Genomic DNA, 57,671 nt, shown 5'->3' with positions numbered 1-57,671 from the left:
CTCTGGAGTTTGGGCTACTGAAATAAGTAACCTGGTCTCTTCTTCTGCGAAAACACACCCCGCGCTCTGAAGCCTGTTAATTATACATTTTTCTGTTTTATTGTCCAAAAAGGAATTACATTCTTTTCCTATTTACCTCACCACTTTTCTTATTTATAACCCTGTATTCGCTAAAAATTGGATGTATCCTTTTTAACAAAGTGGTCCTATTCAAAAAAATACGCCCTTATTCAATTAAATGACCCAATTGTTGAACAAAGAAACATTCTACACATTAAAAACAAAATCATAATATAAAGATACAATATTTCAAATAATGCACTAAAAAATAAAAAGGAAGCTAGATTTTACTAACTCCCTTTTCTTATATCTATTTGAGATAGGATTATATTTCCACACTTTCTTTCCCTTTTGCAACATAGCTCATATCTCCAACTGACTCGACTGTATATGTTCCATCTTGATATAAAATCTTCGTCACACTAGCATTTTCCACTCCAAGTTTTGTTTTACTACTGTCTAGCATTTCTATTAAGGTAGTAATCAACAGCCCATGAACAACAACTAAAACGTTACCGCCGCCATCTTTAGCTACTTCTTCACTAATATTATCTATCTCTGCTTTTATACGAGTAGAAAATAATTCCCAATCTTCCGCCTGTTTCGTAGGATCTGCTGCTCTAATAAGATCAATAACTTCTTGAATAGAAAACTTCATAAGTTCTTCTGGTGATGCAACGCCTGCAGCTTTTCCAACCGCATCCCACATATTATCAAGTTTTTCACCTTCAAAAATACCAAAATTTAATTCTCGTAATTTTTTTCTTTGCTCAAGTTTCAATTTTGATTGCTCACTATATTTTAATACTAAATTAGCAGTTTCAATCGCGCGGCCGCTATCACTACTATACGCACTTGTAAAATGAATATCTTTTAATCCCGTTCCTAAATTAGAGGCAACTTCCACACCTTTTTCTACTAACGGAGAGTCTGCCCAACCTTGCGCGCGATGGTTCGTATTTAATATTGTTTTACCATGTCTTGTAACATATAACGTAACTACGTTGCTATCTGTTTCTCGATTCTTCATTCTTTTTTCTCTCCCTTTACATTTCTATCTCAATTTTAACACCTCAATTATTCATTGAGCAAAATATATGTAAGTAGCTTCGCTTAATAAAAAACGCTACCTTTCTGTATATCCATACCAAAAGATAGCGTCTTTTATGATTATATTTCTTAACCGATACTCCTACTCAGCAAATGCACTCGAATATTGTACAACTCCTTCTACACTTTCAAGAGCATTCTCTGTTAATTCCATTACCATAAACACTTCTTCAGGCACTTCAAATGGTGCTTTTATATTCCACTCACTGGCTTTCTTAAAACCAAATTTCGGATAGTACTCTGGATGTCCTAATACTACAACTGATCCGTATCCAAGTTCTTTCGCTTTTTCTAACGCAGCTACTATAAGCTTTCCACCAATTCCTTTTTTCTGATATCCCGTAGCAACTGATACTGGTGCAAGCGCTAATGAATCTACAGAAGCTCCATCTTGTTCTATCGTAATTTTAGATAACATAATATGACCGACTATTTCTTCATCTACTGCAACGATTGATAACTCTGGAATAAATGCGTCACACTCTCTAATACGTTTTACAAGTTCATGTTCCTTTTTATCACTAAATTCTTCATTTAAAAATGCTTGTTGTACAACTTCTTCCGTTTTTCTATAATCGGTTTGTCGTTCTTGTCTAATCGTTACCACTCTGGATTACCCTCTATTCTTTCTCATTTCTTTTTGAATTTTACGAAGTGCTTTTTTCGATCCCCGCTCAATATCATGTTGCATTTTTCTTTCTTTATAATCGACAAATAGCGTATTTAAATCGTATCCCTCTGGATATAATTCTTTTGCTGATACCTCTAAAGTAATACGTTTTACATTCACTTCAATGAATTCACCGTTATAATATACAACGACATTATAGAAGTTATCTTTTTCCTTATAGATGATACCAAAATCATCATGATCCAATAAATTTACACGGTCGCCAATTTTATACTCGTAATGATTTTCTCTTTTTTCTTGCAGGAATTTCGGCTTTCTAATTTTACTTTCATTCACTTTTTCTAAAGTATATTCTTTATTTTCCATGTACTCTTTCGCTCTTTTCAGTACACGTTCTCTTACGTTCATTTTATTTGCAATCCAAAGTGCATTACTTTCACCTGATTTACCGATCACTAATTTATAAAGCGGTTCTAGCGTCTCACTATTAAATTGCATGGCTGCGTTCATGAAATCATCGTGCATTTCTGAGAAGCGTTTAATTTCACCGTAATGCGTACTCGCAACTGTAATACATCCTGCAAGATAAAACTCCTCTAAAATAGAAATTGCAAGTGCTGCTCCTTCATTCGGTTCAGTCCCGCTTCCTATTTCATCAAATAATAGCAACGTATTATTATTTGACATCCTCATAATCTCAGATAAATTTTTCATATGTGATGAAAATGTACTTAGTGCATTTTCGATACTTTGATTATCACCAATATCTACAAATACATTTTCGAAAATAGCAATTTCTGTTTCTTTATCTCCGGCAATATGCAAACCTGACATTGTCGCTAATGTTAACAATCCAATCGTCTTTAACACAATTGTCTTCCCGCCCGCATTCGGCCCTGTAATAATTAAACTACGATAGTTTTGACCGATTTCAAAGTTTAATGGTACTACTTTTCCACTTAAAAGCGGATGCTTACAATTTACTAAATGAACGTAGCCATGATCATTTAACTTCGGCTCTATTCCATCAATCGATTTACTAAACTTCGCTTTCGCAAACACCATATCATACTGACTAATTAATTCCATATTAATTTTTATATGATATATATTTTCTACTACCATTCCTGATAAAGTCGCTAAAATTTGATATTCTTCCATCGCTTCTTCTGCTTTCAAACTTGCCAGTTCCGCATTTAACTTTGTAACCGTATGCGGTTCTATAAATACAGTAGAACCTTTAGCCGACGCTTCAACAATACTTCCGGCAACTTGATTTTTATAAGAAGATTTAATCGGAATCGTATAACGATCATCTTTTTTACTAATAAAGAACTCCTGAATATACTTCTTATTTGCACTGCTATTTAAAAACTTCGTTAAACGTTCTTTTATTTTCCCATCTACCGAATCCATGTTATTTCGAATTCGTTTTAACTCTTTACTAGCGGCAGAATCAATACTATTTCCTTTAATTGAAAAGTTAATTTCTTCTTCAATACTTTTATATTCAGTCATTGAATTTGCATAAGAAGCTAATACTGGTGCAAAAAATTCTTTATCTAACATAAATTTTTTAATCTTTCTACATCCGCGTAAAAAGTCTGAAACGCTGACTAATTCTTCTGGATCTAAAATCATCCCTTTTTCTAATTTTTGAATTGTACTTGCGATATTTGAAATACCGAAGAAAGGAACATGCCCTTCTGCATCTAATATAGCTCGCGCTTCGGTTGTTTCATTCAATCGATTCCTTACTACTTTTATACTTGCACTCGGCTCTAATTTATTTATTAATTCTTTTCCTAATCCACTTACACAATAAGATTTCACTATATCCTTTAATTCGTTATATTGTAACTTTTCAAAAGTCATTGTATTCATTTTGTTTCTCCTCACTATGATTGATTTCTATCATAAATGAAGATACCTACTCATTAGATTCCAATGAGTTCTACATTATTCAATTACCCTTTTTAAACATTAAAAATATACACAAAAAAGCTGCGGGGATACCGCAGCTTTTACATTTACAAGGCATGAGTAATAACATATGAGGAAATAAACCATAAAAAACGGATGGCAATCCCCTTATTACACGCTTTATAAAGTATTGTAGGTATCTTCATAGGTATCGAAATAAATCCATGACAAAATTAGGGGTATGGTATACATAAAAATCCCCTGTTCTTATCCGATTTATTTCATTCAATTTTTCCTATTTAGTACCTACCGCACTCACAAAAAGCACCTCTCATTATTTTATATTATGGTCATTGAAATCTAATTTACTGAAATCATCATACTATATGTATAGCAAGAAGTAAAGGTGTCATACTTTAGTCGTACGCACATATGCAGATGTTTCCTCTTGCGATATTAGATACAATATATATAAATCGTTTAACGGAGGGGTTTCTATGACAGACTTTCAAAAACAATTTTTCGCACGATTACATATAGAAGAAAAAGACAAAGTTTCATTTGAAGATTTACCTAACATTATGTACGCGATGGCACAAACTGTCCCATTTGAAAACTTAAATGTTCTCGAAAAGAATTTTAAGGAAATATCAAAAGAAAATCTAAAAGAAAAAATTTTAGTAAACAATCGTGGTGGTCTTTGTTATGAACTCAATCCTACTATGTATCACTTCCTTAAAGACGCTGGATTCGATGTTCATCTCGTTTCAGGAACAGTGTATAACGCTGCAAATTCTATATGGGCTGTTGATTCTGGCCATATCGCAACCGTTTTAACACATCATAATGAGCTTTATTTAATTGAAGTTGGATTCGGATCATACTTACCACTTGCACCTGTTCCTTTCTCAGGTGAAGTCATTCACTCCGTTACAGGAGATTATCGTATTCGTAAAGAAATGACCGAAAAAGGAAACTACATGTTAGAGATGCGTAAAAACAATGAGTTTTTGGATCAATCTTCTACTGATGATTGGACGTTAGGCTATGCATTTTATATAGAAGAAGTGGATGAAGAAAAAGCAAATGCAGCACAAAAAATTATCGTTGAACATGAGTGCTCACCATTTAACAAAGTACCTCTTATTGTAAAACTAACTGAAGATGGGCATGCCTCTTTAACGAAGGATAGTCTCACAATAGCGAAAAACGGTAAAAAAACGAAAGAAAAAGTTACAGATGGGCAATATAAAAACCTTTTACATTCAAAATTCGGAATTACATTATAATTTTTCAAGCCTTGCCTTTTAGCAAGGCTTTTTAATTTTCAGCAGGGATTTTTTGCAATTTGTTGTATTTCATAGTTATATAGAAATATAACTACATATTTAGAAAGGAAATGATTATGACAGAACTTAAAGATCGACTACAAGTAGATGAGAAAGAAAAATGGGATTTAACGGATATTTATGATACCATTGAAGATTGGGAAAGTGATTTTCATAAAATTGAAGTATTAACGAAAGAACTACACGAGTTTAATGGAAATATTCACGATGGCAATAGTTTATTAGCCTATTTAACAAAGAGTGAAGAAATTTCTAGCATCATATCTTTACTATTCGCTTATGCACGATTACAATCTGATCTTGATACACGCGATACTGACGCTCAATCTCTTGTCGATAAAGTAACACAATTACAAGTGAAAGTAAGTGCAGCTAAATCTTTCTTTTCTCCATTCTTACTTAGCGTAGATGAAAACACATTACACACTTACATAGAAGAAGCTGAAGGCTTACAATATTATAAAGAAGATTTATTTGAATTATACCGTTATAAAAAACACGTATTGAATAAGGACCAAGAAGAGATTTTATCACAAATGGGCGAAGCACTCTCCTCTCCGCAACATACATATGGCATGCTAAATAATGCAGATATACTATTTGGTGAAGTGACTACTAATGATGGAGAAAAAGTTACTTTAACACGAGGAATGTATGCAAAGTTAATAGAAGATGAGAACCGCGAAAAACGTAAAGAAGCCTATAAAGCTTATTACAAACCATACGTTCAATTAAAGAATTCTATCGCTTCTACTTTATCTGCAGCTATTAAAAATAATGTTACTGTTTCTAAGCTAAGAAAATATCCATCAGCGTTAGAGAAATCATTATTTGGCGACATGGTTCCGAAAGAAGTATATGAAAATTTAATTGAAACGACGAAAAAAAACATTCAATCTTTACATACATATAATGAACTTCGAAAAGAGAAATTAAATGTCGATGAACTAAGACAATATGACTTAAGTGTCGACTTAGTAAAAGGTGTAAAACAAGATATTCCATACGATAGAGCGTTTGACATCATGATTGAATCACTAGCTCCTTTAGGTGAAGAATATATTGAAACATTAAAAAGCTTTAAAGATAAACGTTATATTGACGTAAGAGAAACGCCAGGAAAACGTTCCGGTGCTTATAACTTTGGTGTATACGGCGTTCATCCATTCATTCTTTTAAATCATCACGATGATTTAAATAGCCTTTTCACCCTTACTCACGAATGTGGGCATGGCATGCATACGCACTACTCACACGGATATCAACCAAGAATTTCTGCACACTATACTATTTTCGTCGCAGAAGTCGCTTCTACAGTAAATGAAGTGCTATTAATTCATCATTTATTAAAAGAAGCAAAAGATGCTAATGTACGTAACCATTTAGTAAATCACTTCATCGAGAAATTTAAAGGCACTTTCTTTACACAAATCATGTTCGCTGAGTTTGAAAAAATCACGCATGAAATGGCACAGCAAGGTAAATCATTAAATGCCCAAACCTTTAGCGAGGTTTACGAAAACTTGTTTAGAGAATATAACGGCGACTCCCTCGTATTTGACGAAGAAGTAAAATACGGATGGGCTAGAATACCGCATTTCTATCGTCCATTTTACGTGTACAAATATGCAACTGGATTCGCTTCTGCAATCCAAATTGCTGATAAATTATTAAGCGGCGATCCAAATGCACAGAAAAACTATCTCGAATTCCTTAAAGGTGGAAGTTCAGATTATCCATTAAATCTACTGAAAAAAGCTGGCGTTGATTTAACTACGCCAGAACCGATTGAAAGTGCATTAAATCGTTTTAGTGAACTTGTTGAAGAGTTTTCAACTTTATAAAAAAGAAGAGCCTCTCGCTAGAGGCTCTTTCTCTTTCATGCTCCGTTTCCTTCTATTAAATCATTCGCCATTTTCCTAAACTCTTGATTAAATGTATCATTCATACCATTTTGAACGTTAGAGAACAATATGACGAATGTTTTTTTATCCCAGTTAAAATTATTAAAAGTATTCCAGCCTGCTAATACCCCGTGGTTATGATAATAATCTGGATACGTATAGAAACTAAATCCATATTTTCTTGCAGGTGATGCAGTAAACATATCTAATACACTTTGTTTAGATAACAGCTTTCCATCCATTATTGCCTCATCTAATCTTTTCATATCTTCAACAGTTGTATACATTTCACCACACCCATACAACCAGTTCATTTTTAAGCGGGGGGCAGCTATTAATTCATTATCTTTTCTCGTATAACCTTCTGCTAAAAAAATATCTTCTGGGAGAGTCGCCCCCATTCCAGATTCATACATGCCAGCAGAAGTAAAAATATTTTCTTTCACGTATTCAGCGAGCGGTTTATTCGTAATTTTTTCTACAATATATGCAAGCACCATATAATTATAGTCTGTATATTTCCAGCCTGTCCCTGCAGGAAATTGCAATTTTTGCGCTCCAATCCACGTTACTAACTTTAAACGTGACCCTGCATCCACCCTACCTTGTCCTTGATCTGGCAAGCCAGATGTGTGTGTTAATAGATTTCGTAACGTAATGTTTTTATCTGCTGGAAACGATGGGATATACTTATTTACATTGTCTTCAATATTTAATTTCCCTTTTTCTTTTAGCTGCATAATAGATATTGCAACGACCGTTTTCGTAATAGAACCAATACGATATTTCGTTCTTGGCGTTGTTACTACTTTATCTTTCACATTCGCATATCCATAACCTTTTCGTAAAATCACATGATCTTTACTAGCTACAAGAACGCTCCCATTAAATCCTTTATCTTTTAAATATTGATCTAGTTTTCCAGCTACAGCTTCATAGCGTTTTTTCTCAGTTGCATCAACTTCTTGCATATCGTCCTTTTGCTTACTATTTAAATTAGAAAATGCCTTTATATCATATTTCTTACCTTTATTTGCATGTATTAGTGCAACGACACTCCCACAAAAAATAGCAAAAACAAAGAAAACGATTAACCATTTCTTTAGCATAATAGGAACCCTCTTTTATATAGTTTCACTTAACGCGCATCCATTCTATTCTATATCTATTAATTTTTAAATTTTTTATAATACTACCTATTATTCACCTAAATGAACTAGATTCCTTTTTCTCATATTCAGTTTTCGGCTACTCTCTATTGTATTTCTTTCTCGCAAAATTTCCACCATACAATCGGATGCACCCTACTATAATTTCAACATCTTATGTAACATTTGTTACACAAGATAAGAAACGGAGTTGTTAAGATGAAAAACACAGATAAAAACAATCGTTTAGATGATATGACGTTTCATTATCCTACAATAAAATATAGTTATAATTTAATATTAAGTAAAATAGATTACAACTTTAAAAGGAAATGATACTAAAAATTTTCAAACAAAATAAATCATGTAAATAACGATAAAGAAAAACAAATCATTATAGCTAAAATTACAGGCAATGAACTTCATTGAAAATGAATCTCATTTATACTTTGATTATACAACAAATAAAAAAAGAAATGTCGCTCACTCGGCATTTCTTTATATTTTCTTCATAAAAAATTTACATTGCTAACTTTCTTTTATTTTCTTGTTTTTTCTATATAAACTGACTGCCGAGATACTTAACAATACTACTATACATAACCACGCATACGCATACCCTTTCTCATCCACAATATAACCAAATAAAACAGGTGCAACAATAATAGCAATTTGATTTAATGTAAGTGCTACACTCACTGTTATTCCTACAGATTCTTCACTTGCCAATTCAGCAACTTCGGCTATAAAAAGACTAAACCATCCAATTGAAAAGAATCCTAACAATGCACTTACACTATACAAGACTCCACTCATTATTGTATGTATATTCATTACTAACAATAAAATCAAGCCGATAGAAGCGCAGACAGCTATAAATAAAGGTATACGCCGATTCCCCTTATACAACACATCACTAATAGCTGCTAATGCAATACGACCAATCATTCCAGAAAAGAACATAACCGAAAATACTGTTCCGGCTACAATAGATGTAATCGATTGTTCCCCTGCTAAAAATTTCATGAAGTGCCCAACTAACACCATTTGTAATGAAATCATGCAAATACCCGTTATATAAATTGGATACAACTCTTTTTTGCATATCACTACTTTTAGCTCCATCCAAAAGGAAATGTTATTATGTCCTGTCCTCGCTTCCTCCTGAACATATGGCTCTTTATAAAACACAAAAAATAATACTCCTCCCATTATACAAATGCATGCGATACTATTGATCGCGTAAGTCATATTATATTGTACTGTAAGAAACGGGATTAACACTCCCGCTAACGCGCCACCAATCGGTATACCCGCTTGCCTTATTCCCATCGCTAATCCGCGATTTTCTTTTCGGAACCATTTTAAAATCACTTTACTTCCTCCTGGCTGGGAAACACTATAAAACATTCCTATTAATAAAAGTACAAATAATAACCCATTAAATCCATTTACTATATTAGTCAGTAAAAGCGAACTCCCTAGCAAAAATGAACTGATAGAAATTAATATTTTTTCATTATATTGATCAAGTAGCCGACCGACAAAAAGCATACAAAATAACGGTCCAACATTTACAACGCTTACTAATAATCCACTCTCCGTATTCGTAAGTGCATATTCTTCTTTCCAAAATAAAGCGAAAACCCCGACACCATACGTTATAAGTGTCGCTGTGGTTTGAGCAATCGTCGCAACAATTAACATAACCCATTTATAAGTACTATTCACCCTTTCTTCAATCAACATAATAATCCCTCCCCCTTCCATTGTATGAAAGTTCTGATATCATATAAAATAAAGATTCATCATATAATCCATCAAAAAAATTGATACCTTTTCGGAGGGATGATACGTGGACATAAAAGATTTAACTGTATTTTACGAAGTCGCGAAGGAAAATAATATTTCTCACGCAGCGAAAAATTTGAACTATGTGCAATCAGGCGTAACGATGCGTATGAAACAACTAGAAAATGAATTAGGTGTTCCTTTATTTTACAGAAACGGAAAAGGTGTAACTTTAACTTCTAACGGTGAGATTTTATTAACGTACGCCAAACAAATTATCCACTTAATGGATCAATCTATAAAAGCGGTTCAAAGTAATGGAACTGATCCTAAAGGTACTTTAAAAATTGGATGTACAGAATCTACAACTGCGGTAAGGCTTCCCTCTATATTAACGGCCTACTATGAGAGGTACCCAGAAGTCGAATTGATTTTGGAAACAAATACAACTGAACAACTAATTAAGCTTGTATTAGAGCGAAAACTAGACGGAGCGTTTATAGCTGGCTCTACTCAGCATAATAAACTCCATACAACTGTATTTCATGAAGAAGAATTGGTTCTCATTAGTAAAAAACCTTTATCCTCTCTTACAGACATAGAAGATATGAATTTACTCGCTTTTAGTCACGGGTGCTATTATAGAAGTTTATTAGAAGACTGGCTTCAAGAAGAAGACATCTCGCCTAAACGAGTATTAGAATTCGGAACAATCGAAGCGATACTTGCATGTGTAAAATCAAATATAGGTGTAGCGATTATGATGAAATCAATTTTAAAGGGACATGAACATGACGTATCATTCAACCCTTTACCAAATAGCTTCAAAAAGGTTCCTACTACTTTCATTACTAGAAACGATATATTTCGCTCAGCTGCATTACAAAAATTTATGGAGATGACTCACAATGCATGAAAAGAAAATACGTGGTATAAAACGAAAAACAAACACTATGATTAAACGCATTGAGGAACATACAAAAATATTCCCATCTACTTTCTATAACGATGAATATTGGTATATGCCTTTACCAGTTTCTCAAGCTTTTATCGAGTCTCATAAAACACCTAGAAAAGTAAAACGATTATGTATACAAACCTTAATAGATCGAGTGAATCATTTAATAAAAATAAAACCGAATGATACACATACATATCGAGTTGTTACTATAATTTCTATAGAAAATTTATGGAGATCGCAAATTATCGTATTTAAAAACGATGACTACTTTCAAAATTTTTTCAATAGAAATAATGAATTTCAAACATGGATCCCTCTTTCAAATGAAATTAATTTTTGGGAAACATGGGGAATTTCAATTCGCCCTACTGCCCAACTGTTTCACTTTCAAGAAGTCATTTATGATGAAGATACAATCGATAAAAAAGAGATTTGGTTTATTGGAGAGTTATCTTAAAAGGGGTACTTTCAAATGAAAAGCTTCCCTTTTTCCACTTATTAAAATCGCTATATAATGAATTTGTCATTTTATTATATAGGAGGTTTTCAAATGGTAATACCTAAATATCCTGATGTCCCTACTCTTACGAAAAAACAAATCGATCAAATTACAGAAATCACTTTTCTAAAAGAAATAACACCACAAAAATGTGATGCAATATTCGTTTTCGGCGGTTCACACCCTGGCAATTGGCAAGCTCCTCTAGAAGCTTATCGACAAGGTTTAGGAAATAAAATTATCGTTACAGGTGGTACTAGTTTACATGGCATGAAACATCCGAGCTGGAATTACGGGGATTTGTCAGATGCAGAAGTAATTGTAAATAAATTACTTGAACATGGCGTACCAAAAGATGCTATCCTATTCGAGAAAAACTCCCTCCATTCTATCGCTAATGTAATGGAAGCGAAAAAGATTTTTGATTTTACAAAGATTAATCAGCTACTATTTGTTTGCAAAAGTTTAGGCGCTGGTCGGCAATATCGAGTATTAAAAAAACATTTACCTAAAACTATTACTTGTATCCCATATACATTTGATACAAGTTTCGATGGTGAGTTTATCATTAATAGATATAATTGGATGGAAAATGAAAAAAGTCGCTCTATGATTTTTGGAGAATACTTGAGAAATGTTTGCTACGGTAGAAAGGGCGGCATTGAGCCACCTGAAAATGAGGTTGAAGGTTTAGAAGAATATGTATCCTATTACTATAATCTAGCATAATAAAAAAAGGTATACCAAAATGTCGGTATACCTTTTCTCCTATTTATTTTTCTTTTAACACACTATGTAATCGATCAGGATAATTTGTAAACATTCCTGTAGCACCCCATTTTATTAACAATCTCATATCTGGTTTCTCATTAATTGTATAAGGATGAATTAGCAGTCCATTATTTCTAGCTATTTTCATATATGACTCATCAATAATTAATTCTCCGTTATCATTACGTAAGTTTGGTCCAATACCAACTGCATACTTTTTAATTTCTTGAAAATCTTCATTCGTTACATGTTTCGGTTCATGTGTAATAGCAGACCATTCAACAATCTCATTGTTTTCATTTGGATAATACCAAAGCAGTTGAACTAACGGAATATTTTCATTCATACTATGAATCTTTGTTAAACTATCTTTACTAAATGATTGAATCATCACACGGCTAGAAGACATGTTTTGACCTATTAAATTATATTTTTCTAATAAAGCTAATAATTTCTCTTCCATTCCTGGATACACATCTGGTGATTTTGTTTCAATGTAATACTTCATGCTTCTTCCGTACTTTTGGAAAATTTCTTCAAGAGTCGGAACTTTTTGACCAACGTACTCTTGCTTAGCCTTTTCTGGATACGCTTTATTGAACCACGATCCTGCATCTAAACTCTTTATTTCACTTAATGTTTTATCTCGTACTTCACCTGTACCATTTGTCGTGCGATCAACTGCCGTATCATGCATTGCAATCAACTGGCCGTCCTTAGTTAATTGAATATCTAACTCCAAATAATCCGCTTTCATTTTTTTCACTAAATCATAAGAAGCAAAAGTATGCTCAGGTGCATGTCCACTTGCTCCGCGATGTGCAATATTTAAAAACTTATTCTTATTCCACTCATGCTTTCCTTCTGCTTTCGCATGAACAGCTCCCCCAGCAAAGATACTTCCCGTCATAAAGAAGATAACTAAAACGCTAATAATTTTTCTCATCCTTCTAACCCTTCCTACGTTACAAATTTCAACAAGTTAATGAGATTTACACGAAATAGAAGATATACTTTCATCATTTTTATAAGTTTATATTAAAATTCCAATCTTACAAATATAATTCCCCTATGTTATTACTATACTATTTATTTTCCATATCCCCCTATTCACATGTAACTTCCTATTGATTACATTTCATCAATAAAAAAAGCCATAAATTATTTAGAGGACACTTCTGTATCCTTAAATAAATTTATGGCTTATCTCAAATATCTCCGGCCTCGATTAACTTGTCGAAATTAATCATACCAAACCTATTAATATTTGTGAATATTATTTTTTCAGTAAGGTGAAGCATATAAAACAATATACTTCCATAGCTACTTAAAAACTACATAATAAATTACTCATTACCTTCTCCAGTATTACATCTGGATTTACCACTGCTTTTGCCAAACGCCATCCAATAAAGCCATCTGGTCTAATTAATACAGCTCCTCCATTCTCTATCCTATATAATTCACGAAAAACATTTTCTTGAGCAATAAAGTCTCCACTTCCACCTACTCGATACAGTTTAATATTTATTCCTAATTTAGATGAAACATCAAATACAGCTTCAGCCCAAGAGCTATTGTCTACTCCAGTAAGTAATACAAAATTGTTACCAAATAAGTCTAATATAGAAGCTTCTTTCCCTTTATACATCCCCCAAAAGTGTGGCGCTCGCGTTCCAGGTCTCCCGTTCAACTCTACGCTATCCATTCTATGTGGAGTGACTGAGTCATCTATAATCGCTTCTGAACAATACTGATATCCAACTGTAACAGCTAAACCGTCCATATTATTTAAAATACCTTCTTCTCTATTCGCAGCACGAAACAGTAAACTACTCGCATAATCTGTCGTTAATTTTGCAACAGGATATCTCTCTTCATGATATGTTTCTAACAATTTTGGTTTTGCCTTTCCTTTTATAACAGCCGCTAATTTCCAGGCTAGATTGTGTGCGTCTTGTATTCCTGTATTGGAACCAAACCCTCCTGTTGGCGGCATAATATGTGCAGAATCACCAACTAAAAAAATGCGATTATCTTGAAATTTTGTAGCAGTACTTTCAGTCGCTTCCCACGGTAAAACACTTACTATTTCTGACTCAACATTTGTACTTCCTATTGCGGTTTGAATAATTTGTTTACAACATTCTATAGTGAAATCTTCTGGTTGCTCTCCTTTTAATGGATCGTAGGATACATGGTAAATCCATCTTCTTTCGTTATCAACTGGAATAAGCGCACCAAGAACTTCAGGATGAAGTACCATAGTAAAACCAAATGCATCTCCTTGTATAAATTCACTTAAATCCGCTTCAAAATAAATATTCATATAATAACCACCAATTGTTCCACGGCCCTCGGTACTAATCCCTAGCTGCTCACGTATTTTACTTTTCGCTCCATCCGCTGCAATTACGTAGTCACAATGAACAACGCTCTCTTTTTCCGTTTCACGATTTCGAATCGTTGCGATTACTCCTTGCTCATTTTGTTCATAAGAAACCAATTCATGATAAAAAGATAATTCTCCGCCTAATGTTCTCGCTTCTTGTAACATCATCTCTTCTAAAGTAATTTGATAACAAGCAGTTTGTTTTGATGGACTAATCTCTTTTACTTTTCGAAGTAATTTTTCATCGTTTCCATACTGAGTCACCCTCAATTGTGCGAATTCTTCCTGATTCGCCTCAGCTATTGTATGAACAGCTATTCTTCCTCGGCAATTTTCTAATGTTTTACCCGCTGATCTAATTCTTTGTTCTAAACCTAATTCTCGAAATAACTCCATCGTACGAAAAGTGATTCCACCTGCTTTCGGATGAATGGCAGTAGACGGATGCCTTTCAATAAGCAAGTATTCAATATTATGTTTTGCAAGGAATAACGCAGACGCTAATCCTGATAATCCCCCTCCAACAATTAAAACTGGTACATCATTCGATTCCATATACTTATCCTCCACATCATTGTTCTGAGCTCAGTGACATAAATATAATCAAAAAAACAACAAAGATATAGACTTATATTTCATTTTAAATTATCATATAGATAGATTACGCCCCAAATTACTTTTACTTTTTCATACATCTATAATCTGCTTGAATTATGCATGTATGAAAGAGTAAAACGAAACAACTCACTTCAAAATAATAAAAACATGATAAGCGGTCGTAACCCAATAAATTATATAGGGTTACGACCGCTTAATTTTTTGTGCAATGACTTAACCATCCTCATCTGTAAACAACGTATTATTAAGCCTTTTCTATCTCCTACCATTTTCAACTCATAAAATTTCATTCGTCTCGATTTTCTTTCCCAATATTGCAGCTCATACAACAATCATGTAGCATTACCGTATCGAAGTAATGGTCCATCATCTTAAACCTTTCGACTCATTAGCAGGAGGTAAAGTAATTGAAATGAATAAACAAGAACAATTAAATGTTATAAAAAAAGATTTTATTGATTCTCAAAAAGTATTATTAGCAATTGGCGATGAAACACGTCAAGCTATTTTGTTAGTTCTCATGGAAACGGAATGTCAAACAGGATTACGTGTAGGTGAAATTACGAAACAAACACACCTTTCTCGACCAGCGGTATCACATCACCTTAGAATTTTACGAGAAGCCGGTATTATTTTAATGCGAAAAGAAGGTACAAAAAACTTTTATTATATTGATATACGTACAAAATTAAGTTTATTAAAAAATCTTGTATTAGATATCGAAAAGCTATTGCACAACTTTTATCCCACTTTAACGGGCAGTAAGACCCCCACCTCAGAATTCAGCGAAAGCAAAGAATTTAGATAGGGGATCAACTGCCCATAAAAGTCCGATTGGTTCAACTAATAATCAGTGGGGGATGAAGAACCCCCCACTGATTAAAGTTTCACTTTATTGAAATTTGGAGGTATAAGAAATGAAAGCGATGATAATTGATAAGTACGGAAAAGTCCCAATGCGTATGGCCGAGGTACCTATTCCTGAAATAAATGAGCATGAAGTGCTCGCAGAAATTCATGCAGCTAGTATTAACCCAATTGATTTTAAAATACGCGATGGAAAAGTAAAGGTGTTACTTAAATATGAAATGCCCCTAATCCTTGGGAATGACTTTGCTGGTGTCATCATAAAGGTTGGATCAAAAGTAACTCGTTTTAAAGTCGGCGATGAAATATATGCACGTCCAAGAAAAAATAAGATTGGTACTTTTGCGGAGTATATAGCCATTCATGAAGATGACATAGCTTTAAAACCGAAAAATTTAAGTTTTGAAGAAGCTGCTTCAATTCCACTTGTTGGCTTAACATCCTATCAAGCATTACATGACATTATGCAATTACAAAAAGATCAAAAGATTTTAATTCACGCTGGATCTGGTGGTGTTGGTACTTTCGCAATTCAGTTAGCAAAAATAATGGGCGCTACCGTTACAACAACTGCTAGTGAAGCTGGTTCCGATTTAGTAAAGTCTCTTGGAGCAGATCAAATTATTAATTACAAAACAGAAAAATTTGAAGAAATACTAAAAGATTATGATGCAGTATTTGATACCATTGGTGGTACAACACTTGAAAAATCATTCAATATTATAAAAAGCGGCGGCAACATTGTTTCCGTTTCAGGAATGCCAAACGCTCGTTTCGGTAAAGAATTTGGTTCTGGATTTTTTAAAACATTCTTATTTTCATTAGCAAGTAAAAAACTTACTGCACTTGAAAAAAAGCATAATGCTCAATATTCATTTTTATTTATGAAGCCAAGCGGAGATCAATTACGTACTATCGCAAACTATATTGAAGCCGGAAAAATCAAACCTGTAATCGATCGAGTTTTCCCTTTTGAAGATGCGCAAAAAGCAATGGAATATTCAGAGGCCGGAAGAGCAAAAGGAAAAATAATTGTAAAAATGAAATAATAATAAAAACTCCATTTTCTTCAAATGGAGTTTTTATATTTACTGTTAAATAGACATAGTGCAGTGAAGTCCTTACAATAGATTGCAAGGGGAAATATCATATTATACTTTTAGCTAATTTTACAAAGAATACATACGTACAAATACATAATAAAAAAAATAAACAAGGAGGAGATAAAATGACTAAAAATAATGAAGCTGGTTGGAATTTAGACCATAGTTATACGACTTTACCACAATCATTTTATACAGAAATCCCCCCTACTCCCGTAAGTTCACCGGAGTTAGTTAAGCTAAACCATTCACTTGCGATATCTCTTGGCTTTAATCCTGAAGAATTGAAGAAGGAAGCCGAAATCGCTATTTTCGCTGGTAATGCACTCCCAGAAGGAGCTCGTCCATTAGCTCAAGCATATGCCGGTCATCAATTCGGACATTTTAATATGTTAGGCGACGGTCGTGCTCTTTTAATTGGTGAACAAATGACTCCTTCAGGTAAACGTTTTGACATTCAACTGAAAGGTTCTGGTCCTACTCCGTATTCACGCCGCGGTGATGGTCGTGCTGCACTCGGTCCAATGCTACGTGAATATATTATTAGCGAAGCAATGTATGCACTTGATATTCCAACTACCCGCAGTTTAGCAGTTGTCACAACAGGCGAACCAACATATCGTGAAACAAAGTTACCTGGAGCTATTTTAACTAGAGTAGCAAGCAGCCATATACGCGTCGGCACATTTCAATATGCTGCAGCTCGCGGTTCTATCGAGGATCTTCAATCACTAGCTGACTATACAATAAAAAGGCATTATCCAGAAATTGAAGATCATGAAAACCGATATACTGCATTGCTACAAGAGGTCATTAAAAGACAAGCAAGTCTTATCGCAAAATGGCAACTTGTTGGATTTATTCACGGCGTAATGAACACTGACAATATAACGATTAGCGGTGAAACGATTGATTACGGCCCTTGTGCATTTATGGACAATTACGACCAAGGAACTGTATTTAGCTCCATTGATACACAAGGTCGCTACGCATATGGAAATCAACCATATATGGCCGCATGGGATCTCGCGCGACTAGCTGAATCCTTAATACCAATCCTACACGAAGATGAAGAAGAAGCATTAAAGATTGCTCAAGACGAAATTTCAAAATTTAGCGTACAGTATGAAAACCAGTGGTTCCTTGGAATGAAAAAGAAATTAGGACTATTTAGCAACGAAGAACAAGATCAATCACTTATTGAGCAACTTTTAAAAATGATGGAGAAATTTAAAGCGGATTACACAAATACATTCCGTTCATTAACTCTTAATACGTTAGAAAATACCCCTCTATTCGATAGCCCTGAATTTAAAGAATGGTACAAACTGTGGCAATCTCGATTAGAAAAACAAGATGAATCGAAAGAAAATGCCTACGAAATGATGAAAAATAATAACCCATCAATCATCCCAAGAAACCATCGCGTAGAAGAAGCACTAGAAGCCGCTGTCACAAATGGCGACTATAGCGTAATGGAAAAACTTCTTGAAGCTCTAGCAAATCCTTATGCATATTCTACAGATCAAGAAGAATACTGCCTTCCACCTGCGCCTACGAATCGCCCTTATCGTACTTTTTGTGGGACTTGATTGTTTAATCTGTAAAAAGGTGTGTTCATACAAATTGTGTGAACGCACCCTTTTTTATATTTTCACCTCTCAACTAGAAATTTAAAATGCCCCCTCCCCCGACACCTTTTCTTTACTCCAAAACAAATTAATACTATTCCAATCGGCTTACTGAAAAGTTTGTTAAACAAATATTGAGAAATAAAAATCGTATTTCTAAATATTGTTATTTTTGATACTATATTTTATAAGAATATTCAAAAAGCGAGGGGATTTCATGAACGTTCAACTACAAGGTAATGAACAAATTACAAAATTATTTAATGATTGGTATTTAGCTATGCTAAAACAAGATGTGTCCCAGGCAACAAACTTAAAGCATGAAATTGAGGAAAAAGAACTAAACTTTGAAGAAGATGAAAACTTAGCATTATACTATTCTCTACTAGATTTTCGTTTCAAAGTTTTAACTGATGGTTTAAGCATCACAAAAGACAGTTTCAATAAAATAGATTCTTACGCGATTTCACCTAATCACCAACTTTCTTACTACTATCATTTATTTAAAGCGATTCATGCTACTTTAACAACAAATTATAATTTAGCAAGTGAACATTATGAAAATGCTGAAAAGCTATTAGTTAATGTTTCAGATAAACTAGAGGAAGCTGAATATAATTACCGATTCGCTATCTTTAATCAACATTTTTATAAACCGATTGATGCAATTCAGCAAGCAACAAAAGCCAGAAATATTTTCATGACTGAAAATGGATTTGAGATAAAGTTAGCACTTTGCGACAATATAATAGGTTCCTCATGTGTATTTCTAAAACAATATGAACAAGCAGAGGAAAAATTCAATTCTGCTCTTTCAATTTTACAAAAACTAAACGAAAAGGATTTAGTATTAAGCGTTCGCAATAATCTAGGTTGGCTCTATGCAAGTCAAAACCTGTCTTCTCTAGCGATTCGACATTTATCAGAGGTAACAACAAAAGTGCCTACACACTTTAAAGCACTCTTTTTACAAGCCAGAGAGCATTATAAACTTGGTGAAATAAACATTGCTGAAGAATTTATAAAAAAAGGATTGGGAGTTTGTACAGAACTAAACAATATTGAATATATACTTCATTTTAAAATTTTAAATTCCCTTAACAATAATGAGACAACTGAAGATCTAGAAAAGATTATTCTTGAAGGAATTACGTATTTCGACAAAGAATCTTTATATAACTACACTCAAGAATATTCAGAGAAATTAGCAACTAAATTTTATGATGAAAATAATCATGTGAAAGCGAGTGAGTATTTTCATAAAGCGTTACAAGCAAAAGAAAAAACGTTTGAGAAAGGAGCTCTAAAATGATTAAAAAAATTAGTTCTGTCGTTCTAGGACTGTCTGTTATTGGTATTATTTCTATTGGGATAAATAGTGCTTTTACATATCAAGCAAGTCACGCCGATCTCCCTGCACCACAAAGGCCTGACCTTGTTCAATCCGTTGACGTAGGTAAAGACTATAACTCAACAACAGCTGAAAAAACACTTTAAAAAACGAAAGACCTTCATTTAAGAGGGTCTTTTTTAAATGCGCTTATTTAGAGTTAATGTAATCAAATGTTTCTTCATATAGAGGTTTCCATATGCATCCGACGGGATTCGAACCCGCACTCCTTTCGTTAGTATAGGCTAAGGGGAACACGCTTCCCTACGGAATTTCACCGACAGGAATTCCACCTGTCTCAGCTTATTTTCTTTTCGGTGCTTCTGAAACCTTCGCCTTGCGACCCGGTGCGACATGTTTTCCGGCGCTCTTCCCTTCTAGAGCTACGGAGGCATTTTTCTTGCAAGTAAAATATATTTCTACAAAATTAGTAAATCACCTTTATTTTACCAAACTCATTTTGTTTCTTTCATCAATTCCGCAATCCCCCTACTCCCCTCACTACCAACTTTCTCAAGTTCCTCCACAACTAATTTCCGTCTCTCTACAGAATGATTTTGACTTAACTTCGCTTTTCCTTCTATTTTATTTATCTTTACTTTGAACCCAACTATCCCCTTACTTAATCCTCCCATATAATTCGGGTCTACATCATTAAGTGAGTAGGTGCTCTCCGGATCTTCATACTTATGTACTAACTCTTGAAGAGAGTCTATTAATTCCTGTTCATCTTCAACAATTTCTAATTCACCATATACATGCACTGCAACGTAATTCCATGTTGGTACTGCATTGTTTGTTTCATACCATGACGGAGAGATGTAACTATGTGGTCCTTGAAATATAGCTAGTACTTGCTGAGTCCCAATATCTTTCCACTGTTCATTCGGCCGTGCGAAGTGACCATGTAAAGTAAGGGTCTCCCTATTTAATAACAACGGTAAGTGCGATGCATATGGTTCCCCGTTATGTTGAGAAAATAATGTCGCAAAGCTATTTTGTTCCATTATCTCATACTTCATTTCTTCATCTTGTATTGCGAAATATTTTGGTATATACATAAGTTCCCTCTTTTCCGATCTTTTATTTCTCATTATATTTAAGTATCGTAGCATTCAACAGGGCCAGTTTGTATTTGTTTTATAATGGCAGCGTTCTATTTCAAAAGAATAGGCAGCATGTATTCCATGCCGCCTTAGTTTATCTTTTCTAATATATTTGTAATAAATGCCGTCTTACCTTCACTATAACCCGCTCTATTTTTCGATTCTCTTGCTAATTCTTTCTTTAAACGTCCATATTCAACAGCAACACCTTCATGTTCACGAAGATAATCCCGAAACGCTATATGTCTTCTTAGCTCTTCACTTTCTTTATCACACACATACAAATGATGTTCCATCCAATCTGTACTTTCTCCGTCCCACAGAACGAAAGCGTCCTTTCTGCCAAACGCCTCTCTCCCTTTGTAGCTCCATTCTGCCTGATGATAGTATCCTATCGCTTCAAGCTTTGTTACTACTTTAGGAAAAAACCCATAATCTTCTATTATGATATCAATATCTAATATTGGTTTTGCTGCAAGTCCTTTAATAGATGTACTCCCAACATGTTCAATGGATAAAATACTGTCTTCCATTACATCGTTAATGAGAGTTTGTAACTTATTAAATTCACTTTCCCATTTGATGTTATACTCTTCGATAGTAATTCTCTGTTTCAAAGTATCCCTCTCCTCAAAAGCAACTATAACCTCTGAATATGAGTATCCTTAAAATCCGTCTCATATTTCAATCCATATCCAAACATTCGATCCATTCCAATATGTGCGGTCCATATTAAACCAATCATAATAACTATATCTATCTTAAAATAAGCACCTATGATAACAATTAATATCGATATGATATATGTGTGAAATAAATTATAAATGTTAGCCCCAACATGATTATTTATACCATACGCTAACATTGATAAATCCGGAGCTAAAAGGAACAGAAAAAATATTATCCAACTAAATTCATATAATGAATACGCATAAATCGCAGCTATGAAAACAACTAGCCCTTCAAAATGTACAATACGTTTTTGCATTCTTTATCATTCCTATTTTTCTATATTTACCGATAAAGTTTCATCACTGAAAGTATCCTTTGCATTTTTTGACCAGATGGTTGCTAAAATCGGTCCTGCAATGTTATGCCATACTGCTGCTAACACACTTGGGAGGGCGGCAGCTGGTCCAAAATGTGCTGTTGCTAGCGCAACACCTAAACCTGAATTTTGCATTCCTACTTCTATTGAAATAGCTCTTCTTGTCCCTTCGTCTAGTCTAAGTATGAATGCTGTTATATATCCGAGTAAAAAACCGAAAGCATTATGGAGCATAACGGCAATAAAGATAAGAAGGCCTGAAGAAGTAATACTACTTACATTCGCTGAAACAACTGCAGAAACAATAATGATAATTGCTACAACCGATATGAAAGGGATAACGGTCATTCCTTTCGTAACAGTTTTCGGGAAAAACTTCTTCACTACTAATCCTAAAATAATAGGTATGATAATAACTTGTACGATAGAAAGAAACATAGACATAGGATTAACCGGCATCCATTGCCCTGCAAGTAATAATAAAATAAGAGGTGTAGCAATTGGTGCTAGTAACGTTGATAATGACGTCATTGCAATAGACAACGCTAAGTTCCCTTTTGCTAAATAAACCATAACATTTGATGCGGTGCCACCCGGTACTGAACCAAGCAACACTAATCCAGCTGCTAATTCGGCTGGCAAATTCATAACGTAGGCTAGTACGTATGCGACAAGTGGCATAATAATAAACTGAGCACATACACCGATAATAACTGGCAATGGTTTTGTAGCAATAATTTTAAAATCAACAGCCTTTAATGTTAACCCCATCCCAAACATAACAACCCCGAGTAAAATCGTTATGTAACTATTTAACCCGAGAAATGGAGCGGGAATAAAATACGCAATAGTTGCAATACAAATAACCCAAAACGCAAAATACTTTCCAGCTATATTACTTATCGCTTCTAGTACTTTCACCCGATCAGCTCCTATCCTTTAACTGAAAAACTTTATTCGGATTCAAAATATTTTGCGGATCAAGAGCTTTCTTTATTTTTTCCATTACGAGTAATGCCGCCCCATGTTCTTCTTCCTGATACTTCCGTTTTCCAATACCAACGCCATGTTCCCCTGTACATGTTCCTCCTCGTTTAAGAGCATATAAAACGATATTTTCATTTATTTCGTCTGCCTTTTCCACTTCTTCTTTATCGTTTGGATCAACCATTAAGAGCACGTGGAAATTCCCGTCTCCTACATGACCAAGAATACCACCAACAAGCCCAACCTTATCTAATGTATCTTTCGCATGTTGAATTGCCCCAGCCAATTCTGAAATTGGTACACATACGTCTGTACTCATAAGCTTTTTACCAGGATAGCTATGAACGTAAGCATATGCTAGATTATGCCGTGCATCCCATAATTTATTTCTCGCTGCAGTTTCCGTTTCAAAAGCAACTTCTTTACATTTATGATCAAAAACAATTTCTTTCGTAAACTCAACATCTTGCTTTAACCCTGCTTCATTACCGTGAAACTCTAAAAACAATGTAGGTTCTTCTCTGTAACTTGTTTCACTATAATGATTGACTTGTTTCATAGATAGTTCATCAACGAGTTCAATTCTCGCAATCGGAATACCCGCTTGCAATATGTTAATAACAGCTTCTACTGCATCATTTATAGTTGGAAACGATGCTCTCGCGGCCATAACATGCTCCGGTATGCCGTATACTTTTAATGTTAACTCTGTAAAGCATCCAAGCGTACCTTCTGATCCTACGAAAACACCATTTAAATGGTAACCTGATGACGACTTCGCAGCTAAATTCCCAGTATGTATTACTTCCCCATCAGCAAGAACGACTTCTAAATCACGAACTTGATCACGCATTACTCCATACTTAACCGCTGTCGTTCCGCTTGCATTTGTAGCAGCCATTCCCCCTAACGTTGCATCTGCTCCTGGATCCACACTAAAAAACAATCCGTATTTCTTCAATTCTTTATTGAGCTGAGAACGAGTCACTCCTGGCTGTACTTTCACCAGAAAATCTTTCTCTCTTATTTCAAGAATTTTGTTCATTAATGAAAAATCAACCGTAATTCCTTTTTCATAAGGAATTACATGTCCTTCTAAACTAGAACCTACCCCAAACGGAACAACGGGTGTCCCGTGCTCACTCGCTATTTTCATTATCGTGCTAACCTCTTCGGTCGTTTTCGGAAAAACTACTACATCAGGTAAACTACTGGCATGATAAGATTCATCTTTACTATGCAACTCTCTTACTGTTATATTGATTACTACTCGATCTTCGGTAAGTACACCCTTTAATTCATTTACTAAACGCTCTACTGTTATTTCCATCGTACACTCTCCTATTCTCTATAAATTTGAATTATAAAATATGTTAACTATTTTATACATAATAATCCGAAAAATTAAATAATTCAAGTTTTATACATATGCAATTCGTTTCATACTGTCGAATAAACAAAAAGAACTTGCAACAATTACTGCAAGTTCTTTTCTATAAAACTATATTTTAAATGACTTCTTTATTAACAACATAAACCAAATTAAAGTAAATGCCATCAGCGAATGAGAAAACCCAACAATATAAGTTAACCCTTTAAAGTCCGCTCCATTTAACTGAAGAAGCCCTCTTGCTGCCAATGAACCTAACATTAATATTAATGCGATATTATGTACAACAAACCACTTATTAAAACTTTTCGCTTCATGAAACGCGAATACTTTTGCTAATCCTAAAGCAATTAAAAAGAAGAAAAAGCCGAGTACAAGTGTATGTGTATGTAAAAGGTTTAACAAAGTAGATCCTACAATCCCTTTATACTTTCCATACTCCCTAGCGAAAATCCCTGATAATAAACCGATAATCAAATACGTAAACGATGCATTATATAATTTCTTCATTATATACCTCCTTGAGTAGAATGTGTAGTGTGTCATATTTAGTAATAATGATAGTTATATAGTAAAAACTCCTAGTCACCTAGGAGTCATTGTATAAGCATCTCACTCTTTACAATCAATTCTAATTATAAAATATCCCTTTATGCAAAACAAACGAACTTTATGTGAACAATCCGGGATCTTGTAAAATATGTTGCGATTTTGTATTACACAATCCATACTAATGATTATAAATGTTAAAGGTGGTGCAGTAGATTGTGATAGTTCTTGAAACGGAACGACTCGTTCTTCGCTGGTTTCATCTAAAAGATGCTCCATTTATTCTCGAGTTAGTAAACGATCCTGCATGGATTCAGTATGTCGGTGATAAAAGGATTAAAAACTTAGAAGATGCAAAAAAATACATCTTAAACGGACCCGTTGATATGTATAATAAAATGGGCTTCGGCCTTTACTTAGTAGAACGAAAAGAAGATCTCACTCCGCTCGGTATGTGTGGCCTTATTAAAAGAGATTCATTAGAAGATGTTGATATCGGCTTTGCCTTTTTAGAGAAATTCCGTTCGAAAGGATATGGCTACGAGTCAGCTTCTGCTGTAATCGAATACGGAGTACAAAAACTAGGTCTGAAACGAATTGTAGCCATTACTACTACTGATAACATCCAGTCAGGAAAGCTTTTAGAAAAAGTAGGATTGAAGTTCGAAGAGATCATTTCGAACTCAGGGGAAGATTTAAAATTATTCGGCTATAACGCGTAAAAAGATTTTGAAAGAAAAACCCTTGATCTATCTACGCTAAGCAGAAAATCAAGGGTTTTATTTATGTTCTAAGAGGCGTAATGATCCAATAGAATGCTCTTCAATATGTAAATCTGTTTCGTGATGTAGTAAACCATCAATGACATGAACGGCATCCCTAGCATTCGGATTAATCACTTTTGTATGAAAGCTAGAGAATTGATCACTCATAAAGCGATAAAGTGAAACTTTAATTAGTGGGGGTTTTCTTCATCCCCCACTGATTATTAGCCTTCACCAATCGGACTTTAATGGTAGCACCTTTACCTGTTCCGTACTGTGGATTTGCGTCTGCATGTAAAGATGAAACCCCCATTTGCATGCCCATCCCATCTGAAGACGAAGTGGTACCATCTCCCCAATAAGAAGCTAAATCTAGTTGGTGCTGGTAATTTACTAATGTTGCTTGTGCCTTATTCATTGAATCTTCACCACTCATTTTTTATCGGACTTCTTTTTACTGTACTTTTATTTTCTTTATGAGTTATTAGAAAAATAATTGTCTATATAAGTCTTTATTTTTTCAAAATCCTTTTCCATAAATAAGTTTGCTGGTACTTCAATTATTGGAAGATTATTTTCATTATCAAAAGGTGGACACGGTTTGGGAACTACCAAATAGTCAACTGAGTTTTTATCCCTAATATAATTAATCGAAACATCATAATACTCAGAAAAATATCCCTTCAAATCATCCTGATTCCTTAAAAATGGTAGAGAAAATATTGAACCATAATTTATACCAGCGTCGACAATTAATACAAAGCATATTTTTTTCATGATACACCCTCCTAGTATAATAAGTTTTAAGTTAATAACTGTTCCTTGAAAATTAAATAGTTTTTATCTTCAAGAGCTACATCAAAAAATGATGTATGGGTAAAATTTAGTCTTGGATACCAGGGGTTTCCCAAAATAATGGAAGTGCAGAAATGGATCCATCGGGAATATGCTTACTCCTCCTGTAGTTCGAGCACGTTAAAAGACTGCGACCTAGACCAAAATGCACTGCATACGCACAAGCTGTATCGGTTTCCTTTTTCTTTATATTCAATTAAATTATATCATTATTTTACATAAATTTACATACTTTGTTTTTTATTTTATTGGTAAACTTATGCTTAGCGTATAATTTCCGCGTTTCGTCGGCAGGACCCCTTATATGGAATCTTGTACAATACCGTATTGAAATTAAATATGCCTAAATGGACTGCACATATGGTAGCTACGTTATTTTCTCTTGGTAGTGCCTATCAAGCTTTTGTAAATTTTTTTGTATAACACGCAACAAAAAGGTCGCCACTTACGGCGACCTTTTTACTATTTCACTTCTACCGTATAATTCCCTGTTCCCCCGCCATACTGATACACATGTAAATAATATTTCCCTGGATACGTGTAGTAACTTCCTACTAACTTATTTCCTTCTTGCTGGGCATACGTAACGTAATTATTTAAATCTGCTTCCGAATAAAGAACCCAGTTTACTCCAATATTATTTTCCTTCGTTACATTAATTTGCAGGTTTTTCGCCGTTTCCACATTTATTTCAAAGTAATCACTCGTATCACCGTTTCCTAAACTAGCACGTAAAACTTGATTGAATTGCAGTTTATTTGCTGTCTGGAATGAGTTATTCGGCTCTTTTTCTACACTATTATCTTCTTTCTTTTGAACCGTTACATTCGTTGTAGCAGTATTCGTTAATCCTTTGTCATCTGTTACTGTTAATTTTGCCGTATATGTTCCTTCTTTTGTGTATACATGAGTCGGATTTTGTTCATTACTTACAGTACCATCACCAAACTCCCATTTATAAGCAACAATTTTTCCATCTTCATCTTTCGATCCATCGCTTTTAAACGAAATTGCTGCATTTACATTTCCGCTATATGGGCCGTTTATAACCGCAACTGGCGCTTTATTCACAGCACCTTCTTCTGTATTAATCCCATGGAATACAACATCATACTCAAATTGTCCTGCTGCATTCACACGGTAATTTACGAAATAAGCTGTTACTGTTTTATAGCCTGTCCATTCTTTCGCACTTAAACGTTTTAACGTATCATTTACGTTTTGTGTAATTGTCTTCCAGTCTTCATATTCTCTTTTTGCAGTCGTACCTGTATATGTTCCTTGTAGTGTAAATGTATGAAAGAACTGTGATTTGTTTTTCTTAACTGATACATTACTTAATTTTGCTTCTGCTGTAATTTCTGCTGCAATATCTGAAACTGGTTTCGGTGCGTGCGTCGCTAAATAATCATCTGATACTAATGGAACATTATATTTCTCACGGTTATCTACTAACATTTGCATATAGTCTTGATACTCTTTATTTAAATTCGCATCTTTACTTAAAGCAGAGCGGTATGCATCATATGCTGTTACATCATTTTTCCTAATAAGATCATGAATTTTGTCAAACATATCATATCTCTTATTGTACATGTACGATTGTAAAGCGAAGGAATAATTATAGAAATCCCACGTTCCATATTTTGCGTTTAACGTTCTCTCTGCTGTATAACGTTCTGCTGGATTTGAAGATATTCCTCCTATAATACTCTTTCTCGGTACAACATTATCTGTTCTCGTTGCACCTGCAAAAAACTCCGCATTCCCTTCTTCAAACCAAGATAATCTCTCATTCTCATACATCTTCCCTTGTCCCCAAAGTCCTGGCACTTCATATCTACCTTGTAAATAATGCGTGAACTCATGTCGGAACAATTCTTCCAAACTATAAATGCTTTCTTCTGGCGTACGTTCATAAGTAAAGAACGTACCTGTTCCTTCTATATAAAGACCGCCGTTATTTGTTTCATACCCGTATAATTGACGGTTAAATTGATATTCAGCTGGGCTATTATAAATAACCATCGTTAATACATCATCAGGATTGCCTTTTTCTAACGGCTGGTCACTTTCAACCGTACGATGGAATTGTGCCTTCACTTCTTTTGCCGCCCAATATAGACGTTTTACTTTTTCCTCAGTCACCTTATCTCCAGCTTTTAACACAATTGCTCCATCATCGAACGTATACGTTTTCGGTAAATATTTTTTCTTACCATCTTCTCTTATTTGATCTAGATCAACCACTTTACCATTCGCATCTTTCCCGCCATAATTCGTCGCAATTTGCTCAGCAGCTACGAAATATTGCTCACTTAAATACGGATAGATTTTTATGGCATCTGTTACAACTTGTAACCCTTTCGTTTCTGTACTATGGAACGTACCAAGTCTACCTGTATAATAAATACCATTATTAATTAACCAACCATTTTTCGCTGTCACCGTTCCAATTAAGGCAAAACGACTTAATTCATTAATATAGCTATCAATTTTTTGATACCATATTGTATCTTTCGGTGCTTTTCTCGTATCGTACAAATACGATTGAATATCGTAATCAACACCTTGCATAATATCGTAAATCGCATTTCCAGCTGAAAGATTATCTACCAATGTAGAAAAATTATCATTATATTGTTTAAAAATCTTTGCAGCTGATGTGATCGTTTCCACATCACTTGAAGCATTTCCAATTAATTTTCCATATGATGAGACAACTCTATTTTGTTCTAATGTACCGAGTTTAAAATTCGGGTTATTCGCAATCGTTTTTAGTGCAGGTAAGCATTTATCATGATAGCTTCGCTCATTTAGTTTACTTAATTCTGTATGATAAAATCCTAAATAAAAACCAGATCGTAACACCTCTACTAAAGTCTCAATCCCTTTTGAATCATCTTTCGTATAAGCTTGTCCTTGCTGGTTCAATTTATCAATAATTGCCTGCATTCTACTATCATTTTGATAGAATGCAAGACTATCCTTATTAAACTGAAATAGCCCAGTAATTTGCTCCCAATCAATTGTTACAAGTAAGTCCACTAACTGCTGATTGCTCAATTGATTTAATTCAGCAATTGTATACGTTTTCGCTACAGCTAATTGCTTACTTTCCTTTTTCACTTCAGGTGGCCTTTGGGACAAATCAGCAAATTGTAGCCTTTTCTCAAAAGACTTATTTTCCAGCACTTTTGATGAATGAGCTAATTCTTGCACTGGTAATTGTAAACCAATCGGCTCCATTTTGAGCACATTCCGATATGAAACTTGCTCTCCCTTTGTACCTTCTGCCAATGCGTCCCCTTGAAAACTCCCTAACATGAAACTAGCAAAACTTACCCCTATTAACACTTTTTTTGAATAGCCTTTCATGCTCTCCCCTACCTTACATTTTTTAGTGTACCGCACCATTATTTTACTATTTTCACTTTTTATACTGTATTGAGAAAAAATAAGGTAACGTTCACACATGTATCCATACCATGCAAAATTAACACTTGACTTTATGTGCGTTTTATATCAAAAAAAGATAGATAATAGCGAAATTCCCGCTACATCTATCCTCGTTTTCAAAACTATGATTTTAACTTTATGAATGTAACTTCTGGTAATGTTTGCATATGCTGAATAAACTCATTCTTTTCTTCTGACGATATGTTTTTCAGTTGCATCCCTACCTTATAAACAATTTCTATCCCTTGCTGTGAAGCTTCCACTTCATATGAAAGTATTGGAATGCCTTTCATATGAAGTGTTTCTAATATTTGTTGTACTGCTTCACGTTTATTTATACACATTTGCACCATTATATTTTGCGGAAATAAAAATTGCACCTTAAAAATACGACTTACAATCTCTAAACCAATTAAAACAAGAATCGTCGCTCCAATTCCTACTACATACATACCAGCACCAATTGCTAATCCAATTCCTGCTGTAGCCCATAAACCAGCTGCTGTCGTTAATCCTTTCACCGCCTGCTTTTGAATAATAATTGTACCTGCACCTAAAAAACCTACTCCACTAACAACTTGCGCTGCAATACGACTCGGATCTAGTGCCATATGATCTTCATTCATAATATCTGAAAAAGCATATTTCGAAACGACCATTATTAAAGCACTTCCTACCGCTACTAGGAAATGTGTTTTTAAGCCCGCTTCTTTTGATCGAATTTCCCTTTCAATACCGATTATTGCTCCTAACAAACCAGCAACACCGATTCGTATAATGAAATCAATATTTACACTCACGAGCTCTTCCCCCTTTCATTCATTATAGATAGATAAAATAAAAATTATCACACACATCCATTTATCGATATGAAGGAATTTTACTAAAATACACTTAATACCTAGGCCGTTTTATGTTAATATTTTAAATATTAACATAAAATAAATAACTTCTAATTTTAAACATCCAATCATTTTCTTGAAAAAACAAAGGTGGATAACATGAAATGAGGTTGAGAAAATTAAGAAAACGCTTTCATTTTGTGTCGTAATTTTTTTATACATACTACATAAATAAAGGAGCTTATTAACAATGAACGTCTCTTTACTTACACCTACTATCGATTTACAAGAAGAATACTTAGATTTTTATAACGAATGGAAAGATAGCGGTGAAACGATGATTCCGTGGGTTATTACAAAGGATCCTTCTAACTTCCCCGCTATGGTACAAGAATTACTCGATGCACATAATGGAATAAATCTTCCTGACTCTTGGGTACCAGATTCTACGTATTGGCTCGTTACAGATCATAATAGGATCGTAGGAGCTGTTAATATACGTCATAGTTTAACCGAACATTTATTTAACGCTGGCGGTCATATCGGTTATGGCATTCGCCCTTCTGAAAGAAGAAAAGGTTATGCTACGAAATTACTAGCATTATCACTGGAAAAAGCGAAGCAATTAAACATCACGAAAGCACTGATCGTTTGCGATGAAGTAAATACTGCTTCAGAAAAAACAATTTTACATAACGGCGGGCTTCGTGATGAGGATTTCATTGAGGAAGATGGGAATGTAGTAAGACGTTTTTGGATTGAGCTATGATGAAGTCCTCCAATGAAAATAATCTTGTTATAGAGAAGTATAGTAAAAATAATGAGCTACAAGTAAAACAACTTATTGATTTATACAATGAAGAATCGTACGTATTTCACTTATTACAAGATAATAAAACAAAATGTGCGTATGTTGCCTACTATAAAAAAGATGTAGTAGGCATCTTTTTCACCTGGGGCAGTAACTTCCATCCATACTGCACATACTTTCGAATATATACGAATCCTTTCTATGCAGAGCTACACATTGAAGAATTTTTATTAAACGAGATTCAAAAGCGAGAAAACTTTAAACTCCCATTACAAACCTCTATATGGGAAACATCAGCTCATTTAAAAACGTTTTTTGAAGAACATAATTTTACGGAAATTCGAAGAACATATATGCCGATATTAGACTTACAAAAAATAGTTTCTATCGATATAGTCCCTAATTCAAATTATCATGTACAAACTTTATCGAACATCGTATCAAATAATAATTTATTAGAAAAACTAGCCTACTTAGTAAAAGAAAATTATGAGCAAACCCACCTAACAAATCCCGTTGCCTCATTCCCACTACAAACTTGGCAAGAGATGATTTTAGCTGATGACGTACTACTAGATGGGAGCTTTCTCATTATAAATGAAGAGCATCAAATTATGGCATACTCTTTCCTCCATACATCAGAAAAGGATAATACGGTAGAACTAGGATGGTGCGGAACTCACACGAAAGACGATTTATCCTTACTGAAACTGCTCGTTTTCGAACAATTTATGTATGCAAATAAACACGGCTATTCTTTCATTCAAGGTGAATTCGATTCAACAAGTATATATGCAATGGAGATATTAAAATCCGTTCCTTTCAATCCTTGTGCTACCTGGATTACGTATCAAAAAGAAGTCGGAAGGTAATTATACACCTTCCGACTTCTTTTATGCTGTTTCTATTTCAAACTGTACTGTAATACCACTCGGGTCTACTACAGTAAATCCAGTTAAAATCTCATTTATTCCATGTTGTTTTTCTATTAATCTTTCTTTCACTTCATCTAACGCTTCTTTATGCGGTAATACAATCGTATATACCTTAAGTCCAGTTGCATGTGCTGGTGAATGCGGGTTATTTACTCCGTTCCACGTATTTGCGCCTATATGGTGATGATATCCTCCTGCAGAAATGAATAAGCAGTCATCTTCACGTTGCTGCACTTCAAAGCCTACTGTATCTACATAAAAGTCATGTGACTCTTCTACATTAGCTATTCGTAAATGTACATGTCCAACGACAGTATTAGCAGGTAATCCATCAAACTCATAATCAACAAGCGTTGCTAGGTCTTTTAAATCCAGCGGGGTACTTCCTCCTGGCCCTTCTCCCCATTGATCGCGCGGACGATCCGCATATATTTCAATACCATTTCCCTCTAAGTCTTGTAAATAAAACGCTTCGCTATACGTATGATCGCTTGCGCTATTAAACCTTGAAATTGGTAAAATTTCATTTGAATATGTATAACGTCCCTCTTGCTCAGCCGGACTATCAATTACATTCTTATTACGAATCACACCAAATAATGCCGACGCAAAAGCCTCACGAGTCGGAACCAAAAAGGCTACATGATATATACCAGTCGTACGCGGCTCTTGCAGTACCCCGTCCTCTAACTTTTCAAGAACAAGTAATGTATTCTTTCCACCTTTTCCAGATAAATATGCTTTATTCCCCTCTTGCTTAATTACTTCTAAGCCTACAACATTCTCATAAAAGGAAATTTGACGTTCTAAATCTATCACCTTAAATTCAACATGACCAATACGTGTTTTCGGATGAATCTGTACCATAAATAACTCCATCTCCTTATCCCAATATTCTTCCATTACATATAACCGTTACTATGAAGGATACAACTAAAATCATCCTATGTAAATAAGAAAAGTCAGAATTTACACTTATTTTTATATTCATAATAAAAAGTCACCTCTTCTAACTTTCAGAAAAGGTGACTTTACAAAAATAGTCTGTTCTAATTCTTATCGCATTTTATGTACTTCAGCAACTAACTTTCCGCCCTGAATGCCCATATAAAGCTTCACAGGTGCATCATTCGTATTTTCAAACACTAAGTCTAAGTATGGATATGCAATTGTAGCATCTCTTCCTTGTGGAACGTAACCTACCGTTTTAGAATGTGTTGTTCTCTCTACCATTTTCAAACCAGCTTGATCTGCCGCATTGTATAATGTTGATGATGTTTGACAAACACCACCGCCATATCCATCTACTAATTTACCATCTACAATTTCTTTTCCTAATTGATATCCTTTATCTGGCGTTGTATCACCAATTAATGCATTGAAAGAGAAACGGTCTCCTTTTGCTAATACAACTCCATTTATGCTCGCTGCTGACAAACGAATATTTTCAATACGGCCACCTGTTGAGCCACCTAAATTCGTTTCATATCTACCAATTACCGTACCACTTCCTTGCGCATCACTTAATGTTGCAGTAGGCTTCTTCTCAACAATAGGTAATTGATAGGAAGAATCCCACATACCTACGTTTAATAATTTATCTACTAATTCTTTTTCCATTAATTCATAAGAAGGTTTCCCTTCTTGCCAACTTCCATCAGATCCTAGACGTGAAGGGACCATCTTTTTGTCAACATTTTTCCCAACTTCCCTAGCAACCTTCTCAACTGATTTTTTAAATTTCGCTTCATCTTCAAAATAACCTAGACTCGACAAATCTAACTTTTTTACTTCCGTACCTGTACGCCCATCTACTAAACTAATAGAATCCTGTACTTCTGCTTTAGCCTCTACCGTGTGGCCACCAATATCACTTACTAATGCAACATCACTTACTTTTGTACCACAGCCACTCACTACAGCTACACATAAAACCCCAACTAATATACCCTTTACTTTACGGAACAATATACTCTCCCCTTTTCCCCAATACTACTTTTATGTATTATTTCATTTTTATGTATGTTTTGTTACGATCATTTTACAATATATTTATAAATTGTTACAAGTTATTTTTTACTCTATATAAATTACTCTTTTCTTTTCCAAATGTCTATATATATTTACATAAAAGTTTGAGTTTGATAGAATTGTAACCTTTACGTAACCTCTCCCTATTATCCAGTATATACCATAAAACGAACGAAATACAAATGTAAAACTCCATATTCGTATTTATAAAAAACATCCTGTGAACATAAATAGGTATTTGCCGTGCCACACTCCGCTTTTACACATACATTATGGTGAATTAACCTATTTTAAAGAAATGGAGGATGTTTTTATGTACCCCTACAATCCATACGATCCATATAACCAAACTGGTTATCAACCTCAATATGATTTACAAGCACAATACCAACAATATATAGATCCAGTAGAACAAGGTAATCCATATGATCAAACTCGACAATTCCAACTTCCAATCTCTTTTCCTGGTGCTGGAAACCGTCAATTAGAAAGACGAGTAAATGAGCTTGAACAAAGAGTACGTCAATTAGAAAACACGGTTGAACGTCATACACGTAGATTAAACCGCTTAAACCAACGTTTACGTACAGTAGAAAACAGACTGAACATTCCATTTTCAGCATTAGAAGACGGATTTTAATTTCGAAAATAAAAAATATATGAAGGAAGGGGGCTTCCCCTTCCTTATATAAATTGACGAAAGTTTTTTCCATCTCTATACTGATAAGAGTTAATGAAATGAAACAAGGTGATAAATATGGATTTTGAAATAAATTATCTTTCCTTTTATGTTGTACAAGTAGAAGGAAAAGGCGAAGCTGTTGATAAACGCTACAAACATTTTCAAACATTAGACGCTGAAGAGTATGAAGATAGCTCCTTAAAAGAATTTTTGAATGGAGAATTATTAAAAATTTCAAAGAGAAAAGTAGAACGTCATGCGAAAACAGAGCAAGCTCCGACAAAGATCGGTCGCTTTATTGTAGAAGAAGGGCACGAACTTGATTCAAATCCTCATTACAACTTATTTAATCGCATCCGCTTTGCAGAAACGAAGGAAAACTTCAAAGATATGAGCGAACCTCTCGTTTATACATATCTTGACACAAGTGCTGTACGCGGTGGTGTATTTTTAATTGCGCAAGCTAAACTACGCAAATACTTTGATGATCCATTCGTTTTCGTTATGAAATGTGACTTCGAGCCGAAAGTCGCTTCCATTTCCGATGAATCCACACTAATTCGTAACGTTGAAATGGCCATCACAACAAAAAATATGAAATCTATCCAATATCCGTACATGCCCGAAGAAGGTATGGTCGAAGTGGGCGAGCTAAAGATTCACCAAGCATCACACGCCCGTTACTTTGAAGACTTCTTAAAATTCGTCGAATACGAACGCTCTATGCCTGAAATTATGAAAACACAAGTAATGGACATGGTATACGACCAAATTGAAGATGTATTTGAAGAAGGTACGGAAGAGCGCGAACAGTTCGACCAAGCAATGGAAGTATGGGCTGCCAGTCCGAAACGCGAAATTATGGAACAATTTTCAACCGAAGAAGTAATGGAAGCTACCGCTCAAATCGTCGAGCATGCGCCTGAAGTGGAATTGAAGCTAAAAGCGGATCATATCTCTGTGAAAGCCCTACTTGCTGATTTCGGGGATCAAATACATATCGCAAAGGTAAATGACCGATACGTATTAATGATTGAGGCTGATACACTTACATTTGAGAAAGGCTTCTCTCCTATTGAATTTCTGAAGCCAGACGAGTTGCAAGACGTAATTGAACGGATTGAGAATAAGCAGCAGTATTCTTATGATCCGAACGGGATTGAATAAACCATTCTATATCCCTATTTTTACAGAGCACTATTAACAAACGATCTTTTATTTGTGACACATTTGAAAGTTATGTAAAAAACCGATTCTACTAAGAATCGGTTTTTCTGCTTTATAATAAAATATGCTTATTTTTGATCCAAGAGGACATTTGTCACAGGATTCAGTAGATTTGTTTTTTGGTGTACAAGTGTATTTCCATTAGAGTAGTCACTATGTATATTGGTAAAATGAAATTTTCACTTCACTACCTCAAACTTATTGTACTCATAAAAAGATAATTGAAAACGATATTCCGGATGCTCTCTCACCCAATCGTAGGCTTCTTCTAAAATTTCCATTTTATTTTGTAAGTCATTAAGTTCACTACATACGTCCTTTTTCTGTTTGCACAAAGGACAGAATCCATTCACTATTTCGACACTCGTTGCCCTAATCGTTTTACTTTCTAAATCAACTACTAGACGAAGAATAAAAGAATGCTCCGCTTTTGTAGTCACCATCATTTCAGCAGTCCCATCCTCATTCCAAAAGACTCCGTTTAATTCCATCTGTACGGTGACATCTTTAATATCCAAGTCTATCACTATTATACCTCCCATATATAAGACTCTTAGCTTACTCTTCTATTTTAATCTTTAATACACCACGATTTAAAGATATATTAAGCCTTTTCCAATTCTTCTAAATCCGGTTACCTTTCCTTTCATTTATACATATACTACTATAAACTTACGTTAATAGAATGGGGGATATATATGGGCTGTTACAATTCATCAGAAAGAAGAATATACGAACTTGAACAACAAATAAAAAATTTTAAATTTCAGGTTTATGACTTAAATGAAAGAGTTCGTCAATTAGAAAATACAGTTGAGCGACATAGCCGCCGACTGAACCGTTTAAACCAACGTTTACGTACTGTAGAAAACCGATTAAACATTCCATTTTCAGAAGATGAATAATAACTCGTTAATTCAAACAATGTAAACATTGCTATTACCACTATATTTCCAACTAAACTTCAGCAACTTAACCCTGAAGTCTAGTTGTACATATGAATAAAATAGACTATGTCATTAATTTTCTTCTACTACTTTCTCCATCTCAGCCAAATACCTAATCTGTCTTTCCGCCTTTCTAACCGCCGTACGAAAATGCTTTTTCAGTAGTTCTATTGTAGATTCACTTATATCATATCTTTCCGTTATACTTTCCCACGTGTCGCTACTTTCAAATGTACTCCAAACGAAAGGACGCTCAGTATTTTTTCTCATTTCTTTAAATACCCATTTTCGCATCTTTTTTTTCGCTTTTTCTGTTAGTTTTCCGTCCTTTACAAGCTCGAGTTCACCATGTCTTTTATATCTTTTAGTAATATCTCTCTCGCTATATGCTTTAAGAAGTATGTTCGCTGTATTCTCAGCATCCGCTAAAGCACGGTGCTGCTTCCCTTCCCATATTAAACCGAGCTGTTCTACTGCAGATTGTAAACTTGGTGTATGCTCAAACAATTCTTCATACGCTTGAAAAACAAATTTTTGTAAATCAATTCTTCTTTCTTTTTCCATACAAGGGCATTCTACAGCATGTAACGTACAATCATGAGATAGAAATCGATAATCTTCTTTTCCCCATGTAACAAATATAGAATCTTCTCCGATAAACTGAATAAATCTCTCTATAATTTGCGGAAATTTCTCTACATTCATTAAATCTTTCTTTGTAATTCCCGTTAATTTTGTCGTATGACGAGTAAGTCGTGCACCGGGTTTTACTAACTCCGAAAATTCTCCAATTATCTTCATTGTACTTGCTTCTATTTTTACAGCTCCGATATCAACTATCTCTGACGGATCTTCTGATTTATATGGCCTAAAATTTCTCTCTATATCAAACACAATAAAATGTGTAGCGTTTTCCAATTTATTTACCTCTTTCTACATTCCTTTTCACACACATACTTTATTTTCAGTATTTATTTATTCATACACTTTATGCATGTAATACTTCATCTAAAAAACGAAAATTCAATCTCATTATGCTATGTACATAGGAGGTTCTTCAATTAAAACGCAAAAAAAAAGAAGGGCAAGCCCTTCTTTTTTCCACAATTACTTCTTGTTAACGTTAGTAGCTTGAGGTCCACGGTTACCTTGTTCTACTTCGAAAGTAACTTCTTGACCTTCTTCTAAAGTTTTGAAGCCTTCGCCTTGGATAGCTGAGAAATGTACGAATACGTCTTCTCCGCCTTCAACTTCGATGAATCCGAAACCTTTTTCTGAGTTAAACCATTTTACTTTACCGTTTTGCATGAAAAAAATCCTCCTACAATGTACCTATATGTACATATTCATTTTCAACCACTTTACAAAAATAAGTCAGACATTAAAAAAACTGCAACTCTGAGGAGATTTAACATTGCTATCCTCCTCGGAAGTTACAGCTCATTTAAATCTCTATATTATTAAAAGTAAAATGGTTTAAATATAATATATCATATCAATATAATAAAAGCAAAGTTTTTTTTACTATACAACTTTTTTCTTCCATTGCATTGCTTTTGATTCACCTGATCCAGCTACAACATAGCCTTCTTTTTCGTTCACGATGCGCCAACCATGCCCTTTAACTGAGTCACATACTGTAACAATTCCTTCTTCTAGAAGTACACGACAAACGGTACTAATCCCCGCCTTATTTTGCGTTGACGTTGTATATAGCACATGTTGATCTACACTTAAGTCTAAATAGCTACTTGCTTTTTGCTCACTTTGACATGTGTGCCAATATGTTTTTTCACTCTCTATACTTTCATCTATTTTACAAAAAGAAATATTACCGCTAATCCCCTTGCACGACCCACTGGCTGCTACTAAATAAGAATTGTGTAACGTCAACGCTGAAATCATCTGATTCATTACGATTTTAATCCTCTTTAACTTACGTGTCTCCAAATTAAAGAGCCAAACACCACCATATTTAGCATGTATTTTCGTACCGATAAATAAGTAATGTTTATATAAAAACAACGATCGAATAGATGGTGCTCCGCCACCATATTCAAGAAATGGATGAATGGTTTCCCATGTCGAACCAAAATCATTCGAATGATACAACGTTTTATCTCCATGAGCAATGACAGTTCCTTCTATATTACTACACACGTTCCAACTCGTTGCCTTTGTTGGAAAACGTTGAACCGTCCAATTCTCTCCACCATTCATACTACGAATAAAAATTCCTTCGTCACCTACACCATACACTACATTATCTTCGCTATGTAAATCCCTAATTCGTTTTTGAAAACCATTTAAAATTTGTTTCCATTCTCCGTCTTGTTCAATAAATAAACCATTATATGTAGTAGCTAACATAAGCTTTCCATCTCTTAACTTTGTAATAGCGGTCGCACTTAACATTGTCTCCACGTTGACACTCCCATTCTTAGAACTTCTCAGCAAATGCAATTGCAAAATTACTGCATTTTTCAACATCCTCTTCATCTTCTGGAGCTAGTTCGATTTTCAACCCTTCTTGTACAAGCTCTGCACCGCGCTCTACAAGTCTTTCTTCAAATATCGTTACCGCTTCACAAAATAGTTCATACGCCGTATCACCTGATCCGAATACCGCTACTTTCTTCCCTGATAAATCTATATTTTCTAAGTCATCATGGAAATCTTCCGCTTCAAATGGTAATTCCCCATCTCCCCACGTATAAGATCCTAAAATGATTCCATCATAAGCTAATAATTCTTCAGCATCCATGCCTTCCATTTCTTGCAATACTACTTCATGATCAAAAGCATCTAAACTAACTTTAATTAAATCAGCAATACTCTCTGTATTTCCTGACATACTTGCATAAGCTATTAAAATTTTTGCCACTTTGGCATCCCCCTCTTACAATAAATGATTCTCATTCTCATTATATTAATAATGATAATCAATTTCAATTATATTTTTTATTTTTATTTATTCCATATAAAAAAGCACAGATGACTATACAATCATCTGTGCTTTTTATTACTTTTTAAAAATACCAAACGGCTTTCCAACTGGTAAAACAACTTTACCAAAGTGTGTGTTTAACACTGCTGCTGCTGAACCATAGAAAGATAATAATGAAATAAGAAGTTCAGAATATGCTGCTAAATTATGCATTGCATGGGGCATAACACCTAAAGTACTTAATGAAAGACCGATAAATAAGAAATCAATAAGGACGAAAATCATAAATAATACTTTATGTGTTTCCATTGCACCAATTGTCATAAAGATTGTGAAAATTAAATATCCGATAAAGGCTACACCAAGCTGTTTTGAATCTGCAGCTTGTGCTAATTTTTCGCCAAATACTCCAAGTTGAATTAACCAAGTCATTCCAACACCTAGCCAAAATAGACCGTATGCACCGAATGCTGTTGTACCGAATGTATTGTTATGCTTTGCATCGTGAATGCAAGCAAAGATTTGTGCAAATCCTCCTAAAAAGATTGCCCATGGTAATACTAGTGAAACGCCATCTGTTAAGCCTAACTTTTGAGATGATGCTACAAGTGTTACCATCGCTAATCCAAATAGACCAATTCCAGATGGATCTGCTGTTGTCATTTTCACATGATGTGTAGTTGTTTGATTGCTCATATAAACCTCCTGATTATAAACATACTCGAATACAATACTTAAATCAGAAGACTATGTCAATGGTTTTTTTTGTATGTTGTCAGACCTTATATTTTATAATGTTCTAATATACTTTCAACCACTTCATACGGTTTTATATTCACTTTTTCCAACTCATATATCGGCAACCATAACGGAATATAAATCCCTCTATCTTTCATTTCGAATTCTTCAGCTTTACCACTTCCAAAAACTCCACCTACAATATCGGCATTAAAATAATACTCCACCTTTGCAATTAGATGCTCCACTTTTATATGTACCCCTAATTCTTCAAAAATTTCTCGCTTTGTTGCTTCTTCAGGTGTTTCTCCTTCTTCAATTCCTCCACCTGGAAAAACATAGTACGTTTCATCTTCTCGGATACGTTTTATAAGAGCAATTTTCCCTTCCTGCACAATGATAGCCGCGCCGCGATTTCTTGTCATTTTATTACCTCAATACCGATCGCAACTGTTCCCCACTTTTGTTCTTGTTCTTTCGTATATATTTTGTATGTACTTTCTAACATTTCCTCTAAACTATCATTTTCACAATCCAATAATTTTTTATCAATTTGTTCGTACATTGCTTGAAAGTTTTTATATCGTTTTATCTCCGTTACTTTTACAGCCATCGTTGCTGCTGTCGTAAGGTTCGTGAATACAATATGATCGCCTTGTTTTATGAGTTGACGCTTTTTATCGTATAAGCGCACTTCATACACTTTTTTTCCTGATTGAATTGACTGAAAAGGTTTATTATATAATCCCATTTCATATCTCATACATTCCACTCCCATTTATTTATTTTACCTATTAACACTGGTCACCTTACTACACCTTGCATATAATATTCCACGCTTATTTCTTGATTGAGAAAGAAGGTTGAAGAATCATGTTATATTTAAATCAAAAACCTGAATATAGTAAGTATGATATCGGTGATTATACTTATAGTAAAGTAGGTCCAACTATTTTTTCTTGGAATGATGAAACGAAATTAAAAATAGGTAAGTTTTGTTCATTAGGAGAAGAAGTTGTTTTCATACTTGGCGGAGAACATCGCGCGGACTGGATAACGACTTATCCATTTAACGCTCTTTTCAGCGAAGGAGCCCATATTACTGGTCACCCCTCTTCAAAAGGTGACATTGTAGTCGGCAATGATGTATGGATTGGTTATCAATCCTGCATTTTATCTGGTGTTACGATTGGTAACGGTGCCATTATTGGCGCAAAGAGTGTTGTTACAAAGGATGTACCGCCATATGCAATTGTAGCTGGTAATCCTGCAAAATTTGTTCGATATCGTTTCCCACAAGAAACAATTGACAAACTAGAAAATATCTCATGGTGGGACTGGGACATTTCTGTTATAAAAGGAGCTATTCCATTTCTACTCTCCGACAAAATTGATGAATTTTTCAGCTCACCCGAAAAAGAATCTACTTGATTCATACAGAAAGAGCATCCTTCTCTTACAGGATGCTCTTTCTGCATTTATTTTCTCTTTATTTGCAAGTGATCACACGGAGAACATTGAAAAGAAATTTTCCCTAAACAATTAAGATTCGTTTCGCAAATTTGTTCTATCGTTGGAACAAATGGAATAACAACTATATTACTTTCTACTATTTGTGTAACAGGTGGTAACACTGTGCCTACTTGATGTTCGAAACGAATACTTGCTTGATTTATATAATTCCCCGAACCACTTGGGGCACTCTGAACTACTACTTGGAACGAAACTGTTCGTGCTTCACCTGGATTTAAATTCCCTATAAGAAATCCTGATACCGGGCTTACATTTGGTACTGGTGTATTATCAACCGTTACACTTCCAAGGACAAATCGAACACTACTATCTAACATATCTTGAAAACGAATATTTTGTATGACAGTATCACCCGTATTTGTAATAACTGTCGTAAACGTAATAATATCTCCAATTGTTGCTACCTGTAAATTTGCCGTTTTTACGACTGTCGTTGAGACATTTTGAGGAATAAACGGGATAACAACTGTATTGCTATCACCTTCAACTACTACTGGCGGCTCATTCGGGTTTACAATTGCTAGCCCATTTGCTATAGCAGTATTTGTAACTAAATTATTTATTTGTCCTCCTGTTATTACAACTTGGAAATTAATAATGGCTGCATCATTTGGCTGAAAATCACCTAATGGAATACCGGTATTTGGATTAGCAAATGGAAGAGCTACATCGTTTACCGTTACCGTGCCATTTATAAATAACGTATTTGGATCAATGATATCCGTTAACACAATGTTGGTCACAGGAACTGTACTATCATTTATAACGGCAATTCCGTAAGTGACAACATCTCCTACCATTGCTACTTCAAAGTTTGCTCCTTTTGCAACAAATAAGATTGCAGTATTTACCGTCACTATAACTGTATTGCTCGTGTCCATCACTGTAACTGGAGGCTCTCCTGGTACTAAAATATATTCTGCTAACGCCCCAGCAACGTTTACTACTGTACCACCATCTGGAAAACTTGTAATCGTAGCTTTATATGTTACAAGTGCCGTCTCACCAACTGGAATATCTGGTATCGTAAATCCAATTTGCGGATTTACCCCCGGTTGCAGAACCCCATTTATCGTTACACTATTTGGAACGAAATCAGCTTCCTGAGATAGCACATCGATAAATTGAACATTCATTGCATCAGCAGTACCAGTATTTAATATACGAACCGTATACGTTACCGTTTCTCCTACGCCAACAATTGAATGGTCTACTTCTTTTAGCATATCTAAGCTACCTCTATTTACCGGCGTAACCGTCGTATTACTTGAATTTGTAATTGTAGACGGAGGTTCTCCTGGAATCAATTCGAAATCACCCGTTACTCTCGCTGTATTCATAATGCTACTAGAAGACGGAACCGAGATTACATTTACTTCAAATGTAATTAATACGCTATCCCCTACAGCAAGATCCGGTAATGAAAAGCCTACAAATGGATCTAATCCTACTTGCGGAATCCCATTTATTTGTACACTTCCAGGAACGAATTCTAAACTAGGTGATGGAACATCGATAAACTGAACATTCGTTGCTGTTACCGTTCCCGTATTTGTAACTTGCACACTATACGTTAACGTATCTCCTAAACGTGTCGCTTCTTTATTTACAGATTTTATAACGCTAAATCGTCCTCTATTCACTCTAGTTATCGTCGTATTACTCGGCTCTGTTACTACAACTGGTAGTTCTCCTGGCACTAAAGTAAAGCTTCCTGTTATATTTGCAACGTTCGTAATTGTTCCTGATGACGGGATGTTTGTAACTGTCGCTTGAAACGTCACTATAACCGTTTCACCAACTGGTATATCTCCAACTCCAAATCCAGTAATCGGATTTAAGTTTGGTTGCGGGGCTCCATTTATCGTTACACTATTTGGTACAAATGACGCTCCTGCTGAAATGGTATCAATAAACTGAACATCATTAGCTGTTACTGTTCCTGTATTCGTTATTTGCACTGTATACGTCAATACATCTCCAACTAGAGTAGCGGCTCTATTTACTTGTTTAATAACATTAAAGCGTCCTCTATTTACAGTTGTGAGTGTTGTATTACTTGGCTGATTTACTATAACTGGTGGTTCTCCCGGTACTAATACAAAACTTCCAGTTACATTTGCCGTATTGGCAATTGTTCCGTTTGACGGAACACTAACAACAGTTACTTGGAATGTGACTTCTACACTTTCACCTGGGTTTATATCTGGAAGCGGGAATCCATTATTCGGATTGAATCCAGGTTGTAACACACCGTCTATCGTTACACTGTTCGGCACGAATGCTATAGAGGAAGGTAGTACATCACTATATTGAATATTCGTTGCTGGCACTGTCCCTGTATTTTGAACTACTGTTGTATATGTGATTGTATCGCCTACTGCAACAACCGGCTGACTTACTGATTTTAAAACATTCAAACCAGGCTCATTGATTTCTGTTAATGTCGTATTACTTGTCGTCGTCTCCGTAATCGGTGGTTCTGTTTCACTTACAGCGAATGTCGCTGTAACGTCTACAAAGTTAACAATCGTTCCACCTTCTGGTATGCTTGTAACCACTTCCTGATATGTGACAACTACAAAATCATCTACAGGTATATTTGGAACTGTAAAACCAATGAAAGGATCTAACCCCGGTGCCGATACCCCGTTTACGCTCACACTTCCTGGTACAAATGCTACTCCCGCGGAAGTCGTATCAATAAATTGAACATTCGTCGCTGGCACTGTTCCGAAATTAAAAATCAATACATCATACGTTAATATTTCCCCTACAGTCGCTACTTCTTTATCTACTAGTTTCAATGGAAAAACAAACGCTATATTAATCGTCGTAACGACTAAATTTGTTAATATCGTTTCCGTAATCGGTGGTTCTTGCGGATTTGGTTGTGAAGTAAATGTAACGTCTGCATCATTTAATATGACTTCATTATCTGGAATTTCTGTAATCGTCACTTGGAATGTGATCTCAATACTTCCACCAGCGATTAATAATGGAGTAACTGTAAATCCTATTTCCGGATTTAAACCAAGTTGCTGCACTCCACCTATCGTTACACTACCTTCTATAAATGTCGTTCCTTCTGGGATGACATCTTGGAAGAACACATCTGTAACTGGTATAATTCCTACATTTGAAATGAGCACAGTGTACGTTAATACATCCCCAACCGCTCCAGCTGCAACGTCAACTGTTTTTGTTGCTGTTACTTCACCAGGAGGAGGTAACGGTATTGTAACTACCGTTGTATTACTTGAGTTCGTTGTTGTTACTGGTGGTTGTAAAGGATTTAATAAGAAAGTGGCTGTAGCAGATGCTGTATTTAATACTGCTCCACGTGTAGATGGTGCAACCACAGTAACTTGGAACGTTACAGTCAATGATGTTCCAGCTGCAATATTAGGAAGCGGGAATCCAGCATTTGGATCAAATCCAGGTTGTGGTGTTCCATTTATCGTTACACTATTTGCTACAAATGTTGTTTCTGGAGCAATTGGATCAATGAAAGAAACGTTCGTTGCTGTTACTGTACCATTATTACGAATGACAACAGAATACGTGTAAGTTTCTCCAAGTGCTGCTTGTTGTACAGATGAAGTTTTTTGTATATTTAACTGTGCTGTGTTTACTTGCGTCACAACGAAATTACTATTTGTAACAGTCGTTATTGGAGGGTTTGCTGGGTTTATAAGAAAACTGGCAGTAACGTTAGATTGGTTTCTTATATTTCCACCGCTCGGAACACTCGTCACGGTAACTTGAAACGTAACCGTGGCCGTTTGCCCGACCGGAATATTTGGTACTGGGAATCCTGCCATAGGATCCGCGCCTTGCTGAACGACTCCATTTATCGTCACACTATTTGCTACAAACGCAGTACCGGACGGAATTGGATCTTGAAAAATAATATTCGTTGCAGGAACAGTTCCTGTATTTTGAATAAGAATCGTATACGTTAACGTATCCCCTACTCCTGCTTGTGGTGTATTTACACTCTTCATTATATTAAGTGATCCTACATTCACTCGCGTCACAACAATATTACTAATCGTTACAATTGTAATTGGTGGCTGGAGAGGACTTACTTGGAAATCAGCAGTTACATTCGCATTATTCGGAAGAACTCTATTTGGTGGTACACTCGTGATTGTTACTTGGAAAGTAACTGTTACCATCCCTCCTACTGGAATATTAGCAAGTGGAAATCCAGTTGTCGGGTTTAAACCTGGTTGAGGTGTCCCATTTATTGTTACACTATTCGCTACAAAAGTGGTTCCAACTGGAATCGGATCAAGGAACGATACATTAGTTGCTGCTACTGTCCCACTATTTTGTATACGTACTGTATACGTTAACGTATCTCCTACACCAGCTTCAGTAGCGCTTACACTTTTTATTACATTTAATCCTGAAGAATTTACGACCGTCATAACAGTATTACTTGGTTCTGTTACAGTAATCGGTGGCTCTGTTGGATTTACAAGGAAATCTCCTGTAACATTCGCACTGTTTACAACATTATTTCCAAGTGGAACTTCATCAATTAATACTTCAAATGTAACAATTACACTCGCACCAGCGGGCAAATTATTTAATGGGAATCCGAATTCTGGATCTGCCCCTTCTTGTAAGATCCCATTCACAAAGACACTGTTTTCAATAAATAATGTACCTTGTGGAATTGAATCTTGGAAAAATACATTTGTAGCTGGTACACTACCTGCGTTTATGACTTCTATTGTATATACTAAAATATCCCCTACCGTTGCAACATCCGTATTTACTGATTTCACAACTTCAAAGTTACCTGATTGTACAGTTGTATTCACAATGTTACTCGGAACATTGATTGTTACGGGTGGTTCACTCGGATTCACTTGAAAACTTGCTGTTACATTTGCTTGATTTAAAATATCTTCATTTTCTGGATCCTGTATAATTAATACATCAAATGTGACTACAACGGTTTGAGCCGCAGGAATATTCGGAAGAGAAAATCCTGTATTCGGATTCAATCCACTTTGCGGTACTCCATTAATTGTTACAGAATTTGCAACAAATGAAACAGCGGAAGAAATAGCGTCTTGGAAAAATACATTTGTTAACGAAACGTTTCCTGTATTTTGAACGGCAATTGTGTACGTTAAAGTGTCCCCTACTGCGGCTTGCGTTGTATTCACTTCTTTTATTACATTTAAACCGCCTGTATTAACTTGTGTCACAACTGTATTCGTTTGTCTATTAATCGTTATTGGTGGCTGATTTGGAATAACGACGAAATTAGCAGTTACATTTCCGCGATTCGCAATCGTGCCTCCTGATGGCGTCGATGTAACTCGTACTTGAAATGTAACAGTCCTACTTCCGCCGGGAGATATATTAGCTACTGTAAACCCAGTCGCTGGATTTGCTCCAGGTTGTGAAATCCCATCCACAGTCACACTATTTGCGATAAATGTCGTTCCAATTGGGATTGGATCTTGAAAAATAACGTTCGTTGCAAGTACATTTCCTGTATTTTGAATTGTTACCGTGTACGTAAGAACGTCGTTAACCGTTGCAAAAGCTTTATCCACTGTTTTTCTCGTTGTTATATCAGCTATATTAATTGTCGTAACTACAGTATTACTTGTCGCTTGCCCAGAAACTGGTTGTTGACCAGGCACTGGAGTAAAGGTAAATGTTGCACTTGCACGGTTCGGAATTGGATTGACAAGAGGGTTCGATGTTACTCGAACTTGAAAGCGCACTACGGTCGTTTGCGAAGCATTAATACTGCCTAGATTAATACTACTTGCTGGATTCGCTCCTGGACGTGCTACTCCGTTTACCGTAACGCTGTTTGCTACAAATGTTGTTCCTGCAGGAATACTATCAACAAAAATAACATTGTTTGCAGTAACGTTTCCATTATTCGTCACATTAACCGTGTACGTTAATACATCATTAAGCGTTGCCGTCTGTAGATCTACAGATTTTTGCATACTTATAGTTGCTTGATTCACTGTCGTTTGTACTGTATTCGAAGAAGACATACTAGTAATAAGTGGACTACCGACGAAAGGACGGAATTGATATGATACCATTGCACGATTTGGAATAGGATTGGGGTTCGGAAACGATGTTATTCGCACTTGAAAGGTAACAATTCTTTGCGTATTATTTGGGATTGTACCTAAATTAATTCCAGTAGCAGGGTTCGCATTCGGCTGTGTTACCCCTCCTACCGTTACACTACCTGCAACAAACGTCGTTCCGCTCGGAATACTATCACGTAATACAACGTTTTCTGCACTTCCTGTTCCTGTATTTGGGACCGTAATCGTATAAGTGAGAGTATCCCCTACCCCTGCGACTGTTCTATTGACCGATTTAACAGGATTAATAATTGGACCTGTTGCATCAATTTGAACACCAAAACCAGCTGCAGCGTATCCATCTCCATTTGTAACAAATCGAACAGTTGCTGACGTTTGATTGTTTACTAAAGATGCGGAGGCATCTACATTCGTAATATCCCACCCCTGTCTTCGGACAGCCAAAGCTACCCCTAACGGCTGATTTAAATCTCCAAATGTACCGCTCGTATCTAAATTTCCGCTGTCATTACAAATTTGAGACTGGAAGAAATTATTTGCAGGGTTTCTCGGCCCGAATAATGCAACTGTAGCACTCGCATTCGGTCCAAAGCGAAGTTGATCTCCAGAAATGTTAGAATCACCTTCTTGAGCAGTTACAAGTACCCTTCCTGTTACAGCTCCTGTAGCTGGCGTAGCAAATCCGGAAATAGTAGCATCAACTGGTGGTGATGAAGCATCAATAATTTCTTGACCTGCATATACTGACAAATTTCGAAGTGGTAAACTTGCATTTTGATACACAACCTCAAGCGTCCAGCCCGCTGAACGACTAATTGTTGGGTCGGCTGAAGTTCTTGCAGCTGGCACAGCACCCGTTGTATATGTGCCTCCCCCACCTGCACTAACAAGATTCGTTACATTGGCAGAGCGAGCATAATAAAACTGGTTTCCTACTGAACCTTGCTGCGCGGTAGCAGGATCTGGCGTAACAGAAAACGTCCCTGCTGGCGTTGTAAATGTAATGTTATCATTTAAAAATGGTAAAACATCTTCCGTATCAGTCCGGAAAGTACCAGCCCAAACTAATTCTGCATATAACACACTGCTTCCCGCTGGAAGATTTAAAATTGCACTAGAAGAATTCAATCGCCAGTCATCCGTTGTACCCGCTGGGAATCCTGGTACTTGCAGCGCTGTATTTACTGTCGTAAACACAGCAAGTGTACCAAAAATATTACCTGGTGCAGGCGATGTAGGGCTAAGTCCCAGCGTATTCCCAGTAAACGTGACGGCACCAGGTACTGTTGTCGTAAACCGATTTATAAAAGGCACACAATCATCTCATTTCAATTATAGTAAAAAGTGCTCTATACTATAAAATGTAGACAAACTATACAATGTACGTTGTCCAACAAAATTCCGCACATATGAGAGGGGTTTATAAAACTATGCGCTACGTTATTATAACAGGAACTTCACAAGGTTTAGGTGAGGCTATTGCCACACAATTGTTAGAAAAAAATACAACTGTCATCTCTATTTCTAGAAGAGAAAATAAAGAGCTTACGAAACTCGCAGAACAATATAATAGCAATTGTGTTTTCCACTCCTTAGATCTTCAAGATGTACATAATTTAGAAACGAACTTTAACAAAATCATTTCATCTATTCAAGAAGACAGTGTATCTTCTATTCATTTAATTAATAATGCGGGTACGGTTGCTCCTATGAAGCCAATTGAAAAAGCAGAAAGTGAACAATTCATTACGAACGTTCACATTAATTTACTTGCACCTATGATTCTCACCTCCACTTTCATGAAACATACGAAAGAATGGAAAGTAGATAAACGTGTTATAAACATTTCATCTGGTGCAGGAAAAAATCCTTACTTCGGATGGGGCGCTTATTGTACAACGAAAGCTGGCGTAAATATGTTTACACAGTGCGTAGCAACGGAAGAAGCAGCAAAAGAATTCCCAGTAAAAATCGTCGCTTTTGCACCTGGTGTTGTTGATACAAATATGCAAGCACAAATTCGGGAAACAAATAAAGAAGACTTCACAAATTTAGATCGATTCATCGCATTAAAAGAAGAAGGAAAGCTATTATCACCTGAATACGTTGCAAAAGCTATTCGTAACTTACTAGAAACCGAAGACTTCCCTCAAGGCGAGGTTATTAGAATTGATGAATAACAAAAAGGCGTGCTATTTTAGCACGCCTTTTTGTTCTACTTCTCTAAAAATATAAGCACAGACTCCGCAATTTGTTCATAACCAATTTCTTGATAAATTTTATTCGATGTTGGATTTGCCAGGTCCGTATATAATGTCGTTGTTTTGTAACCTTCATCTAACATACGTTGACTAAGTGCCGCTACACAATTAGATGCGTATCCCTTTTTCCTTTCTTCTTTCGGCGTATATACGAAATTAACTGTTATATTATTTTTAGTTGGACGTGTTTTTGCTGCTACAGAAACAAGTTTTCCATCTACTTCTAGACCAAATAAACGATGATTAGTAATTAATGTATGTGCCGTTTGTTTTGCTTCCTCTTTCGTAGTAGGAAGATTCACATCTTCGCAAAATTGGTATATCCACTGTTCTATTAATGTTAGCTCATCACTATTTACTTCTCGAAAGACTTCATCTCCGTTCCACTTTTTCTTCACTTGTTTTAATTCATATATACCTTGCTCCATCGCAACAGTAGTTTTCTTATTTGCTAACACTGCAATCTCTTCGGCTAATCTCTGTACAATTTTCTTATTACCGATTAATCCAGGAACATTTGGATATACTTCCGCTAATTTTTTTGCAAGTTCCACGATGTCCTCTTCCGTAATTTCAGACGTAGCAACAATAATTTGTTTCTTCTCTTCTGTTTGAAGAAATACAACCGCAATTTCTTCTCCTTGTTTCGCTATCCCCATAAATATCGGTTGGTGGACCATTTGTAATACGCCTAATATGAGATTATTTTCCTGCTCATTCTTTTCTAGAAATGGTGTAACCTCTTCTTTAAAATTAACAATCTCTTCATATACATGCAATTGAATCATCGACAATCTCTTCTCTCTATTTATAGTTTTATTAAGGTATTGGCGATTAATTCACTAAATCCCTCTTTTACGATTCAATAATATTCGAAGCTAACGTATTCAAATTATTTTCAGCTTGTAAAATTCTCTGTTTTTCCTTTTCAAATACCTCTTCTTCTTGTCGAAATAACTCTTTTCGATTGTTAATCATGCGCTCCATTTCTTTTTTACTCGGCCCACCGTATACATTTCTTTTTTGTATAAAAGCTTCTGGCGATATAATTTCTTTCCACTCTTTTTCTAATAAAGTTATATTAAATTTTTCTTGTAAGTACATATTCACATCTTTCAAATGTAATTCATGAAGCTCCTTTTTCTGCTCCAATAACATATTTGCAATAGCACTCGCTGCATGATGCGCATGCCGAAATGGAATGTCATAGTTTTTTGTTAAAGCATCTGCGAAATCAGTTATCGTAATTGCATGTTTATAGGAACGATTTTTCAACGTTTCTTCCTCAACCTTCATCGTTCGAATAACTGCATTCATAATAGAAAAAACACGAATAGTCTTTTCAATCCCTTTATATAAGTATGGCTGCAAGTCATCCTCTGTATCAACAATATCACCAAATGGTGTATTATGAATCATTTGAAATACTGTAAATGCTTCTCCTAAAGCACTACTCGTAATTGCACGGGCGTGTTCAATGGAAACTGGATTTCGCTTTTGCGGCATAATACTACTAATTTGCACATATGGCTTCGCCACAGTAATACCATCATATTCTTTCGTCGCTAATAGTAAGAAGTCATGAATCCATCTGCTCGTATTCGTCATCATTACCATAAGTAAAGAGCTAACTTCTAATAAATAATCCGCTCCAGCAACAGCATCATATGAGTTCTCAATTACATTTGTAAACCCAAGTAACTCGGCAACTCGCTCTCGTTTAATTGGGAAACTTGTTGTAGCTAGCGCAGCGGCTCCCATTGGGGACTGATTTAAAAGTTTGTACGTTTTTTTCATGCGTTCTAAATCTCTCTGCATCGTATCATAAATCGCTAACGTATAATGACCAAATGTCGTTGGCTGCGCTGGTTGTGTATGGGTATAAGCTGGCATAATCGTTTCCTTATGATCAGCAGCAAGTTGCAATATACTCTCTTGCAATAACAAATGATGTTCCATTAATCGTAATACATACCGTCTTAAACTCATGCGATACATCGTGACACCCATATCATTTCTACTTCTACCAATATGCATATTACTTACAAAATTGCTTTTTGCTTCTTGAGAAATTAAATGTTCTACTAAAAAAAAGAGATCTTCATGCTGCTCTGTATAGAGCAATTGCTCTTCTGGCATTCCCTCTACCTTTTTTAACGCGTGTAATATAACTTTAGCTTCTTCCTTTTTCATTAAATTTTCTTCCATCAGCATCGTAATATGCGCTTTATGCACTTGAAACATATCTTTCAATAAGTAATTTCGTTGAAAATTAAATACATGTTGTAATACACAATCCACATATGTTTTCCCAGGGAAATCAGCGCCTTCACTCTTTATAAACTCTTCTTTACTTTGTTTCATCACCTTTTCCCCTTTCACCTAAGTATTACTACCCATCATACCCAGAGATAGCAAAAAAGTGCTTGTACACAAAAATAAACTCGGTGCTCTCTGCACCGAGTTTATTTAATAAAAGTCGCATCATACTTATCACTTTGCAACACTTGGAAATGCAAGTTTGCTAAATGTTTCCGTATTTCTGCACTGTCGTCCTCATTTAAATTATTTGCTAAAAACACTATTTCTGTACAGTTCCCCCGTTTATCCATCGCATAAACTGCTTTTGTAACTGTCCATGGCGTATAGCCGTTTTTTTGCCCTGCATGTCTAAATGTTTTACGGTATTTCTTAGCGCTCATATCTGTTTCAACGATGTTAGCCCATACTTTTTCTTCTGCTTCTGTCAGTCCACCCTTATGATTTGCCTTTTGAAGCAGTACCATATAATCGTTTGCAGAAGCAGCTGGCAATCGATCTGACCAAATTTTATCGTAACGTTCCTCTAAATAAAGAGGAATTTCCTTCTGTAATAATGGTCCCTTCTTTTTTAAGCGCTCATGAATAATCATCGCATATTGACGATATTGCTCTTGAGACATTTCTTTTAACTTTTTCTCTATTTTATATTTCGGAACGTGTAGTTCTTTATGCAAATATCCTGGAATGTATAAAGATGAAACGATTGGAAATAGCGGCTGATGTGCTGGAAGCGATAAACTTTGTAAATTCCGATTAATATTATCTAATCCTAACACTTCCATTAAATATTCAGCATTCGCATTCGAACTAAACTTAACCATTCCTTTTGCCACTTCTTCTAAAGAAATCGCTCCTTCAGTTATCTTACCTGTCTTCTCCAAATACCTTTGCCATCTATCTTGCGCACCACCATCTGTATTCGGTACATAATAACGATTCACATCATTTATGGAAACAAAACTAGACGAATCAATTTTCCCTTCCGTAACTTGTTTCGTAAATTCAAGCGCCACAATTAATTTCATTGTACTAGCAACTGGCAATACAACATTCGGATTTACAGAATAAACGACTTTATCATTTCTTTTTACTAGAAGCGCGCTATTTTTTTCATCTTTATGTTCTTCAATAAAAGATGCGATATACTGCGCATCATCATTATTCGAACTCCAAACTTTTTTCACTAAAAAATTACCCGATATTAGCAAAACGAAAATACCCACAATCACTGCGCATACTATAGTTTTTTTCAAGTAAAATTCCTCTCCTATTGTGTAGCTCTTCTCTATCTATCTCTTACAAACAAAATAATGGAGATGATTATTTTAGTAATCATCTCCATTATTTTAACTTGTATTCTCCCATTATGTCTACGTCATAATTTTAACGAAATCTTCGAGGAATTTTTTATAGTGTAACGACCAACCAATTCGAACCCAATTCTTTAAAGCTTTTGCATCAGGTTGAGGACGAAAATCAGCAATACTCTCTCCTTTTGCAATCCCTACTGTATCTACATCGACACGGCGGTATACATAGTCCAAAATAGAGGGATTTGCCGCAACCATCATTGTAACGACGTCATGTACTGGACTCCCTGTTATTTTCGGATTTAATTTTCTATAAGCTTTATAATAATACGTAAAAATCGGTTCAATTAATTTATTAAAACTCGTTTTAGAATGTTTCGTAATGTACTTTACCATCTCTGGCGTAATTATAGCTTCAGATGTAACATTAAGCGGCACCAATGTCACATTCTTGGCATTTTGCATTACTAATTGTGACGCAATAGGATCACCATGAAAATTCGCTTCTGCGACTGGTGTCACATTGCCAGGCATTAAAAAAGCACCGCCCATTATATAATATTCCTTCACATACTTCATCAATGGTTTTTCTAAAATAAATGCTGTCGCAAGTGTCGTTGACCTACCAGCATCAACTATAATTAATTCTCCTTTATATTTTTCAAGTATGTCAAAAAACTCACAAAAAGGCTTTATATTTGGAGAAAGATTTTTTGGCGGTCGAATTGGTCCTAAACCTTCCGCCCCATGAATTTCTGGATAGTATGTTGTAATATCTCCAGATAAAGGGATTTTTGCACCATTAATAACAGGTATGTCTTCCCGCCCTGCCAGTTGCAATAAATATGCCGCATTACTTGTCGCCTTTTCTTGCGTTACATTTCCATATCCAGTTACTACACCAACAATATCAATATCAGGATGTAACAATCCATACATAATTGCCAAAGAGTCATCAATTCCCGGGTCTCCTAAAAACAATACTTTTTTCATCACCCTCAACTCCATCCCCTCAATTGTTATTAATTTATGAATATTCACAGGATTACAGAATAAAAAGAACAAATTTATACGAAAAAACGCAGTCCTCTAAGGACTACGTTCTCCCACTAACCTATACTGTTTTCTTTACAGCACTCATACTTCCAACGATATAAGCGATAAACGCAAAACAAATTGGGAAGACAACTGTATGTATACCGAACGGATTTGGATAGAAAAGATGGATACACATATATGAGCTTACCCCAACTAAAATAGATGCAAGCGCTCCTGTTGCATTTCCTTTCCTCCAATATAATCCTAATACGATTGGCCAAATGAATGCTGCTTCTAATCCACCGAAAGAAAATAAATTTAACCATATTAAAAAATCAGGTGGTTTAATTGCTGCTGCATAAACGAGCAGTCCTACGATAGCAGTAATCCATAAACTCCCTTTTCTAATCGTACTATCTGCCGCATCTTTATTTATGTAATTTACGTATATATCTTTAATGATTGATGAACTTACAAGTAGCAATAACGAGTTTACTGTAGACATAATCGCTGCCATTGGTGCAGCTAAGAAAACCCCAGCTAACCAAGGTGGCAACACTTCCATCGCGAGTAGCGGCATTACTTTATCTGGTACCGTTATACCTGGAAGTACGACTCGTGCGAACACACCTGTTAAATGCATACCAATCATAATTGTACCGACAACAATCGTACCAATTATTAACGCTTGATGCATCGCTTTTGAATTTTTATAAGACATGGCACGCACACTAATTTGCGGTAAACCGACAACGCCAATTCCAATTAAAATCCAAAATGATGTCACATATGATTTCGTTAAACTACCATCTGCTCCGAATGGTGTAATTAAATTCGGATTGATTTGAACAAGTTCCTGCATAATCTTTTCAATTCCACCACCGGCAACGACAGTAGCAATTAAGATGATTGTCGTTCCAACTAACATAATGATACCTAATAACGTATCTGATAAAGCAACTGCACGAAATCCACCAATTAATACGTACACAAGTACAGAAAAAGTAAATAAAAATAGTGCTGTTGTATAAGAAAGACCCGTTAGCGACTCGATTAATCGGCCACCGCCGACCCACTGAGCTACTGTTGCTGAAAATAAAAAGATAATAATACATAACGCAGAAAGTATGACAACTGCTTTATTATTATATCTTCCCTTTAAATAATCGATAAGAGTAATGGCTTCCATCTTCCTAGCGATAATGGCAAACTTTTTACCGATAACTGTTAAAACGATATAACCTGTTACAACTTGAATCGCAGATAACAATACCCATCCAAGCCCCATATTGTATGCTATACCAGGGCCACCAATGAAGCTACTAGCACTACCGTACGTAGCAATCATTGTCATTGCTAATAATAAACCACCGAGCTCACGCCCACCTAAAAAATATTCTTGCAAAAATTTATTATGGGCAGTCGCTTGTACACGTCTTGAAGCATATACACCAATTAAAAATACAACGATAAACGAAATTATCATTGGAATGATTACATACCAATTCATCTATTATTCCTCACTTTTTTCTTCCTCATCGAGTGAAATATCTTGAAATACAAAACGAACAACTAAACTAAGTAAAATAACCATAACGATAAATCCAACGATACAGCTATAAAAAAACCATGCTGGA

51 protein-coding genes and 3 pseudogenes (2 of these 54 running past the window's edge) are annotated in these 57,671 nt (G+C 35.3%); 19 read left to right on the top strand and 35 right to left on the bottom strand.

Annotation, left to right across the window (positions count from 1 at the left end):
* The 4 genes from PDQ40_RS18695 to PDQ40_RS18680 form a co-directional block, all read right to left on the bottom strand.
* On the bottom strand, positions 1 to 108 hold the 5' portion of the coding sequence (locus PDQ40_RS18695; protein WP_000369197.1) for a putative protein N(5)-glutamine methyltransferase. It extends 675 nt beyond the left edge of the window; only the first 108 of its 783 coding nucleotides appear in the window; the start codon lies at positions 106 to 108; the stop codon falls past the left edge of the window.
* Positions 109 to 385: 277 nt separating this feature from the next.
* Positions 386 to 1,090 (bottom strand): histidine phosphatase family protein, encoded by a 705-nt coding sequence (locus PDQ40_RS18690; protein WP_000797124.1) that lies wholly within the window; start codon positions 1,088 to 1,090, stop codon positions 386 to 388.
* A gap of 162 nt (positions 1,091 to 1,252) precedes the next feature.
* Positions 1,253 to 1,777, bottom strand: coding sequence for a GNAT family N-acetyltransferase (locus PDQ40_RS18685; RefSeq protein WP_000256495.1), 525 nt, complete (start codon positions 1,775 to 1,777; stop codon positions 1,253 to 1,255).
* 6 nt (positions 1,778 to 1,783) lie between these two features.
* A complete protein-coding gene (locus PDQ40_RS18680) occupies positions 1,784 to 3,685 on the bottom strand; it encodes an endonuclease MutS2 (protein ID WP_001095176.1) in 1,902 nt (633 codons plus the stop codon).
* Between the two features lie 536 nt (positions 3,686 to 4,221).
* Between PDQ40_RS18680 and PDQ40_RS18675 the strand changes: the two genes are divergently transcribed.
* Positions 4,222 to 5,013 carry an arylamine N-acetyltransferase family protein gene (locus PDQ40_RS18675; protein WP_000129178.1) on the top strand — a complete coding sequence of 264 codons (792 nt, stop codon included), beginning with the start codon at positions 4,222 to 4,224 and terminating at the stop codon, positions 5,011 to 5,013.
* A gap of 116 nt (positions 5,014 to 5,129) precedes the next feature.
* Positions 5,130 to 6,917 (top strand): oligoendopeptidase F, encoded by a 1,788-nt coding sequence (gene pepF / locus PDQ40_RS18670; RefSeq protein ID WP_270691567.1) that lies wholly within the window; start codon positions 5,130 to 5,132, stop codon positions 6,915 to 6,917.
* Positions 6,918 to 6,952: 35 nt separating this feature from the next.
* Here the strand turns inward: pepF and PDQ40_RS18665 are convergent, their stop codons facing one another.
* On the bottom strand, positions 6,953 to 8,086 hold the full coding sequence (locus PDQ40_RS18665; protein WP_000915219.1) for a serine hydrolase domain-containing protein: 1,134 nt from the start codon (positions 8,084 to 8,086) through the stop codon (positions 6,953 to 6,955).
* 258 nt (positions 8,087 to 8,344) lie between these two features.
* Here PDQ40_RS18665 and PDQ40_RS18660 point away from each other — a divergent pair.
* A pseudogene (locus tag PDQ40_RS18660) lies at positions 8,345 to 8,554 on the top strand (hypothetical protein).
* 99 nt (positions 8,555 to 8,653) lie between these two features.
* Here the strand turns inward: PDQ40_RS18660 and PDQ40_RS18655 are convergent.
* Entirely contained in the window at positions 8,654 to 9,874 is a 1,221-nt protein-coding gene (locus PDQ40_RS18655; protein WP_139339226.1) for an MFS transporter, read from the bottom strand.
* Positions 9,875 to 9,980: 106 nt separating this feature from the next.
* Between PDQ40_RS18655 and PDQ40_RS18650 the strand changes: the two genes are divergently transcribed.
* From PDQ40_RS18650 to PDQ40_RS18640, 3 genes are all read left to right on the top strand, one after another.
* The gene (locus PDQ40_RS18650) at positions 9,981 to 10,832 is read left to right on the top strand and encodes a LysR family transcriptional regulator (protein WP_061131713.1); all 852 of its coding nucleotides are present in this window, start codon (positions 9,981 to 9,983) and stop codon (positions 10,830 to 10,832) included.
* Entirely contained in the window at positions 10,825 to 11,334 is a 510-nt protein-coding gene (locus PDQ40_RS18645) for a DUF3916 domain-containing protein (RefSeq protein WP_270691566.1), read from the top strand. Before PDQ40_RS18650 ends, PDQ40_RS18645 begins: the two co-directional genes overlap by 8 nt.
* Positions 11,335 to 11,427: 93 nt before the next feature.
* Positions 11,428 to 12,105, top strand: coding sequence for a YdcF family protein (locus PDQ40_RS18640; RefSeq protein ID WP_061131711.1), 678 nt, complete (start codon positions 11,428 to 11,430; stop codon positions 12,103 to 12,105).
* 43 nt (positions 12,106 to 12,148) lie between these two features.
* On the opposite strand, the gene PDQ40_RS18635 is transcribed toward PDQ40_RS18640, so the two are convergent.
* Both PDQ40_RS18635 and PDQ40_RS18630 read right to left on the bottom strand, forming a co-directional pair.
* Positions 12,149 to 13,093, bottom strand: coding sequence for a glycerophosphodiester phosphodiesterase (locus tag PDQ40_RS18635; RefSeq protein ID WP_074543562.1), 945 nt, complete (start codon positions 13,091 to 13,093; stop codon positions 12,149 to 12,151).
* Positions 13,094 to 13,474: 381 nt separating this feature from the next.
* Positions 13,475 to 15,094, bottom strand: coding sequence for an FAD-dependent oxidoreductase (locus PDQ40_RS18630; RefSeq protein WP_270691565.1), 1,620 nt, complete (start codon positions 15,092 to 15,094; stop codon positions 13,475 to 13,477).
* Positions 15,095 to 15,569: 475 nt separating this feature from the next.
* On the opposite strand from PDQ40_RS18630, the gene PDQ40_RS18625 reads away from it, so the two are divergent.
* From PDQ40_RS18625 to PDQ40_RS18605, 5 genes are all read left to right on the top strand, one after another.
* Positions 15,570 to 15,965, top strand: a complete 396-nt coding sequence (locus PDQ40_RS18625) for an ArsR/SmtB family transcription factor (protein ID WP_001041183.1) — start codon at positions 15,570 to 15,572, stop codon at positions 15,963 to 15,965.
* Positions 15,966 to 16,074: 109 nt separating this feature from the next.
* The gene (locus tag PDQ40_RS18620) at positions 16,075 to 17,073 is read left to right on the top strand and encodes an NADP-dependent oxidoreductase (protein WP_000646405.1); all 999 of its coding nucleotides are present in this window, start codon (positions 16,075 to 16,077) and stop codon (positions 17,071 to 17,073) included.
* Positions 17,074 to 17,252: 179 nt separating this feature from the next.
* Positions 17,253 to 18,719: a protein adenylyltransferase SelO gene (locus PDQ40_RS18615; RefSeq protein WP_000164891.1), complete on the top strand. Its 1,467-nt coding sequence runs from the start codon at positions 17,253 to 17,255 to the stop codon at positions 18,717 to 18,719.
* Between the two features lie 256 nt (positions 18,720 to 18,975).
* Complete coding sequence (locus PDQ40_RS18610; RefSeq protein WP_001102715.1) at positions 18,976 to 20,070, top strand: Rap family tetratricopeptide repeat protein; 1,095 nt, start codon at positions 18,976 to 18,978, stop codon at positions 20,068 to 20,070.
* Entirely contained in the window at positions 20,067 to 20,255 is a 189-nt protein-coding gene (locus PDQ40_RS18605) for a Phr family secreted Rap phosphatase inhibitor (protein WP_000592020.1), read from the top strand. The genes PDQ40_RS18610 and PDQ40_RS18605 overlap by 4 nt, the downstream gene beginning before the upstream one ends.
* Before the next feature lie 348 nt (positions 20,256 to 20,603).
* On the opposite strand, the gene PDQ40_RS18600 is transcribed toward PDQ40_RS18605, so the two are convergent.
* From PDQ40_RS18600 to PDQ40_RS18575, 6 genes are all read right to left on the bottom strand, one after another.
* Positions 20,604 to 21,209 carry an FMN-binding negative transcriptional regulator gene (locus PDQ40_RS18600; RefSeq protein WP_000275788.1) on the bottom strand — a complete coding sequence of 202 codons (606 nt, stop codon included), beginning with the start codon at positions 21,207 to 21,209 and terminating at the stop codon, positions 20,604 to 20,606.
* 134 nt (positions 21,210 to 21,343) lie between these two features.
* A complete protein-coding gene (locus tag PDQ40_RS18595; protein WP_000813604.1) occupies positions 21,344 to 21,871 on the bottom strand; it encodes a GrpB family protein in 528 nt (175 codons plus the stop codon).
* 23 nt (positions 21,872 to 21,894) lie between these two features.
* Positions 21,895 to 22,242, bottom strand: a complete 348-nt coding sequence (locus PDQ40_RS18590) for a DUF4260 domain-containing protein (RefSeq protein ID WP_001172036.1) — start codon at positions 22,240 to 22,242, stop codon at positions 21,895 to 21,897.
* A gap of 12 nt (positions 22,243 to 22,254) precedes the next feature.
* The gene (locus PDQ40_RS18585; RefSeq protein WP_000865844.1) at positions 22,255 to 23,223 is read right to left on the bottom strand and encodes a bile acid:sodium symporter family protein; all 969 of its coding nucleotides are present in this window, start codon (positions 23,221 to 23,223) and stop codon (positions 22,255 to 22,257) included.
* Positions 23,224 to 23,227: 4 nt separating this feature from the next.
* On the bottom strand, positions 23,228 to 24,619 hold the full coding sequence (locus tag PDQ40_RS18580) for an FAD-binding oxidoreductase (protein WP_000406958.1): 1,392 nt from the start codon (positions 24,617 to 24,619) through the stop codon (positions 23,228 to 23,230).
* A 171-nt stretch (positions 24,620 to 24,790) separates the two neighbouring features.
* On the bottom strand, positions 24,791 to 25,189 hold the full coding sequence (locus tag PDQ40_RS18575; protein ID WP_000737903.1) for a DUF2871 family protein: 399 nt from the start codon (positions 25,187 to 25,189) through the stop codon (positions 24,791 to 24,793).
* Between the two features lie 257 nt (positions 25,190 to 25,446).
* Here PDQ40_RS18575 and PDQ40_RS18570 point away from each other — a divergent pair, with 257 nt between their 5' ends.
* Positions 25,447 to 25,950, top strand: coding sequence for a GNAT family N-acetyltransferase (locus tag PDQ40_RS18570; RefSeq protein WP_000636237.1), 504 nt, complete (start codon positions 25,447 to 25,449; stop codon positions 25,948 to 25,950).
* A 93-nt stretch (positions 25,951 to 26,043) separates the two neighbouring features.
* Here PDQ40_RS18570 and PDQ40_RS18565 read toward each other — a convergent pair.
* The 4 genes and pseudogenes from PDQ40_RS18565 to PDQ40_RS18550 form a co-directional block, all read right to left on the bottom strand.
* A pseudogene (locus tag PDQ40_RS18565) lies at positions 26,044 to 26,419 on the bottom strand (Tn3 family transposase); the annotation flags it as partial.
* A gap of 47 nt (positions 26,420 to 26,466) precedes the next feature.
* Complete coding sequence (locus PDQ40_RS18560; protein WP_000717617.1) at positions 26,467 to 26,769, bottom strand: hypothetical protein; 303 nt, start codon at positions 26,767 to 26,769, stop codon at positions 26,467 to 26,469.
* A 540-nt stretch (positions 26,770 to 27,309) separates the two neighbouring features.
* Complete coding sequence (colA, locus tag PDQ40_RS18555; RefSeq protein WP_270691564.1) at positions 27,310 to 30,225, bottom strand: collagenase ColA; 2,916 nt, start codon at positions 30,223 to 30,225, stop codon at positions 27,310 to 27,312.
* A gap of 203 nt (positions 30,226 to 30,428) precedes the next feature.
* Positions 30,429 to 31,106: an MgtC/SapB family protein gene (locus PDQ40_RS18550; protein ID WP_000115697.1), complete on the bottom strand. Its 678-nt coding sequence runs from the start codon at positions 31,104 to 31,106 to the stop codon at positions 30,429 to 30,431.
* Positions 31,107 to 31,398: 292 nt separating this feature from the next.
* Between PDQ40_RS18550 and PDQ40_RS18545 the strand changes: the two genes are divergently transcribed.
* Positions 31,399 to 31,917: a GNAT family N-acetyltransferase gene (locus tag PDQ40_RS18545; protein ID WP_001103101.1), complete on the top strand. Its 519-nt coding sequence runs from the start codon at positions 31,399 to 31,401 to the stop codon at positions 31,915 to 31,917.
* A complete protein-coding gene (locus PDQ40_RS18540; protein ID WP_000978257.1) occupies positions 31,914 to 32,831 on the top strand; it encodes a hypothetical protein in 918 nt (305 codons plus the stop codon). The genes PDQ40_RS18545 and PDQ40_RS18540 overlap by 4 nt, the downstream gene beginning before the upstream one ends.
* A 21-nt stretch (positions 32,832 to 32,852) precedes the next feature.
* Here the strand turns inward: PDQ40_RS18540 and PDQ40_RS18535 are convergent, their stop codons facing one another.
* On the bottom strand, positions 32,853 to 33,761 hold the full coding sequence (locus PDQ40_RS18535) for a VOC family protein (protein WP_262718327.1): 909 nt from the start codon (positions 33,759 to 33,761) through the stop codon (positions 32,853 to 32,855).
* A 189-nt stretch (positions 33,762 to 33,950) separates the two neighbouring features.
* Positions 33,951 to 34,862 (bottom strand): VanW family protein, encoded by a 912-nt coding sequence (locus PDQ40_RS18530; RefSeq protein ID WP_000488988.1) that lies wholly within the window; start codon positions 34,860 to 34,862, stop codon positions 33,951 to 33,953.
* Positions 34,863 to 35,223: 361 nt separating this feature from the next.
* On the opposite strand from PDQ40_RS18530, the gene PDQ40_RS18525 reads away from it, so the two are divergent.
* Entirely contained in the window at positions 35,224 to 35,565 is a 342-nt protein-coding gene (locus tag PDQ40_RS18525) for a hypothetical protein (RefSeq protein WP_157406696.1), read from the top strand.
* A gap of 117 nt (positions 35,566 to 35,682) precedes the next feature.
* On the top strand, positions 35,683 to 36,774 hold the full coding sequence (locus PDQ40_RS18520; protein WP_000345047.1) for a DUF3900 domain-containing protein: 1,092 nt from the start codon (positions 35,683 to 35,685) through the stop codon (positions 36,772 to 36,774).
* Between the two features lie 239 nt (positions 36,775 to 37,013).
* On the opposite strand, the gene PDQ40_RS18515 is transcribed toward PDQ40_RS18520, so the two are convergent.
* Positions 37,014 to 37,361, bottom strand: a complete 348-nt coding sequence (locus PDQ40_RS18515) for a hypothetical protein (RefSeq protein WP_000566110.1) — start codon at positions 37,359 to 37,361, stop codon at positions 37,014 to 37,016.
* A 258-nt stretch (positions 37,362 to 37,619) separates the two neighbouring features.
* On the opposite strand from PDQ40_RS18515, the pseudogene PDQ40_RS28230 reads away from it, so the two are divergent.
* Positions 37,620 to 37,739: pseudogene (locus tag PDQ40_RS28230) on the top strand (hypothetical protein); the annotation flags it as partial.
* Between the two features lie 114 nt (positions 37,740 to 37,853).
* Here PDQ40_RS28230 and PDQ40_RS18505 read toward each other — a convergent pair.
* The 7 genes from PDQ40_RS18505 to PDQ40_RS18475 all read right to left on the bottom strand — a co-directional run bounded on the left by PDQ40_RS18505 (position 37,854) and on the right by PDQ40_RS18475 (position 42,229).
* A complete protein-coding gene (locus tag PDQ40_RS18505; RefSeq protein WP_000426500.1) occupies positions 37,854 to 38,699 on the bottom strand; it encodes an exonuclease in 846 nt (281 codons plus the stop codon).
* Positions 38,700 to 38,888: 189 nt separating this feature from the next.
* Complete coding sequence (gene cspB / locus PDQ40_RS18500; RefSeq protein WP_001179150.1) at positions 38,889 to 39,089, bottom strand: cold shock-like protein CspB; 201 nt, start codon at positions 39,087 to 39,089, stop codon at positions 38,889 to 38,891.
* Positions 39,090 to 39,305: 216 nt separating this feature from the next.
* Positions 39,306 to 40,205: a WD40/YVTN/BNR-like repeat-containing protein gene (locus tag PDQ40_RS18495; RefSeq protein WP_000449509.1), complete on the bottom strand. Its 900-nt coding sequence runs from the start codon at positions 40,203 to 40,205 to the stop codon at positions 39,306 to 39,308.
* A 16-nt stretch (positions 40,206 to 40,221) separates the two neighbouring features.
* Positions 40,222 to 40,665: a flavodoxin gene (locus PDQ40_RS18490; protein WP_001062756.1), complete on the bottom strand. Its 444-nt coding sequence runs from the start codon at positions 40,663 to 40,665 to the stop codon at positions 40,222 to 40,224.
* Positions 40,666 to 40,803: 138 nt separating this feature from the next.
* Complete coding sequence (locus PDQ40_RS18485; RefSeq protein ID WP_000070938.1) at positions 40,804 to 41,424, bottom strand: acetate uptake transporter; 621 nt, start codon at positions 41,422 to 41,424, stop codon at positions 40,804 to 40,806.
* An 86-nt stretch (positions 41,425 to 41,510) separates the two neighbouring features.
* A complete protein-coding gene (locus tag PDQ40_RS18480; RefSeq protein WP_270691561.1) occupies positions 41,511 to 41,891 on the bottom strand; it encodes an NUDIX hydrolase in 381 nt (126 codons plus the stop codon).
* Positions 41,888 to 42,229, bottom strand: a complete 342-nt coding sequence (locus PDQ40_RS18475) for an ASCH domain-containing protein (protein ID WP_001268356.1) — start codon at positions 42,227 to 42,229, stop codon at positions 41,888 to 41,890. The genes PDQ40_RS18480 and PDQ40_RS18475 overlap by 4 nt, the downstream gene beginning before the upstream one ends.
* 110 nt (positions 42,230 to 42,339) lie before the next feature.
* Here PDQ40_RS18475 and PDQ40_RS18470 point away from each other — a divergent pair, with 110 nt between their 5' ends.
* Entirely contained in the window at positions 42,340 to 42,897 is a 558-nt protein-coding gene (locus tag PDQ40_RS18470; protein ID WP_000966320.1) for a CatB-related O-acetyltransferase, read from the top strand.
* 47 nt (positions 42,898 to 42,944) lie between these two features.
* On the opposite strand, the gene PDQ40_RS18465 is transcribed toward PDQ40_RS18470, so the two are convergent.
* Positions 42,945 to 50,417, bottom strand: coding sequence for a DUF7507 domain-containing protein (locus PDQ40_RS18465; RefSeq protein ID WP_229131247.1), 7,473 nt, complete (start codon positions 50,415 to 50,417; stop codon positions 42,945 to 42,947).
* Positions 50,418 to 50,533: 116 nt separating this feature from the next.
* Here PDQ40_RS18465 and PDQ40_RS18460 point away from each other — a divergent pair, with 116 nt between their 5' ends.
* Positions 50,534 to 51,283, top strand: a complete 750-nt coding sequence (locus tag PDQ40_RS18460) for a (S)-benzoin forming benzil reductase (protein WP_001271062.1) — start codon at positions 50,534 to 50,536, stop codon at positions 51,281 to 51,283.
* Between the two features lie 35 nt (positions 51,284 to 51,318).
* Here PDQ40_RS18460 and PDQ40_RS18455 read toward each other — a convergent pair whose 3' ends face one another.
* From PDQ40_RS18455 to PDQ40_RS18430, 6 genes are all read right to left on the bottom strand, one after another.
* Entirely contained in the window at positions 51,319 to 52,152 is an 834-nt protein-coding gene (locus PDQ40_RS18455; RefSeq protein WP_000615397.1) for a GNAT family N-acetyltransferase, read from the bottom strand.
* Positions 52,153 to 52,219: 67 nt separating this feature from the next.
* The gene (gene argH, locus PDQ40_RS18450) at positions 52,220 to 53,728 is read right to left on the bottom strand and encodes an argininosuccinate lyase (RefSeq protein WP_000813994.1); all 1,509 of its coding nucleotides are present in this window, start codon (positions 53,726 to 53,728) and stop codon (positions 52,220 to 52,222) included.
* Positions 53,729 to 53,829: 101 nt separating this feature from the next.
* Positions 53,830 to 54,939 carry a serine hydrolase gene (locus tag PDQ40_RS18445; protein WP_000751358.1) on the bottom strand — a complete coding sequence of 370 codons (1,110 nt, stop codon included), beginning with the start codon at positions 54,937 to 54,939 and terminating at the stop codon, positions 53,830 to 53,832.
* Between the two features lie 117 nt (positions 54,940 to 55,056).
* Positions 55,057 to 56,004 carry a nucleoside hydrolase gene (locus PDQ40_RS18440; RefSeq protein WP_155005152.1) on the bottom strand — a complete coding sequence of 316 codons (948 nt, stop codon included), beginning with the start codon at positions 56,002 to 56,004 and terminating at the stop codon, positions 55,057 to 55,059.
* 106 nt (positions 56,005 to 56,110) lie between these two features.
* Positions 56,111 to 57,544, bottom strand: a complete 1,434-nt coding sequence (panF, locus tag PDQ40_RS18435; protein ID WP_001104829.1) for a sodium/pantothenate symporter — start codon at positions 57,542 to 57,544, stop codon at positions 56,111 to 56,113.
* 3 nt (positions 57,545 to 57,547) lie between these two features.
* Positions 57,548 to 57,671, bottom strand: partial view of a YhdT family protein gene (locus PDQ40_RS18430; protein ID WP_000800722.1) — the 3' portion only. It continues 155 nt past the right edge of the window; only the last 124 of its 279 coding nucleotides appear in the window; the start codon falls outside the window, past its right edge; it ends in the stop codon at positions 57,548 to 57,550.

The sequence above is a fragment of the Bacillus cereus group sp. Bc061 genome (genome assembly GCF_027715825.1).
In the GTDB taxonomy this organism is placed as follows: Bacteria; Bacillota; Bacilli; order Bacillales; family Bacillaceae_G; genus Bacillus_A; species Bacillus_A paranthracis.
Note: the sequence above shows the minus strand (reverse complement) of the source record. Positions and strands in the feature narration are given on the sequence as shown.

Coding starts and splice junctions, on each gene's coding strand:
- panF (WP_001104829.1), bottom strand. CDS start 57,544: ATGAATTGGTATGTAATCATTCCAATGATAATTTCGTTTATCGTTGTA.
- PDQ40_RS18455 (WP_000615397.1), bottom strand. CDS start 52,152: ATGATTCAATTGCATGTATATGAAGAGATTGTTAATTTTAAAGAAGAG.
- PDQ40_RS18525 (WP_157406696.1), top strand. CDS start 35,224: ATGGAGGATGTTTTTATGTACCCCTACAATCCATACGATCCATATAAC.
- PDQ40_RS18535 (WP_262718327.1), bottom strand. CDS start 33,761: ATGGTACAGATTCATCCGAAAACACGTATTGGTCATGTTGAATTTAAG.
- PDQ40_RS18580 (WP_000406958.1), bottom strand. CDS start 24,619: ATGGAAATAACAGTAGAGCGTTTAGTAAATGAATTAAAGGGTGTACTT.
- PDQ40_RS18640 (WP_061131711.1), top strand. CDS start 11,428: ATGGTAATACCTAAATATCCTGATGTCCCTACTCTTACGAAAAAACAA.
- PDQ40_RS18630 (WP_270691565.1), bottom strand. CDS start 15,094: ATGGAATCGAATGATGTACCAGTTTTAATTGTTGGAGGGGGATTATCA.
- PDQ40_RS18540 (WP_000978257.1), top strand. CDS start 31,914: ATGATGAAGTCCTCCAATGAAAATAATCTTGTTATAGAGAAGTATAGT.
- PDQ40_RS18690 (WP_000797124.1), bottom strand. CDS start 1,090: ATGAAGAATCGAGAAACAGATAGCAACGTAGTTACGTTATATGTTACA.
- PDQ40_RS18655 (WP_139339226.1), bottom strand. CDS start 9,874: ATGTTGATTGAAGAAAGGGTGAATAGTACTTATAAATGGGTTATGTTA.
- argH (WP_000813994.1), bottom strand. CDS start 53,728: ATGAAACAAAGTAAAGAAGAGTTTATAAAGAGTGAAGGCGCTGATTTC.
- colA (WP_270691564.1), bottom strand. CDS start 30,225: ATGAAAGGCTATTCAAAAAAAGTGTTAATAGGGGTAAGTTTTGCTAGT.
- PDQ40_RS18485 (WP_000070938.1), bottom strand. CDS start 41,424: ATGAGCAATCAAACAACTACACATCATGTGAAAATGACAACAGCAGAT.
- pepF (WP_270691567.1), top strand. CDS start 5,130: ATGACAGAACTTAAAGATCGACTACAAGTAGATGAGAAAGAAAAATGG.
- PDQ40_RS18620 (WP_000646405.1), top strand. CDS start 16,075: ATGAAAGCGATGATAATTGATAAGTACGGAAAAGTCCCAATGCGTATG.
- PDQ40_RS18600 (WP_000275788.1), bottom strand. CDS start 21,209: ATGTATATACCAAAATATTTCGCAATACAAGATGAAGAAATGAAGTAT.
- PDQ40_RS18665 (WP_000915219.1), bottom strand. CDS start 8,086: ATGCTAAAGAAATGGTTAATCGTTTTCTTTGTTTTTGCTATTTTTTGT.
- PDQ40_RS18460 (WP_001271062.1), top strand. CDS start 50,534: ATGCGCTACGTTATTATAACAGGAACTTCACAAGGTTTAGGTGAGGCT.
- cspB (WP_001179150.1), bottom strand. CDS start 39,089: ATGCAAAACGGTAAAGTAAAATGGTTTAACTCAGAAAAAGGTTTCGGA.
- PDQ40_RS18675 (WP_000129178.1), top strand. CDS start 4,222: ATGACAGACTTTCAAAAACAATTTTTCGCACGATTACATATAGAAGAA.
- PDQ40_RS18560 (WP_000717617.1), bottom strand. CDS start 26,769: ATGAAAAAAATATGCTTTGTATTAATTGTCGACGCTGGTATAAATTAT.
- PDQ40_RS18610 (WP_001102715.1), top strand. CDS start 18,976: ATGAACGTTCAACTACAAGGTAATGAACAAATTACAAAATTATTTAAT.
- PDQ40_RS18545 (WP_001103101.1), top strand. CDS start 31,399: ATGAACGTCTCTTTACTTACACCTACTATCGATTTACAAGAAGAATAC.
- PDQ40_RS18590 (WP_001172036.1), bottom strand. CDS start 22,242: ATGCAAAAACGTATTGTACATTTTGAAGGGCTAGTTGTTTTCATAGCT.
- PDQ40_RS18645 (WP_270691566.1), top strand. CDS start 10,825: ATGCATGAAAAGAAAATACGTGGTATAAAACGAAAAACAAACACTATG.
- PDQ40_RS18440 (WP_155005152.1), bottom strand. CDS start 56,004: ATGGAGTTGAGGGTGATGAAAAAAGTATTGTTTTTAGGAGACCCGGGA.
- PDQ40_RS18470 (WP_000966320.1), top strand. CDS start 42,340: ATGTTATATTTAAATCAAAAACCTGAATATAGTAAGTATGATATCGGT.
- PDQ40_RS18625 (WP_001041183.1), top strand. CDS start 15,570: ATGAATAAACAAGAACAATTAAATGTTATAAAAAAAGATTTTATTGAT.
- PDQ40_RS18680 (WP_001095176.1), bottom strand. CDS start 3,685: ATGAATACAATGACTTTTGAAAAGTTACAATATAACGAATTAAAGGAT.
- PDQ40_RS18480 (WP_270691561.1), bottom strand. CDS start 41,891: ATGACAAGAAATCGCGGCGCGGCTATCATTGTGCAGGAAGGGAAAATT.
- PDQ40_RS18520 (WP_000345047.1), top strand. CDS start 35,683: ATGGATTTTGAAATAAATTATCTTTCCTTTTATGTTGTACAAGTAGAA.
- PDQ40_RS18605 (WP_000592020.1), top strand. CDS start 20,067: ATGATTAAAAAAATTAGTTCTGTCGTTCTAGGACTGTCTGTTATTGGT.
- PDQ40_RS18475 (WP_001268356.1), bottom strand. CDS start 42,229: ATGAGATATGAAATGGGATTATATAATAAACCTTTTCAGTCAATTCAA.
- PDQ40_RS18615 (WP_000164891.1), top strand. CDS start 17,253: ATGACTAAAAATAATGAAGCTGGTTGGAATTTAGACCATAGTTATACG.
- PDQ40_RS18575 (WP_000737903.1), bottom strand. CDS start 25,189: ATGAAGAAATTATATAATGCATCGTTTACGTATTTGATTATCGGTTTA.
- PDQ40_RS18635 (WP_074543562.1), bottom strand. CDS start 13,093: ATGAGAAAAATTATTAGCGTTTTAGTTATCTTCTTTATGACGGGAAGT.